This window comes from Shewanella sp. 38A_GOM-205m, from assembly GCF_000518445.1.
GTDB classification, from domain to species: domain Bacteria; phylum Pseudomonadota; class Gammaproteobacteria; order Enterobacterales; family Shewanellaceae; genus Shewanella; species Shewanella algae.
The window spans coordinates 171,357-229,027 of sequence record NZ_JADP01000005.1 but is presented as its reverse complement, the minus strand read 5'-3'; the positions used below and the strand labels follow the sequence as shown (position 1 = coordinate 229,027).

General features: G+C 54.0%; 43 protein-coding genes and 1 pseudogene (2 of these 44 cut by a window edge). 24 read left to right on the top strand and 20 right to left on the bottom strand.

The annotated features are described in order from the left end of the window. Positions 1–351 carry the 5' portion of a tRNA pseudouridine(65) synthase TruC gene (gene truC, locus N512_RS0106940; RefSeq protein ID WP_028779844.1) on the bottom strand. 492 nt of this gene lie to the left of the window's left edge, so the window shows 351 of its 843 coding nt (coding positions 1–351); the start codon lies at positions 349–351; its stop codon lies off the left edge, out of view. After that, complete coding sequence (locus tag N512_RS0106935) at positions 323–646, bottom strand: YqcC family protein (protein WP_028779843.1); 324 nt, start codon at positions 644–646, stop codon at positions 323–325. Before N512_RS0106935 ends, truC begins: the two co-directional genes overlap by 29 nt. A gap of 104 nt (positions 647–750) precedes the next feature. Here N512_RS0106935 and N512_RS0106930 point away from each other — a divergent pair, with 104 nt between their 5' ends. Continuing rightward, positions 751–1,764, top strand: a complete 1,014-nt coding sequence (locus N512_RS0106930; RefSeq protein ID WP_028779842.1) for a DUF3549 family protein — start codon at positions 751–753, stop codon at positions 1,762–1,764. Further along, a complete protein-coding gene (locus tag N512_RS0106925; RefSeq protein ID WP_025010973.1) occupies positions 1,761–2,150 on the top strand; it encodes a DUF3301 domain-containing protein in 390 nt (129 codons plus the stop codon). The genes N512_RS0106930 and N512_RS0106925 overlap by 4 nt, the downstream gene beginning before the upstream one ends. A 1,003-nt stretch (positions 2,151–3,153) precedes the next feature. Here N512_RS0106925 and N512_RS0106920 read toward each other — a convergent pair. The 3 genes from N512_RS0106920 to N512_RS0106905 all read right to left on the bottom strand — a co-directional run bounded on the left by N512_RS0106920 (position 3,154) and on the right by N512_RS0106905 (position 4,894). Then, positions 3,154–3,489 carry a hypothetical protein gene (locus N512_RS0106920; protein WP_028779841.1) on the bottom strand — a complete coding sequence of 112 codons (336 nt, stop codon included), beginning with the start codon at positions 3,487–3,489 and terminating at the stop codon, positions 3,154–3,156. A gap of 436 nt (positions 3,490–3,925) precedes the next feature. Beyond that, complete coding sequence (locus N512_RS0106910; protein WP_028779840.1) at positions 3,926–4,231, bottom strand: DUF962 domain-containing protein; 306 nt, start codon at positions 4,229–4,231, stop codon at positions 3,926–3,928. Positions 4,232–4,243: 12 nt separating this feature from the next. Continuing rightward, on the bottom strand, positions 4,244–4,894 hold the full coding sequence (locus tag N512_RS0106905; protein ID WP_028779839.1) for a GNAT family N-acetyltransferase: 651 nt from the start codon (positions 4,892–4,894) through the stop codon (positions 4,244–4,246). A 504-nt stretch (positions 4,895–5,398) separates the two neighbouring features. Between N512_RS0106905 and N512_RS0106900 the strand changes: the two genes are divergently transcribed. Then, positions 5,399–5,629: a DUF2789 domain-containing protein gene (locus N512_RS0106900; protein WP_025010969.1), complete on the top strand. Its 231-nt coding sequence runs from the start codon at positions 5,399–5,401 to the stop codon at positions 5,627–5,629. A 22-nt stretch (positions 5,630–5,651) separates the two neighbouring features. Here N512_RS0106900 and N512_RS0106895 read toward each other — a convergent pair whose 3' ends face one another. After that, the gene (locus tag N512_RS0106895; RefSeq protein WP_037466957.1) at positions 5,652–6,017 is read right to left on the bottom strand and encodes a DUF3192 domain-containing protein; all 366 of its coding nucleotides are present in this window, start codon (positions 6,015–6,017) and stop codon (positions 5,652–5,654) included. Positions 6,018–6,183: 166 nt separating this feature from the next. Here N512_RS0106895 and N512_RS0106890 point away from each other — a divergent pair, with 166 nt between their 5' ends. Both N512_RS0106890 and N512_RS0106885 read left to right on the top strand, forming a co-directional pair. Then, positions 6,184–6,522: a hypothetical protein gene (locus N512_RS0106890; RefSeq protein ID WP_028779838.1), complete on the top strand. Its 339-nt coding sequence runs from the start codon at positions 6,184–6,186 to the stop codon at positions 6,520–6,522. Further along, entirely contained in the window at positions 6,522–7,295 is a 774-nt protein-coding gene (locus N512_RS0106885) for a Zn-ribbon-containing protein (RefSeq protein ID WP_028779837.1), read from the top strand. Before N512_RS0106890 ends, N512_RS0106885 begins: the two co-directional genes overlap by 1 nt. Before the next feature lie 41 nt (positions 7,296–7,336). Here the strand turns inward: N512_RS0106885 and syd are convergent, their stop codons facing one another. Continuing rightward, the gene (syd, locus tag N512_RS0106880; protein WP_028779836.1) at positions 7,337–7,978 is read right to left on the bottom strand and encodes a SecY-interacting protein; all 642 of its coding nucleotides are present in this window, start codon (positions 7,976–7,978) and stop codon (positions 7,337–7,339) included. A 59-nt stretch (positions 7,979–8,037) separates the two neighbouring features. Between syd and queF the strand changes: the two genes are divergently transcribed. Further along, complete coding sequence (queF, locus tag N512_RS0106875; RefSeq protein ID WP_028779835.1) at positions 8,038–8,895, top strand: NADPH-dependent 7-cyano-7-deazaguanine reductase QueF; 858 nt, start codon at positions 8,038–8,040, stop codon at positions 8,893–8,895. A 61-nt stretch (positions 8,896–8,956) separates the two neighbouring features. Here queF and N512_RS0106870 read toward each other — a convergent pair whose 3' ends face one another. Then, positions 8,957–9,697 carry a 4'-phosphopantetheinyl transferase family protein gene (locus N512_RS0106870; protein ID WP_156029103.1) on the bottom strand — a complete coding sequence of 247 codons (741 nt, stop codon included), beginning with the start codon at positions 9,695–9,697 and terminating at the stop codon, positions 8,957–8,959. Positions 9,698–9,772: 75 nt separating this feature from the next. Continuing rightward, a complete protein-coding gene (locus tag N512_RS0106865) occupies positions 9,773–10,057 on the bottom strand; it encodes a hypothetical protein (RefSeq protein WP_144221234.1) in 285 nt (94 codons plus the stop codon). 392 nt (positions 10,058–10,449) lie between these two features. Between N512_RS0106865 and N512_RS0106860 the strand changes: the two genes are divergently transcribed. The 6 genes and pseudogenes from N512_RS0106860 (at position 10,450) to N512_RS0106835 (ending at position 29,372) form a co-directional block, all read left to right on the top strand. Next, complete coding sequence (locus N512_RS0106860) at positions 10,450–11,235, top strand: helix-turn-helix domain-containing protein (RefSeq protein WP_051472692.1); 786 nt, start codon at positions 10,450–10,452, stop codon at positions 11,233–11,235. After that, complete coding sequence (locus N512_RS22430) at positions 11,232–18,791, top strand: type I polyketide synthase (RefSeq protein WP_051472691.1); 7,560 nt, start codon at positions 11,232–11,234, stop codon at positions 18,789–18,791. Before N512_RS0106860 ends, N512_RS22430 begins: the two co-directional genes overlap by 4 nt. Continuing rightward, positions 18,788–21,088: a PfaB family protein gene (locus N512_RS23725; protein WP_028779831.1), complete on the top strand. Its 2,301-nt coding sequence runs from the start codon at positions 18,788–18,790 to the stop codon at positions 21,086–21,088. The genes N512_RS22430 and N512_RS23725 overlap by 4 nt, the downstream gene beginning before the upstream one ends. A gap of 15 nt (positions 21,089–21,103) precedes the next feature. Further along, positions 21,104–26,938, top strand: coding sequence for a hotdog fold thioesterase (locus N512_RS0106845; protein WP_028779830.1), 5,835 nt, complete (start codon positions 21,104–21,106; stop codon positions 26,936–26,938). Between the two features lie 226 nt (positions 26,939–27,164). Next, positions 27,165–28,595, top strand: a pseudogene (locus tag N512_RS0106840) (PfaD family polyunsaturated fatty acid/polyketide biosynthesis protein); the annotation flags it as partial. A 285-nt stretch (positions 28,596–28,880) separates the two neighbouring features. Continuing rightward, positions 28,881–29,372: a GNAT family N-acetyltransferase gene (locus tag N512_RS0106835; protein ID WP_231473531.1), complete on the top strand. Its 492-nt coding sequence runs from the start codon at positions 28,881–28,883 to the stop codon at positions 29,370–29,372. 139 nt (positions 29,373–29,511) lie between these two features. Here N512_RS0106835 and N512_RS22420 read toward each other — a convergent pair whose 3' ends face one another. Then, entirely contained in the window at positions 29,512–29,958 is a 447-nt protein-coding gene (locus N512_RS22420; RefSeq protein WP_037474398.1) for a GNAT family N-acetyltransferase, read from the bottom strand. Between the two features lie 317 nt (positions 29,959–30,275). Between N512_RS22420 and N512_RS0106820 the strand changes: the two genes are divergently transcribed. Beyond that, complete coding sequence (locus N512_RS0106820) at positions 30,276–30,683, top strand: nuclear transport factor 2 family protein (protein ID WP_028779827.1); 408 nt, start codon at positions 30,276–30,278, stop codon at positions 30,681–30,683. Here N512_RS0106820 and N512_RS24010 read toward each other — a convergent pair. Then, positions 30,677–31,399, bottom strand: coding sequence for an AraC family transcriptional regulator (locus tag N512_RS24010; protein WP_028779826.1), 723 nt, complete (start codon positions 31,397–31,399; stop codon positions 30,677–30,679). The two genes, N512_RS0106820 and N512_RS24010, sit on opposite strands and share 7 nt — an antisense overlap. Before the next feature lie 230 nt (positions 31,400–31,629). Here N512_RS24010 and N512_RS0106810 point away from each other — a divergent pair, with 230 nt between their 5' ends. Then, positions 31,630–34,749, top strand: a complete 3,120-nt coding sequence (locus N512_RS0106810) for an NAD(P)-binding protein (protein WP_028779825.1) — start codon at positions 31,630–31,632, stop codon at positions 34,747–34,749. Positions 34,750–34,842: 93 nt separating this feature from the next. Here N512_RS0106810 and N512_RS22415 read toward each other — a convergent pair whose 3' ends face one another. Both N512_RS22415 and N512_RS0106800 read right to left on the bottom strand, forming a co-directional pair. After that, positions 34,843–36,510, bottom strand: coding sequence for a GGDEF domain-containing protein (locus N512_RS22415; RefSeq protein WP_037474430.1), 1,668 nt, complete (start codon positions 36,508–36,510; stop codon positions 34,843–34,845). Between the two features lie 228 nt (positions 36,511–36,738). Continuing rightward, positions 36,739–37,254, bottom strand: a complete 516-nt coding sequence (locus N512_RS0106800) for a GNAT family N-acetyltransferase (protein WP_028779824.1) — start codon at positions 37,252–37,254, stop codon at positions 36,739–36,741. 513 nt (positions 37,255–37,767) lie between these two features. Here N512_RS0106800 and N512_RS0106795 point away from each other — a divergent pair. Further along, positions 37,768–38,751 carry a DUF4382 domain-containing protein gene (locus tag N512_RS0106795; RefSeq protein WP_037474397.1) on the top strand — a complete coding sequence of 328 codons (984 nt, stop codon included), beginning with the start codon at positions 37,768–37,770 and terminating at the stop codon, positions 38,749–38,751. A gap of 124 nt (positions 38,752–38,875) precedes the next feature. Here the strand turns inward: N512_RS0106795 and N512_RS0106790 are convergent, their stop codons facing one another. After that, positions 38,876–40,246 (bottom strand): magnesium transporter, encoded by a 1,371-nt coding sequence (locus N512_RS0106790; protein ID WP_028779822.1) that lies wholly within the window; start codon positions 40,244–40,246, stop codon positions 38,876–38,878. 120 nt (positions 40,247–40,366) lie between these two features. On the opposite strand from N512_RS0106790, the gene N512_RS0106785 reads away from it, so the two are divergent. Next, complete coding sequence (locus tag N512_RS0106785; protein ID WP_028779821.1) at positions 40,367–40,858, top strand: glutathione peroxidase; 492 nt, start codon at positions 40,367–40,369, stop codon at positions 40,856–40,858. A 322-nt stretch (positions 40,859–41,180) separates the two neighbouring features. Here N512_RS0106785 and N512_RS0106775 read toward each other — a convergent pair whose 3' ends face one another. Further along, entirely contained in the window at positions 41,181–41,375 is a 195-nt protein-coding gene (locus N512_RS0106775) for a hypothetical protein (protein WP_028779820.1), read from the bottom strand. An 892-nt stretch (positions 41,376–42,267) separates the two neighbouring features. Next, positions 42,268–42,786 carry a ubiquinone anaerobic biosynthesis accessory factor UbiT gene (ubiT, locus tag N512_RS0106765; protein WP_028779819.1) on the bottom strand — a complete coding sequence of 173 codons (519 nt, stop codon included), beginning with the start codon at positions 42,784–42,786 and terminating at the stop codon, positions 42,268–42,270. 140 nt (positions 42,787–42,926) lie between these two features. Here ubiT and ubiU point away from each other — a divergent pair, with 140 nt between their 5' ends. Beyond that, entirely contained in the window at positions 42,927–43,928 is a 1,002-nt protein-coding gene (gene ubiU, locus N512_RS0106760) for a ubiquinone anaerobic biosynthesis protein UbiU (RefSeq protein WP_028779818.1), read from the top strand. A 10-nt stretch (positions 43,929–43,938) separates the two neighbouring features. After that, positions 43,939–44,799: a U32 family peptidase gene (locus N512_RS0106755; protein WP_028779817.1), complete on the top strand. Its 861-nt coding sequence runs from the start codon at positions 43,939–43,941 to the stop codon at positions 44,797–44,799. A gap of 44 nt (positions 44,800–44,843) precedes the next feature. Here the strand turns inward: N512_RS0106755 and N512_RS22410 are convergent, their stop codons facing one another. Continuing rightward, positions 44,844–45,551 (bottom strand): DUF998 domain-containing protein, encoded by a 708-nt coding sequence (locus N512_RS22410; RefSeq protein WP_045283546.1) that lies wholly within the window; start codon positions 45,549–45,551, stop codon positions 44,844–44,846. A 516-nt stretch (positions 45,552–46,067) separates the two neighbouring features. Here N512_RS22410 and N512_RS0106740 point away from each other — a divergent pair. From N512_RS0106740 to N512_RS0106715, 6 genes are all read left to right on the top strand, one after another. Next, on the top strand, positions 46,068–47,612 hold the full coding sequence (locus N512_RS0106740; protein ID WP_028779816.1) for a methyl-accepting chemotaxis protein: 1,545 nt from the start codon (positions 46,068–46,070) through the stop codon (positions 47,610–47,612). A gap of 373 nt (positions 47,613–47,985) precedes the next feature. Then, positions 47,986–49,263, top strand: coding sequence for a YjiH family protein (locus tag N512_RS0106735; RefSeq protein ID WP_081737103.1), 1,278 nt, complete (start codon positions 47,986–47,988; stop codon positions 49,261–49,263). Positions 49,264–49,402: 139 nt separating this feature from the next. After that, on the top strand, positions 49,403–53,053 hold the full coding sequence (locus N512_RS0106730; RefSeq protein WP_037474393.1) for a two-component regulator propeller domain-containing protein: 3,651 nt from the start codon (positions 49,403–49,405) through the stop codon (positions 53,051–53,053). 89 nt (positions 53,054–53,142) lie between these two features. Next, a complete protein-coding gene (locus N512_RS22405) occupies positions 53,143–54,009 on the top strand; it encodes a UDP-2,3-diacylglucosamine diphosphatase (RefSeq protein WP_025011918.1) in 867 nt (288 codons plus the stop codon). A gap of 15 nt (positions 54,010–54,024) precedes the next feature. Beyond that, positions 54,025–55,773 carry a GNAT family N-acyltransferase gene (locus N512_RS22400; protein ID WP_081737099.1) on the top strand — a complete coding sequence of 583 codons (1,749 nt, stop codon included), beginning with the start codon at positions 54,025–54,027 and terminating at the stop codon, positions 55,771–55,773. A gap of 51 nt (positions 55,774–55,824) precedes the next feature. After that, positions 55,825–56,232 (top strand): CBS domain-containing protein, encoded by a 408-nt coding sequence (locus N512_RS0106715; RefSeq protein WP_025011917.1) that lies wholly within the window; start codon positions 55,825–55,827, stop codon positions 56,230–56,232. A gap of 37 nt (positions 56,233–56,269) precedes the next feature. Here N512_RS0106715 and N512_RS0106710 read toward each other — a convergent pair whose 3' ends face one another. The 3 genes in view from N512_RS0106710 to N512_RS0106700 are tightly spaced (at most 8 nt apart) and all read right to left on the bottom strand, a layout consistent with a single transcriptional unit that may run on beyond the window. Beyond that, positions 56,270–56,569 (bottom strand): TapY2 family type IVa secretion system protein, encoded by a 300-nt coding sequence (locus N512_RS0106710; protein ID WP_028779813.1) that lies wholly within the window; start codon positions 56,567–56,569, stop codon positions 56,270–56,272. Further along, positions 56,566–56,961 carry a type IV pilin protein gene (locus N512_RS0106705; RefSeq protein ID WP_028779812.1) on the bottom strand — a complete coding sequence of 132 codons (396 nt, stop codon included), beginning with the start codon at positions 56,959–56,961 and terminating at the stop codon, positions 56,566–56,568. Before N512_RS0106705 ends, N512_RS0106710 begins: the two co-directional genes overlap by 4 nt. Before the next feature lie 8 nt (positions 56,962–56,969). Next, positions 56,970–57,671, bottom strand: partial view of a pilus assembly protein gene (locus N512_RS0106700; protein WP_028779811.1) — the final stretch only. The gene runs 2,880 nt beyond the window's last position; only the last 702 of its 3,582 coding nucleotides appear in the window; its start codon lies beyond the right edge, outside the window — the gene reads right to left on this strand; it ends in the stop codon at positions 56,970–56,972.

The following is a 57,671-nucleotide window of genomic DNA, read 5'->3' as shown; positions in this document are numbered from 1 at the left end:
CAGATACTCCTTGCGTGTCTCGCGCCCGGCAAACTGCTGACATAAAATAGCGGCAATTTCACTGCTCTTGGCGAACAACAAGACACCCGAGGTCGGCCTATCCAACCTGTGCACAGGAAACACATGGCAACCTACCAGATCCCGGGTCAGCTGCATGGCGAAAAAACGCTCTTTTCGCGCCAGATAGGTTCTATGCACCAGTAATCCCGCCGGTTTATGGATGGCAACCAAGTGTTCATCTTCATAGAGGATACGGATCTCGGGGCACTCTTCATCCACAGGTGTCAAAGCTTGCTCCGAAATCTCGGCTTGAAGCTGGGTCTCATCTTGCTTGTTTGGTAAGGAGTTCATCCAAGGTTCTCAACAAAGTGATCAAATTACGGTATGTGGGCGCTTCGCCCCAGACATGCTCGGCCATAGGTGCAGTTGCTATGGCTGATGGCAGCGGCATTTCGGCGTCTATCAGCGTGCGCATTTTTGGCAACAAAATAAACTGCAACCAGGCTTCAAATGCCATGCTGTCGCAGGCAAAGGGCGCCTGACTGGCCATGGCTGCCGCGCCAGGTTCGGTTGCGCTCCACATTCCCTGCGCTTTCAACTCGGCCTCTATGGCCAACAGGAGTTTTTCAGTCGCCAGAAAAGGCATCTGTCACCTCGCAGATCCAAAACAATAAATTGGCACCAATCATACCATCGGGCCAAGCTTATCCCTATAATGCACCGCATTTGTTGTACAAGAGTCAAACGAGCATGGACAGTATCACTACCCTCAGCGAACTTCTCAGCGCCGCCAACACCCAATATCAGGTCTATGATCTCGGCCGCCGGGTGCAACACATAGATCCCATGGCGTTTCATCAGATAGAGGCCCTTCAAAGCCCCTATCCCTTCCCCATACAAGGGCATGCCCAGTTTGCCCTGGTGTTCTGGGATGGCAGTAATCAGCAATATATCTGGTTCCTGAAATTACCTTTGGATGAGCGCGGACTCCTGGTCCCTGCTGCACGCAGCCAGTTTATTCAGATGTTGCTTGAAGCCATGGGGGAAAACCTGACCCGTGAACTGACCGAAGCCCAACAGCAACAGATGGCCAATCATCCCTTCAGTTTCAAGCCGCCGCAGGAAAAACTAGCCCTGTTCAACGCCTTGGTGCGCAAACAACTGGGACAAGCCGCTTCTGTGCAGTATGAATATGCCTGCCAATACCTGAGCGGCAAGGTGGCTGCCGAAAACTGGCAACATTTGGGACTGCAAGGGCTGGCGGATATCTGTGCCCGGGTCAATGAACTGGATCACTCAGCCCTGTTGCAACAAGGGTTGAGCAAAGGCGCCACCGAGGTGCAAATTGCCCTTTGCCAGCAACTGGAACATATACTATTGCCAGAGCCGCTTGCCGAAACGCTCTTCCAGGCATTCAAAGACGCTGCCCCCGAGCATAAGGTTTACTTCCTTCGCGCCTTGGCATCTCACCCTGAACTCTGCCAACAGGCGATAACAGAGCTGGATAGTCAGCAGGCGCTGAATATTGACGCCTTGATCGCCATCGCCGCCCGTTGCTGGTATAGCCTGAAACAGGATGAGTGCCGCAAAATTTATCTCGAGGCTCTGGCTTTGCAGGAGCAAAGCTTCTTTAATCAAATCTTTGCTGATATTGTGGCCATACCCGGGATACGTACCCAGGTATTGAGCGAACTTCGCAATCCTCACCGCAGTGACCGCCTATCAGGCGCCATCGGCGGTCTGTTCAGGGCGACCACAGAATGATGACAGATTTTCTCCTGATCGCAGCGCTGGTAATGATTGCTGCGTTTTTCTGGCAGTTGCGACAAATGGCCGAACTCAGTCGGATATTTGCCGAGCGGGAATGCCAACGGCAAAAGGTGCAGATGCTGGCCATCGCCATGGAGTCAGCCCGACCCAGCATAGGCGGCAAGAACGGCCTGTGCTGGAATGCACGCTTTATGTTTGAGTTCAGTACCGATGGCATCAACCAGTATCGCGGCCATATCCTGATGCACGGTAAACAGATCCAGAAAATTGAATGGCCAATATTTCCCGAACCCGAGTGGCATGAAGCGCCAACTGCCAGAGGCAGCGTCGGTGGCGGTTGTGGCTCCCGCGGAGGTTGCAGTTCGGGTAAGTGCCGCTGATATTTTGCTGCATCTGACAGAAAACTGAGCCGCCCCTGTCGTTGAAGAATCAGTAAAGTTTGCCAGGTTACACAGATAAAGAATCAGAAAAATGGCAGCAGACTCTTGCGCCATCAAAGTTTGAGAACCATTTAAGTCCCCAAATAAAAAATCCCTAAAATAAGAAAGGGCGCGACAATTAAGCCGCGCCCATCTGTTTCTCTGTTAAGCCTTCCAGCTATTAAGTTGCTTCCCTGCACCATCCATGCGTATGCCGTGCGTCCTGCGCTCCCTGTACCATCCTGGTGAGTCCCTGTACTTGCGTACCTGTTCCCTTAGTCCCGATTATCCCTTGATCGGGCCTTGCTCTATCCTTAAGCGTGTCCAGTATCGTCCTTGCGCATCCGTTCAATACATCCTGTTTCGTCTTCCTGACGCTGACCACATTCCTTGGGTCAGTACCTTTCCCTGTTTGCCATCATCCTGATAGGCATCTTCCTTGAGTCATCCCTGGACCGTGTTCCTCACGGTTTAGGTCTTCCTGACCTTGTTCCCTGAATCATCCTTGTCCTTGGATGACTTAAATACTAATCCAATCCCGGCCACAGGGTTGTACAGAAACCGTTCAATAACTCGTGCAACTTTTTTATAGCAATTGAAATATATCGCATAACCAATTAATTTTAAAAGGCTTAATTGTTTTTTAACGACAAAACCCTCTATTTAACTCTTGTTTGTCTCACAGTCTTGTGAGACATCTCGCACACGATGCCCGGCTTTAATGGAAAACGGTGTGTAGTCAAAGACACATCGCCTATAAATCAGTACCGGAATGACCCTAGCTTTAATGACGCCCTATAAGAAAAAACAGCAAAAGAAAAGGCGCGTCCTAAGACGCGCCCTATTTACTGCTGTCAGCCATCCCGCTGAGTTGTGCTCCCTGCACCTTCCATGCGTATGAATTTCTTCCTGTGGACACCTTGTCTCAGTTACGACAGCTTCCAAGCTATCTTTTCATCCCTGCTTACAACCATCCTGGTGTCTGCTCAATTCCCTTGAGCCTCCTTGTGGCCTCCTGGCACTCATCTTCCATGTTTGCCCATCCACTAGCAGCTGTCGTCCATGAGTTGGGTATTCCCTTAACCCAAAGGCTGGCATCCCTGAGCCTGTCCTCTACTTCGTCCTGAACGCTTTCCTTAGCAGACCTTCCTGTCTCAAATTGCCTTTCCTGGCGCGGCAATTTCCTTATTACCGGAAAAATCTCCTGTGTATCCATCATGGATACTGCTTTCCCTGCGAGCCATTTCCTTGGCTTGAACTTCCCTGGAATGGTTTCAAGACCTCCTGTCTTGATTGTCATCCATGACTGAAATCCATTTAGCAGGCTTCCTTGCAGCTCGTCCTTGCATAGGCCTTTCCAAAACGTGTCATCCTGACACTTGCCCTTCCTTGGCTGCCGCCTTAAACTCCTTGGCGTTGCTTTCCTTGCAGCTCCCTCTTCCTTGAGGCCCTCTCTTCCTTGAGGCTCGTAATTTCAGCTCCTTTCCTTGGAAGCTCTGTCAAAGCATCCTGCCCTGACCACAACTTAAGTGTACCCAAGGACCCCTCTTTGAGATGGTCAATTTTAGAACATGCTGGGAATGACAAATATTCAGCTGTCGCTAATAAAAGACTAAGCACTTGTTTATTAAAAATATTTAATTATTCGCTAGTAAGAACAGCCAATAAGGCTTATGTTTGTCGCACAACTTTGTGAGACATGTCTCACATTGGTACTGGTAAATAACCAAAAACACTCAGAAACGACGTTTGCCACTGACAAATTGGGCCAACATGACCCAGTCAGCCATCAAGCTATAGACTGGGTATTGAAAGGTCGCCGGCTTATTGTGTTCAAAACCAAAGTGACCCATCCAGGCAAAGCCATAACCCACCACAGGCAGAGCCAAGAGCCATACAAATTGTCCACTAAGCAGGCTGAATAACAGAATAAGCAATACCAGGGTCGAACCTAGATAATGCAAACCTCGGCATACGGGATCGGAATGCTGAGACAGGTAGAAAGGATAAAACTCAGCAAAACTCTTGTACTTTTGCTCCATGCTTAACTCCTGTTATTGGTAGACGTCATCATCGGTATGACTGTGGTAAAAGAGCAACTCTCCGGTTAACTGCCCTACATTGAGCTCAACCACGGGTACAAAGCCTTGCTCTCGGAACAGATGAGAATGGCCATCCTCAGTCACAAAGACTCCAACCCCTTCCAGCTCCGGCTGCTCATCACACCAACCCAATACCGCCTGGACGAGCAACTTGCCATAACCCTTGCGCTGCTCGGTTAAAGCTACTGCAATGAACTGTATAATGCCGTATTCAGTAGCCGGCAGGTGCTCCAGAATTGAATTCTCCTTCTGCATCAACTTCTGCGTCGATTGCCAGCCCGTCCCCAGCAGCATTTTCAAACGCCAATGCCAATAGCGCCCCTCCCCCTGGGGAAGTGATGAGGTCACCACGCAGGCAACCCCAATCAAGCGCTCAGCGTCGAACAACCCAATAAGAGGCTGCTCCTGTTGCCAAAGCTCATTGAGCTCTTCACGGATCGCAGCTCTGAGCTTTTGTTCATATTCGGCGGCATTGGCGGCCGGCAAGGTCTGCTGAAAAAACGCATCATCGTGATAGGCGTTATAGAGAATTGATGCGGCCAGGCGCAAATCTTCCGCTGTCAGGTAGACGGCACGCAGAGAATCGGGAGTCTGGGTTTCCATTTGTTGTTGTCCTTGTCAGCCAAAAGGGCAATTTCCAATTTAACAATATTGGATCAAAGTGCAATATCTTGATCTTGCTTGCCAGGCATTGTCACTTCATCTTTAGGCAGATTGGTATAAGCTAAGGAAGGCGCGAACAAGTCCCATGTGGGCTCTGCGTCGGCTTACGGGCTTGGATGCAAGGCGTAGTTCGCAGCAAATGGCCCTAGTCCTTTGCAAGAAGCACAACACAGCAGGCAGGCCTGTAAGCCACGCCCTTAGGGGCTTTCACAGCAACCGGCTCTCTGCGTTATCTGACTTCGACAGACCCCGGCATGCCTTCAGTCATATGCCTTGAACGCCAATTGCTGTGCAAGCCACTCTCTACAAAAGAGAAGGCCACGAGGACTTATTCGCACCTTCCCTAAGGGGAAGGAATAAGGCTTACTATCTGTTTTATTAAGGCTTGTTCACCCATCACTCATCACCTTGGCAATATATGTCGGGATTTCAGGAGGTCAGAATATGGATACCACCCACACAGACTTGGCCCATTTATTTGAGCAATTGGGACTCCCCAGCAGCAGCAAGGCGATAGAAGGTTTTATCGGCACACATTCTATCCCCGAGGGAGTCAAACTGGTGGATGCACCATTCTGGAATGAAGCGCAGCGCACTTTTTTAACAGAGGCTCTGGCCGAGGACGCCCAATGGTCAGACACCATAGACCATTTGGACGCCCAGCTCAGGAGTTGATTGAAATTGGGATGAGTGTGAATTACAGCTGCGCGTAGGCCTTATCGCCCCAGCCAATCAGTTGTTGATCGCGAAACACCAAGGGGGTGCACTCATCCTTGGTGGTCTTGCCATCACTGTGTCTGTGGCGGGTACGGTAAAATAGTACCTGTACTTGCTGATCATTGGAGAGAAAGGCTTCATTAAAGTCGGCCTGCCCCATGAGCTGCTGCACCTGTTGCTGATCCATCCCCAGAGTCAACTTGGCCAGTTGTTGCTGATTTTGCTGTTGCTGCAGCTGCCAGGACTCCTTTTCATCCCAGTTGGCTTCGTGATCGCCGACATTGACCACACAGGCACTAAGCCCTAAGCTTGCAATCCCCATCAGTGGCAGTAATAACTTGTTCATTGTCACTCCTTGTTATATTTATCAAATGTTGACTTTTGTTAAGCAAATGCAGCAAACGCTATGCAACATGCAGGCCAACAAATAAACTGATAAATATCAAAATGATAAAAGCAAACAACTGCTGCACTATGTAGCTATTCGCGAAAATGTGAGGTTTTTTACCAAGATGTCCACTCCACTGGAACAGGTCATGGCCGCCGCGGCGGCAGTAGCCCAAAGCGGCCATACTCCCTCTCTGGCACTGATTAAGGCAAGACTCGGCAACAAGTTACCAATGCCACTGCTGGTTGAAGGTCTGCAGCGTTTCAAATCCATGCCAGAGAGTGAACGGGAAAAACTGCTTGAAGACGCACCTCAACTGCAAGAAACCGTGCCACAACAAGCTGTCACCACAGTAGAAGTTCTCCAGCAGGAAATCAGCCGGCTACGCCAGGAACAGCAGCAACTGAAACAAGAATTCGCGGCCTTGCAACAAAGACTCGCCAAGCTTGAGGGCCAGCAATAATGTTTGTCTGCGAACTCAGGTTTGAATGCTTTGCCAACACCACTATCAGCGCCGCAGAAAAAGCCATCAATACCCTGCTTGAAGCCTGGCGGGCCAACGGTCAGGTATTGGGGCGCGAATTTGCGGTGGCCTTTAGGGACGGGGAGTTCAGAGTCAGGCTGCTGCTACCGGAAGAAACCAGTCTGGCCAACAGGCACAACAGTCCCTGGGCCAAACAGGCGTTGCAGCAGTTAACCGAGGCCAAACTGCTGGCCCCCAAGGAAAAGCTCATAGGTCAGGATATCAATTCCGAGGTCAGCACCCTGGAGCCTCCAAGTTGGCAGCTACTTTATACCAGCTATGTGCATATGTGCTCACCACTGCGCAGCGGCGATAACTTGCTACCCATTCCCCTTTACCGTATTCCCGCGACCTTCAACGGCGATCACAAGCGGGTGATCCGTTGGCAAACCGAGTGGCAAGCCTGTGATGAACTGCAGATGGCCGCAGCAACCAAGGCTGAATTTGCCGCCCTCGAGGAGCTTTCCAGCCCGGACAGCGATCTGTTCCGCCGCGGCTGGGATCTGCGCGGCCGTATCGAATATCTGACCCAAATTCCTACCTATTACTACCTTTACCGGGTCGGGGGAGAGAGTAAGCAAGCCGAATTGGCCCGTCCTTGCCCCCGCTGCGGCAACCCGGACTGGCGCCAACCCAGCCCATTGCTGGATCTGTTTCATTTCCGCTGTGACAACTGCCGAATAGTCTCCAACCTCTCCTGGGATCATCAATAGCAGTGATCATCAATCAATAATGATTGTGGTAACCCCGACTGTCAGCGGCGGGAAAACAGGTGTTGCCACATAAGCTTCATCCGCGCCCAGAGACCGGGATGGTCGACATTCGCCATGGCCGGCTCCACAGGCTCAACCGCCGGCGCCACTCTGGGGCGCAGCAAAGCGAGAAACTCTTCCAGACTGTCTGCCAGCTTCTTTGAGGGGAGCTCACCCGGGGTCTCACGCCAGACAGCACCGGTTTCGTTATCCACGCAGATCATCTCATCACCTTGCCCCAATAGGCCGATAAACCAGGTCGGTGGCTGCTTGAGCTTGCGTTTCATCATCAGGTGCCCAATCAGATTCTGCTGCAGGAACTCAAAATCGTCCTGACTCCAGGGCTGCAGTAGTTCCCCTTCGCCGAAATCGGCTTCAAACAACAGATGCGCGGCAAAAAACTGTCCATAAAACTCGTCGATATCGGCATGCAGCGGCAACTCCAGCGCATGACTGACATTGGCAAAACTGCCTGGCTGTTCACGGCGAATAGTCTGCCACAGTAGAGGATCTTCGCCATTCTCCTGCAGCAAACAGGGTGAGGCTTCTCCCCTGCCATAATATCTGGGGCCTTCCCCCAGACTCGACTGGTAACTTTGATGATAACGGCTGAGAAATTGCTCCAACGCCTGGGCACAAGACACTTATCGCACTTCCAAATTCAGGTATAATGGTGGCCTATTTTGACACGGAAACCCGCTTGATGACACAGAATCACGACCCTTACCGGAACGCCGAAGCCTTATCTGGCCTGACACTGGGTCAGCAGACAGATTATCAAGAGCATTACGCCCCTGAGCTGTTGCAGGGTGTGCCCCGCAAACTCAACCGTGATGCAATCAACCTGAGTGCGCCTCTGCCGTTTCAGGGGGCCGATATCTGGACCGGCTATGAACTCTCCTGGCTCAATGCCAAGGGCAAGCCCATGGTGGCCATCGCCGAGTTCCAACTGGATCTCAACAGTGAGCATTTAATTGAGTCCAAATCCTTCAAGCTCTATCTGAACAGTTTCAATCAAACCCGCTTTGACAGTACTGAAGCCGTCGAGGAAACCCTGACCCAAGATCTGAGCCGCTGTGCCAATGGCGAGGTAAAAGTCAGAGTGATTGAGCCCAAGCACTTCAACAGCCAGAGAGTTGTTGAGCTGCCGGGGCACTGCATTGACGATCTGGATATTGAAGTCAGCGACTATGAGTTCAACCCCAAATGGCTCGAAGACAGCACAGACGACAAGCAGATAGTCGCCGAGACCTTGAACTCCAACCTGCTTAAGTCCAACTGTTTGATCACCTCACAGCCTGATTGGGGCAGCGTAATGATCCGCTACCAGGGACCCAAGATAGACAGGGAAAAACTGCTGCGTTATCTGATCTCTTTCCGCCAGCATAACGAGTTCCACGAGCAGTGTGTGGAGCGGATATTCACCGATCTGAAGCGTTTCTGCCATTGCAGTAAGTTGACCGTCTACGCCCGCTACACCCGCAGAGGCGGATTGGACATCAACCCTTTCCGCAGTGACTTTGAGCACGTGCCGGAAAGCCAACGCCTGGCAAGACAGTAATCGAACATAAAGCGGCTTTAAAGCCGCTTTTTCATTCTTGCCGGTAACCTATTTCAGAGTGCTACTGACCAAGGTGCCACTGCAGTTGCCAGTTGATGGCTGCAGGCGCCCCCAGCGTCAGGGCCAATCGATAACCCGGCTCCATATGGCCAAGCCAACTCTGCCATTGGGTGTTTTCCTTAGGCTTTAGCAAAAGCCCACGGCGCATCGAAACAATCTCGGCTGGCCGCTCGGCCGAGCATGCCTCCCCTGAGCTCAAGTCAAACGCAAAACCATCGAGCGGCTGCGCCAACCCCTTGCCGGTCGCCTTGATATAAGACTCTTTCAAGGCCCAGAGGTCGAAAAACGCCTCTCGCCGCGTGGCATCATCCAGATTTCGTAATTGCTGCAGCTCAAAAGGCGCAAAATAGTGGCGCATCACAGTATCGATAGCCGTGCGCATCCGTAAACGCTCTATATCGACTCCGAGTTGCAACTCAGGAGAAGGATGTTTCAGCAATGCCAACAGCAGCCAATCACCGCTGTGACTGAGGTTAAAATGCAGCTGAGTCTGTTGAAACTGCTCATCACAAAGGCGCGGCTTACCCTGGGGACCATAATCGAAACACCACTCCCGGGCTGCAAGGGGCGCTTGAGTACTCAGGGTCTTTCTCAGCAAGGCGCGGCTTGTTATTGCCCGTTGCTTAACCTCTTTATGGCTTATTCGGGCAAACTTTTCCCGCTCGGCCGGCGTCAGAAACAGCGCCAGGTCTTTTATTTTTAAAGGCTCACTCTGGCGTAAGGGATACAAAAAGAGTTGCACGGCGTTGATGGGAGACTCCAAAAAACCAAGGGGGAGTAGGCTATTTTGCCTTGGCCTCCCCCTCGGTCTCAAGCGCTAATCGTTCATGTTTTGCTGATTCATTTTATCGACATAGGCTCTCGCCTCTTCCCGCTCTCTTTCCCGTTGCTGGGCGGTTGTACAGCGGCGGTTGGGAATATTGCTGCCGGTGACCCTAACCCGGTCGCAGCGGTATCCCTGTTCATCGAGTCTTTGTTGGCGGGCCGCGTCCTCAGGCGACAACTCGGCGGTAGTGGTACTGGTACCACTGCAACCGGCGCCGAGTACAGTAAACAAGGCAGCACTCGCCATTCCCAGTAGATTATTTTTTGTTAAATACACCTGACACTCTCCATTTCTGTTGCTGATTCCTGTTCATCCAGTTGCCCTAAAGGCAGATACCCAGGTTGCAACATAAGCTGCAATATAAGCTGCAACAGACCACTGGGGATTAGGGATAAATAGGTATCAGATATCCATTTTTACAGCACAAAAAACCAAAACAACCAATTTATATCAATTTAAAAACAAGTTAACAACAAACGAAGTTAGCGAACAAAAGTCTTTAAAACAAAAGCAGGATTTTAAGTCCCAGATGATTGTATCGAGCGGCAGGCACTGGTAATCTGCTTCACCTGTTACTGAAATAACAGCCTGACGCTCAGTATTGTGGAAGTTTGCAACCATGGCAGACAGGCGAGAAAGGAAGCCCAAGGGCCCAGTCCCAGCTGATTATGAAGCAAACTCAAACCGGAAAACGGCGTCATCGCAATGCCACCACCACCCCGGAAATGCGCCGCTTTATCCAGGAGTCGGAGCTCAATGTCAGCCAACTGGCACGGTTACTGAATATCAGTGAAGCAACCGTTCGCAAGTGGCGTAAACGCGAGTCGACCCAGGATCAATCCCACACCCCGCATCATCTGAATACCACTCTGAGCGATATTCAGGAGTATGTGGTTGTCGGGCTGCGCTGGCAGCTCAAGATGCCGCTGGACAGGCTGTTGCAAGTCACCCAGGAGTTTATCAATCCCCATGTTTCGCGCTCCGGGCTGGCCCGCTGTCTGAAACGCCACGGCGCATCCCGGCTCGACAATATCGATGCCGCGCACTCGCTACCGCCGAAACACTTCAATAAGCTGCCGGTCTACAGCGGCAGCAAAATGCAAACCTACACCCTCAACAGCCAAACGCTCGCCGATGCGTTGATGCTGCCCAGTACCGATGAACACACTGTGGTTCAGGTCGAAGCCATGAGTATTCCCATTGGCCAACAGACCCATTCGGTACTCATAGGGATGGATCCCGTCAGCGGTTGGGTCTATGTCGACATCTATCAGGATGACGACACCCACGCCGCCGACCGCTACATAGCCTACGTCCTCAAGCGTGCCCCGTTTGCACTGCGCCGCTTGCTGGTACGCAACTATCATATTTTCCAGTCCAGGTTTCCCGCTGCCGCAAAGGCAGGGCGCAAACCCAGGCCGCAACTTGCAGCCACCAATGGAGATGCTCAATGAGCCAAGAACAAGCCTCTCAGATAGACAAACGCCTCAACAAAAGGCTGAAAGACACGCCGATTGCCATAGTCGGCATGGCGAGCCTGTTTGCCGGCAGCCGTTATCTGAACCAGTTTTGGGATCTGATCTGCGACAAGATAGACGCCATCACCCAAGTGCCCGCCGACCGCTGGCAAGTGGCAGACTATTTTGACCCCGACAAGAAAGCCGCCGACAAGAGTTACTGCAAGCGCGGCGGCTTTATCCCCGAAGTAGATTTCACCCCCATGGAGTTTGGTCTGCCGCCCAATATCCTCGAACTGACCGACACCTCGCAGTTGCTGTCGCTGGTGGTAGCCAAAGAGGTGTTGGAGGATGCAGGTATCCATGAAGGCTCGGACTATGATCGCGACCGCATCGGCATCACCTTGGGGATTGGCGGTGGCCAGAAGATCAGCCAAAGCCTCAATGCCAGGCTGCAATACCCTGTGCTGAAAAAGGTGTTCCGCGAGAGTGGCGTCAGTGAGCAGGACAGCGAAATGCTGATCCGCAAGTTCCAGGACCAATATATACACTGGGAGGAAAACTCCTTCCCGGGGTCGCTCGGCAATGTTATCGCCGGTCGGATTGCCAACCGTTTCGATCTCGGCGGCATGAACTGTGTGGTCGACGCCGCCTGTGCCGGCTCGCTGGCGGCAATGCGGATGGCGCTCACCGAGCTGACCGAAGGCCGCAGCGATATGATGCTCACCGGAGGCGTCTGCACCGACAACTCCGCCTATATGTACATGAGCTTCTCCAAGACCCCGGCCTTTACCAGCGACGAGCAGATAAAGCCGTTCGACGCCGACTCCCGCGGCATGATGATAGGCGAAGGCATAGGCATGGTGGCGCTGAAACGCCTGGATGATGCCGAGCGCGACGGTGACCGCATCTATGCGGTGATCAAAGGGGTTGGCGCCTCCAGCGACGGCAAGTTCAAGAGCATTTACGCGCCGCGCCCCGAAGGCCAGGCCAAGGCACTGCGGCGTGCCTATGATGATGCCGGGTTTCCGCCCCATACACTGGGCCTGATGGAAGCCCACGGCACAGGTACGGCCGCCGGTGATGTGGCCGAATTCAGCGGCCTCAACGCCGTAATGAGCCAGGATAATCCTGAGCTGCAGCATATTGCGCTGGGTTCAATCAAGTCCCAGGTGGGCCATACCAAGTCGACCGCCGGCACCGCCGGGGTGATCAAGGCGGCATTGGCGCTGCATCACAAGGTGTTGCCGCCCACCATCAATGTGAAGCAGCCCAACCCCAAGATGGCAGTGGAGCAATCGCCCTTCTATCTCAACACTCAAACCCGACCCTGGATGCCAAGAACCGACGGTACACCGAGGCGCGCCGCCGTCAGCTCCTTTGGCTTTGGCGGCACCAACTTCCACCTGGTATTGGAAGAGCACAGCCCCGAATTACCCAAGCAACCCTCTCGCCTGAGACGCACGCCTTTGCCGCTGCTGTTCTGCGCACCAGACAAACCGGCGCTGGTTCAAGAGATAAGCGCTCTGCTCAAGACGCTGAACTCAGATGCCCATGGCGACCTTGAAACCCTGTGTGCGCCCTATCGCCTCGGCAGCCAGACACTGGTACAAGGCCCCAGGCTGGGACTCCTTGCCTGCGACACCATAGAGCTGCAGCAAAAGCTGCAACAGGCCTTGAACAAACTGCAAAGCACGGCTGAAGAACAGCCGCAAACCCGTTGGCAACATCAGGGAATCGAGTACCGCAGCGCGCCTTTGACTGAGGCCAAGACCGCCGCCCTGTTTGCCGGTCAAGGCAGTCAGTATCTACAGATGGGCTCTGGGCTAACCCAACTCTACCCCGAGCTTCGCGCCGAATTTGCCGCCGCCGACCGTGAGTTTTCCCGCCAGGGCATAGCCGACAAGTACGGCATGGGCCCCTTGTCGGCGCGGGTGTTCCCGATAGCCAAATTCACGCCCCAGGCCAGCAAAGAGGATGAACTGGCACTGGCCAATACCCGCTTTGCCCAAAGCGCCATCGGCGCCCTCGGCATGGGACAGTTCACTCTGCTTTGCCAGGCCGGATTCCAGGCGGATATGCTGGCCGGTCACAGCTTTGGTGAGCTGTCGGCACTGCGCGCCGCTGGTGCCTTGAGCCGTGAGAGCTATTACGCGCTGGCCTTCGCCAGAAGCGATGCCATGGCCAGCGTCCCCGAGGATAAAGACCCGGGCGCCATGAGCGCCGTTATCCTGCCCTCGGCCGCTGAGCGCAATACTCTCGAGCAGCTGCTGCAGACTGAACCCGAGGTGCAGATAGCCAATTTCAACAGCCCGGTTCAGCTTGTGATTGCAGGCGCGAGTGAAGCGGTAGCCCGGCTCAACCTCAAGCTGAACGAGGCAGGTTTGCGCGCCATAGCGCTGCCGGTATCCGGGGCCTTCCACACTCCGCTGGTGGCCCATGCGCAGCAACCCTTTGCCGAGGCGATTGCCCGCCAGGGCTTGAGCGATGCGAAAACGCCTCTGTATGTCAATGCCACAGGTGACAAGCTGGCACAGGATGCCGAAAGCCTCAGAGCCAACCTGGAGCAACATATGCTCAAGCAAGTGCGCTTCAGTGAGCAGATAGAGAGCATGTACCGGGACGGCGCCAGAATATTTGTCGAGTTTGGCCCTAAAAACACCCTGGCCAGGTTGGCACAAACCACCTTGGGCGATCGCGCCGCCGAATGCCTGTTCCTGTCGCTGGACAGCCCAAGCTGTATCGATTCACTGGCCGCCGACACTGAGCTGAAGCAAGCCCTTATCAGCCTGGCATTGGCGGGCCTGCCTCTGACAGATCCCGATGCCTATCGCGCCGTACAAACCCAGGCCAAACACAAGGCCTCACCGATGACTATCAAGCTCGGTGCCAGTAACTATATCAGCCCGGCCACCGCCCGGAAGATGGCGGCCTCACTCAAAGAGGGCCGGGTCAGTCAACAGACAAAAATAGTCGAGAAAGTCGTGGAAAAAATCGTCGAGAACCCAGTAGCGGCCGCAAGCCAGAACCCGAGTCAACCGAGCCCAGCTACAGCACCACAAGCTGCAAACGGCCTCCCAGCAAACAGCGGCAGCGGATTACAGCAGTTTTTCAGCGCCCAGCAACAGTTGGCCGAGCTGCATCAGCAGTTTCTGAATATCCCACTGCAATATGGCAACAGTGTGCAGCAACTGCTCACAGAGCAAGTAAAACTGGCGACGGCTGGCAAAGCGATTCCTGACAGCCTCAATCAGACCCTAGCCATGTTCCACCAGCACCAGGCCGAGACTTTAAAGATCCACAACGACTTTATTCAGTCGCAAAATCTCGGCGCCCAGCAGTTGTTGCAACAACTTCAGGGCGGCGCTGTGTTGCCACATTCTGTGTTGACCAATGCTGTGTTGACCAAGATAGAGCAGGCCCAAGCAGTACCAGTGTCAGAGCCTATGCCCGCCCAGGCTGCAGCGCCTGTAACTCATGCCGCAGCGCCAGTCAAAGCAGCAAGCTCGCCACAGCAACCCAGCCAAGTGCTACAGAGTCGGCCTCAAGCTCCAGCCCCTGTCCCAGCAGTAGCCGTAACCACAGCCAAGCCAAGCACAGGTGTCGAAGAGCTGATGTTGCAAGTGGTGGCCGATAAGACAGGCTACCCCACAGAAATGCTGGAGCTGGGGATGGATATGGAGGCCGATCTCGGTATCGACTCCATCAAGCGGGTGGAAATTCTCGGCACAGTGCAAGATCAATTGCCCAACTTGCCACAATTGGATGCCGCCACTCTAAGTGAATGTCGCACCTTGGGGCAGATTGTCGATTATCTGCAGCAAAGCGCCGGAGTGGATTCCAGTGTGCAGCCTGAGCCAGTTTCAAATCAGAATGATGTCACGGCACTGATGCTGCAGGTAGTAGCCGACAAGACCGGCTACCCGGCCGAAATGCTGGAGCTGGGGATGGATATGGAGGCCGATCTCGGTATCGATTCCATCAAACGGGTGGAAATTCTCGGCACAGTGCAAGACAAACTGCCTGAGCTGCCGCCGCTGGACGCCGCAACTCTAAGTGAATGCCGCACCCTGGGGCAGATTGTCGACTATCTGCAGCAAAGCGCCAGTGTGAACTCCAGTGTTCAGCCACTCCTGGCTCAATCAAACACTGCTCATGCAAATCAGAATGATGTCACGGCACTGATGCTGCAGGTAGTGGCGGACAAGACCGGCTATCCGGCCGAAATGCTCGAGCTGGGGATGGATATGGAGGCCGATCTCGGTATCGATTCCATCAAGCGGGTGGAAATTCTCGGCACAGTGCAGGACCAACTGCCTGAGCTGCCGCCACTGGATGCCGCCACCCTAAGCGAATGCCGCACCCTGGGGCAGATAGTCGATTATCTGCAGCAAAGCGCCAGTGTGAACGCCAGTGTTCAGCCACTCCTGACTCAATCAAACACTGCTCATGCAAATCAAAATGATGTCACGGCACTGATGCTGCAGGTGGTGGCCGACAAGACCGGCTACCCGGCCGAAATGCTCGAGCTGGGGATGGATATGGAGGCCGACCTCGGTATCGATTCCATCAAGCGGGTGGAAATTCTCGGCACAGTGCAAGACAAACTGCCTGAGCTGCCGCCTCTGGACGCCGCCACTCTAAGTGAATGCCGCACCCTGGGGCAAATTGTCGATTATCTGCAGCAAAGCGCCGGAGTGAACGCCAGTGTTCAGCCAAGCCCGGTTCAATCAAACACTGCTCATGCAAATCAGAATGATGTCACGGCACTGATGCTGCAGGTGGTGGCCGAGAAGACCGGCTATCCAGCCGAAATGCTTGAGCCTGGGATGGATATGGAGGCCGATCTCGGTATCGATTCCATCAAGCGGGTAGAAATTCTCGGCACAGTGCAGGACAAACTGCCTGAGCTGCCGCTGCTGGACGCCGCAAGCTTAAGCGAATGCCGCACCTTGGGGCAGATCATAGATTGTTTTGCCGGCTCAAGCGCTGAGCATGCAGCCGAGCCGCTAACCCAAACCGATGAGATGCCAAACACTCAGCCGAGTGTGGCCTTGCCGCCCCATTCGGGAGTCAGCCTAAAAAAGCTGCCGGCGGCAGATAGATTCTCAGGCGCAAGCGCCGAGGCTCTGTTTGCCGCGAACAGCTGTGCGCTGCTGCTCGATGACGGCCACAATGCCGGTGTCCTGGCCAAGAAACTGACAGACAGTGGCATCAGTGTCACTCTGGTGCGCCCGGCGGCAACCGATTCGCAATCGGCGCTGGATAGCAAGCTGCCAATCCTGACTCTGGCCAGCAATGATGATGCCGGTGTCAAGGCGCTCATCGCCGGGCTCAAACAGCAAGTGGCCATCTATATCCATCTGCAGCCACAACTGCCGCGGGAACAACTCGAGGAGTTGATGCCGCTCAACATCACGGCCAAGACTCAGGTACAACTGAGCTTCCTGTTCGCCAAGCATTTGAGCCCAACCTGGCAAGCGCCGACAAAAGGCCGCCGCGCCTTTATCACTGTGGCGCGCATGGATGGTCAGCTGGGTTTCAGCGGTCAGCCCTGTGAATTGAATCAAAGCGCCCTGTTTGGCTTAACCAAGACCCTGGCGCAGGAGTGGCCTCAGGTGCATTGCCGCGCGTTGGATCTTGCTCCTGAGCTTGATGCCTCGGCGCTGGCCTCGCAAGTCATGGATGCGCTCTACAGCCCGAGCCAGGATCCGTTGGAGTGGGGCAAAAGCGCCGCCGGCAGAGTGACCCTGGTAGCGACTTCGGCCGATGACCAGATTGCTGCCGATACAGGCATGGCGCCATGCAGGCTCGATAGTTCAGATAAAATACTGGTGACCGGGGGCGCAAAAGGCGTCACCCTGGACTGTGCCCTGGCGCTGGCCCGCGAAAGTGGTAGTCACTTTATTCTCGCCGGTCGCAGCAAGGCCTTGGCATTGGAAGCATTTCCCGATTGGGCCCAAGGGCTTGAGAGCGGTCAGCTAAAAGCAGCCGCAATCACCGCGCTAATGGCCAAGGGGCAAAAGCCCTCGCCCAAGGAAGTGGAAGCCCTGATAAAACCTCTTGTCAACGCGCTTGAGATTCACGCAGCGCTCAAGCGCTTTGAGGCTATAGGTGCCAGCGCCGAATACCTGAGTCTGGATGTCAGTAACCCGGATGCGGTCGCGTCCACACTGGCGCCCATTCAGGCATTGGCGCCTATCAGCGGGCTGATTCACGGCGCCGGGGTGTTGGCCGATAAACACATCGCCGACAAGACCCTCGCCGAACTCGAATTGGTTACAGGCACCAAGGTTGGCGGCCTCTCCGCCTTGCTCAGAGCCTTGGCGCCAAACAAAAAGGCCGCCGAGCACTTAAAACTGTTGGCGCTGTTTTCCTCCGCCGCCGGTTTCTACGGCAACACAGGCCAGAGCGACTACGCCATGGCCAATGAAATTCTCAATAAAACCGCTCATCGGCTGCATCATGAGTTGCCGACCACCCGAGTGATCAGTTTCAACTGGGGCCCCTGGGATGGCGGCATGGTCAACGCGGCGCTGAAGCAGATGTTTGAGTCCCGCGGCGTCTATGTGATCCCAAGAGAAGCCGGTGCCAAGCTGTTTGCCGAGGCGATCCTGGCCCGCTCGGAGCCGCAGCTATTGATTGGCTCCAGCATGCAAGGCCCGGGTGGCAAACAAGGCCTGAACCACATAGATGTGCCAGAGGCCCAAGCCGGCCCTCAAACCCTGAGTCGCAGCATCAAGCGCCAGGAGCTGGCGCTGCTGGAAGATCACTGCATAGGTGGCAATCCGGTATGGCCGACTGTCTGCGCGCTCCAGTGGATGCTGCAAAGTGCCCAGAGCCTCTTTGGCGGCGATTGGCGCGCCGTGGACTATAAGCTGCTCAAAGGCGTGGTATTTGACAGTGATGAAAAGCGATTGCAGCTCAGCCTGACTCTGGGAACCGACGGCGAGCTGCAGGCGAGCATCAGCTGTGATGAGCGGCCTCAGTATCAGGCGACCCTACTGCCGTTAATACAGCAACCGTTAATGCAGCAGCACGCCAGTCAGCCACTGGCGCATGTTTCTATGACTGAGATAGGCGAAGGTGAGCTCCAAGTGCGTCAAGGCAGTGAGTTTTATCACAGCGGCGCCCTGTTCCATGGCCCGCAGCTGCAGGCCATTACTGAGGTGCTGCAGTTTGACGACCAAGGGCTTAGCTGCCGATACCGGCTACCGGATGCCGCATCGAGCGAAGATCGCGCCCTGCTCCAGCAAGACGCACTGCTGCAGGCCATGTTGATCTGGGCCCGGCTCAAATACGATGCCGCCAGCCTGCCCTCCTCACTGGCGGCGCTCTGGCAAAACGCCCTGCTACCTGAAAGTGACACCGGCCTTATTCGCCTGCAGGTGACCAAGCACTCCAGCCGTCAGCTCAGCGCCGATCTGGCCCTGTTCAACGCCGAGGGCCAACTGCAAACCGGGCTGGAAAATGCCAAGGTCACCATTAGCAAGGGGCTCAATGCCGCCTTTGAACCGGCCAAGGCCGCCACAGGGAATAGAGAAAGGCCTTGAGCAAAGCGATAGGCCCTATGCCTCACATTGAAGTAAAGCCAGCTGAGTCCGCGGCCGAAAAGCCGCTGCGGCTGGCACTGTGCCTGGTCGAAGAGGAGCAAAGCCTGGCGCCCAAGCTTCGGGCAGCCTTGCGCACCATCGCGTTTGATAGCAATCAGGTTCCCGACTGGCCTTGGCTGGTGGCCGAGGTCAAGGCCGGGGCAAGCCTGAGCCTGGCGCTGCCATCAAAGCAGCGGCTATTGCTGCTAAGTGCAGTCGATGCGGCGCAAGCAAGACTGCATCCCCAAGCCTTGCTGCAGGCCTTAAGCCATGGCGCTCACAAGCCGCAGCAGCTTCTTAAGCAGGCCTGGCAGCAGGCAAAACGCCCGGAGGTGGAGGAAAGGGACACTCTGTTTCTGGAGCAACCGTTGCAGCTTGAGCAGTTATGCCTGCAACTGGAGGCATTTGCCAAGCGGCGCCAGGTACAGAAAATGGCGGGGTTGCCTTTTCAAGGCAAGTCTCTGGCGCTGGTCTTCAGCTCCCCTGCTATGGCGCTGATCCTCAGCCAAGGCACAGCCTTGAGCGGCTCTTATGATAAAACAGCCCTGAGCGGTTCTTATGATAAAACAGCCTTGAGCGGTTCTTGTGATGAAGCAGCCTTGAGCGACTCTTGTGATGAAAAAGCCCTGAGCGACTCTTGCCTGAACAGCTCTGGTGTGAGCGGCTTGGCTTTTGGAAAAGAATCAACCTCTGGCCTTTGCCCCCAAGGAGCGCCCTGGCTTTTACCGCTGACCTTGATTGCCAGCCCAAAGACTCTGCTCAGTGAGGCGCAAACTGCGCTGCAGCAGGCCCAAAGTCGCCTGAACCAATCGATGAGCGCAGATGCTCTGGCGCGCTGGCTGACGGATAAGCTTGAAGCCCTGGAGCAGAGCTTTTCAGGCACAGCGCCCGAGGGCGGCGAATACTATTCGCTGGCGCTTATTGGCCGAGATGCCGCCGAGCTTATTGCCGAGAGCGAATTGCTCCTGGGTCAGCTTCGGAAAATAACGTCTTTGGCCGAACTGCCAAAGCTTGAGCTTATTACGCCAAATGGCAGCGTTTTTTGCGCCAAGCCGCTGGGCCCTGCTCGCCTCTGCTTTGTCTACCCGGGTGTCGGCACGGCTTACCATGGCATGCTCGGCGCCTTAAAGCAGGCCTTTCCCAAGAGTTATGCCGATTTTGAGGCCGCAGCAACAGCCGAAAATGTCGCCCTATCCACTCTGCTGCCAGCAGCCTTGAGCGATGCTTCTAATGAAACAGCCTTGAGCGATATTTCTTATACATCAGCCTTGAGCGATGCTTCCAAAGAAACAGCCTTGAGCGATAAAGAAGAGGCCACACCCAGTCCGGCGCCAACAATGACACTCGCCGAGCAGGCCGTTGCCGGGGTCGGCGCCAGTGTGCTGCTGACGCAGATACTGCGGCGTGAATTCAAGCTCCGCCCGGCCTTTGCCATCGGCTACTCCATGGGCGAAGCGGCCATGTTTGCCGCCAATGGCGTCTGGGACAAGCCTTTTGCTTTGGTTAAACCTACGCTGGAAAGCCGGATTTTCTCGGAGCAGATCTCGGGCGCGCTCACAGCCGTGCGCCAGGAGTGGCAACTCGATGCCAGAGACGCCATCTGCTGGAACAGTTTTCTACTGCGCATTGATACAGGCAGCATCACGCCATTATTGCAAAACCCGGCTTACTCGTGGGTCTACCTCGCCATACGTCAGGGGCCAAGCTGCGTGCTGGCCGGGGATGAGGCTCAGTGCCGGGCACTGATAAAGGCCCTTGGCAAACGCGGCGTTGCCGCCAACCGGGTCACCGCCATGCACACACCGGCGGCCCTGCGTGTAAAGCCAGAATTGACCGCCTTTTATGACAGGCCACTCTCGGGTGAGCTTGAACAGCCGCAGCCCATCTATATCAGCGCCGGCAGCGAGCAGCCGCTCAAACCTGCCAGGCTTGAGCGCAAGCAGATAGCCGAGACCATAGCGACTTGTTTCAGCCAGCCACTCGATGTGGAGTCGCTGCTGCAAAGAGCCCGAAAACATGGCGCGCAGCTGTTTCTGGAGGTCGGCGCCGACAGCCAAACCAGCAGCATTATCCAGGCGATGGCCGGAAACCAGCTCTCCAGCGATATCAAGGCCTTTGGCTGCGATCGCAAGCATAGCGGCGCCGCCGACAACAAAGCATTACTCAAGGCCCTGGCTCGACTCATCAGCCACAGGGTCCCACTGGCCACAGCGGCACTGTATCCACAGCTTGCCCGGCCCGATAACTTAGTGACGTGAGAAAGTGAGAACAGAGTGACAAGTAAACAAGCCGAGCCCATTGCCATAGTTGGCATGGCCGCCCGCTTCCCGGACTGTGAGGATCTGGACGCCTTCTGGCAACTGCTCAGCGAAGGCCGGGATGCCATCAGCTCCCTGAATGACAGCCAATTGGGCGCCAGTGTCAGCGATTATCAAGGCGCAAAAGGCCAAAGCGACCGTTTCTATTGTGATCAGGGCGGTTATATTCGCCAGCTAAACTTCTCGCCCGAGGGCTATGCCAGATCAGCGGATGAAATGGCAACGGGTGCCCAAACCTGGGATCAGCACCTGTTGTGGGCACTCGATTGCGCCCGCAAGGCCCTGCAAAGCGCCGGGCTAACCCCAGCGCAAAACGCTTCCGACTTGGCGCGCTGCGGCGCCGTGATGGGCACGCTTTCGTTCCCTACCCGAGCTTCCAACAAGGCCTTTTTGCCGCTGTATCATCACAGTGTCGATACGGCGCTGCGGCGCCGTTTCCCCGGCATGCCGCCATTGGCGTCAGCCATAGATGCGGGAACGGCTGCAGATGCAAGTATTCGCCATTGGGATACGGATATCGCTGCCCAGGGCTCTGAACTGCTGTGCGATTGCCTGGGCCTTGGCGGCCCCAGCCTGAGCCTGGATGCCGCCTGCGCCAGCTCAGTCTATGCATTGCGCCTGGCCTGCGACTATCTCAGTAACCACAGCGCCGATGTGATGTTGGCCGGTGCCGTCAGCGGCGCCGATCCCTTCTTTATCCATATGGGCTTTTCCATTTTCCAGGCCTTCCCCGAGTCGGGCCAAAGCGCCCCGCTGGATAACAGTTCCGGCGGCCTGTTTGCCGGTGAAGGCTGCGGCGTATTGGTGCTCAAGCGCCTGAGCGATGCCCAAAGGGATGGCGATACCATTCACGGCATAGTCAGAGGCACAGGGCTTTCCAACGATGGTCGCGGCCAGTTTGTCTTAAGCCCCGCCAGCAAGGGCCAGGTACTGGCGTTTGAACGGGCCGCCGAGGCGGCAAATATCGCGCCATCCCAGGTGGAGGTGATTGAATGCCACGCCACGGGTACACCTCTGGGTGACAAGGTGGAACTCAGTTCCATGGAGCAGTTTTTCGGCCCACGCCTGGAAGGCAGTGCCGCGCCTAAAATCGGTTCGGTCAAGTCCAACCTCAGCCACTTGCTGACTGCTGCCGGTATGGCCGGCATCATCAAGTTGCTGCTGTCGATGAAACACAAGCTGTTACCTGCCTCGGTGAGAATATCGGCGCCACTGAGCTCGCCCAACGGCGTGTTTGGCGAGCACAATATAGTGCGCAGCGCCATCCCCTGGCCGACCAAAGCGAGCAATCCCGGCCCGGTTGCCGGGGTGTCTGTGTTCGGATTCGGAGGCTGTAACGCCCACTTGCTGCTCACAGGACCCGATGCTGCCAAAGAGCTTATTCCGGCCAAGCCTTCGCCGGAAACGGCTGCAAACCAGGGCACTGACTGCCTGGCGATTGAGGGCGCCGCCGCGCATTTCGGCGCCGCCGACTCGCTCGAGACGCTTGCCAAACTGATAGCCAAAGGGCAAACGGCCACCAGAGCCCTGCCACCCAAACGCTGGAAAGGCCTGGAGCGAAACCGCTCTTTGCTCTCCAGAATGGGGCTTGAACAGGCGCCCAATGGCGGCTACATAGACAAGTTTGAACTGGATTTCCTCAAGTTCCGCCTGCCGCCCCATCCGGGAGATAGACTGGTGGCGCAGCAATTACTGCTGCTCAAGGTGGCCGATGATGCGATTCGCGATGCCAATCTGCCCATGGGTGGCCGGGTGGCTGTGTTGGTCGCCATGGAAACCGAGCTTGAACTGCATCAGTTCCGCGGCCGGGTCAATCTGCACAGCCAGATTAGCCAGAGCCTTAAAGATGCCGGCATCACCTTAAGTCAAGATGAGTATCTCGAACTCGAGCGTTTGGCGATGGACAGCGTACTGCCCAGCGCCAGCCTCAATCAATACACCAGCTACATAGGCAATATCATGGCCTCCCGGGTCGCCTCCCAATGGGATTTCAACGGCCCGGCTTTCAGTATTTCGGCCGCCGAGCTGTCGGTTCCCCGGGCGTTGGAAGTCGCCGCCAATCTCTGCCGCACCGAGGCGTTGGACGCCGTAGTAGTGGCCGCGGTGGATCTCGCCGGCAGTGCCGAGCGGGTATTGCACTCGGGCAAGCGTCTGCAACAGCTTGGACTGTTACCGGGTGAAGGCGCCGGTGCCTTGGTGCTGAAGCCGTCAGTTGCGCATCAAAGCGGCCGCTACGGCGCCCTGACAGAGCTGAGTTTCAAGCCGTTTTCATCAGTGGAATTAACAGCTAAAGAGCCTCTCTCTACGGCAGACTCAAGGGAGCAAGCATTTTGCCGGGACGCACAGCCTGAGGTAGATGAACACAGCCCCAGCTTCAAGGCCTTTCGTCGTCTCGCGGCCACCAGCCATAGCGCCGTCTCGCGTATGGGGCACAGCTTTGCCGCCGCCGGGATGGCCAGTTTGCTGCACTCGCTGCTGCGCCTGACCCAGGATAGGGATAAAGATTCCCACACCCTGCTGATAGATGGCGAGCGCCGCTGCGCCGCGGTTACTTTGCAACAGTCGGCGGAGCAAAAGGCGCACCTGCAACAGGCGCTCCGCACGCAGAATAAAAAGAGCAGTCAAGAGTCCAATCAAAAGATAGCCGGCGCAAATGTCCGCCAGCTGTGGCAAACCATCACCCTTGGCGGTGACGCCATAGAGCAGCATATAGCCACCGCCGAGCTTAAACACGAGACCGGCATTCGCCAAAAGCTTGCCCAGGCAAAGAACACTCAAGCCCAGGCAGCGCCTGCAATGCACACCAGCAGCCAACAAGTTAACAGTGAACTGACTAAGGAACTCACTCCGGTGAACAATCAGCACGCCCCATCAGCTCTCAGACAATCCGTGCCCGGCGATAAAATTGCGGCCGCTACCCATAGAGCCGGTACCGAAGCGCACCTGCAAGCACTGGCAGATAATCAACGGCTGGCACGTGAAGCGCATCTGGCCTTTCTCAAGAGCCGTGAAACCGGACTGGCACTGGCCTGCGCCCTCTTGGGCGCCGGGGCCACGGCCGAAAACCGCTTAAACGCTGAAAATATCGGCTCAGAAGACAAGCGCTCGGCAGACCAGAGCTCCGCCTCTGTAGCGTCTTTGCCAGCGCGCACGCCCAAGGACTCGGTCCAAACGGCTGCTGAAGCTGTTGCCAAAACCATTACCCCCAAAGCGACATCCCAAGTGACCAAGGACAAACCCTGCATCTGGAATTATCAGGATCTGGTGCAATACGCCGAGGGCGACATAGCGCCGGTATTCGGCCCCGAGTATGCCGTGATCGACAGCTACCGCCGCCGGGTGCGACTGCCCACCACAGATTACCTGCTGGTCTCCAGGGTGACTAAACTCAATGCCCGTCTCGGCGAATACAAGCCGAGCACCATGACCACAGAATATGATATTCCCGTGGACGCCCCCTATCTGGTCGATGGCCAGATCCCTTGGGCGGTAGCCGTGGAGTCGGGCCAGTGTGACTTGATGCTGATAAGCTATCTCGGCATAGATCTGGAGAACAAGGGCGAGCGGGTCTACCGTTTGCTCGACTGTACCCTCACCTTCCTCGGCGATCTGCCCCGTGGCGGTGATACCCTGAGATACGACATCTCCATCAATCACTTCGCCCGCAACGGCGATACCCTGCTGTTTTTCTTCTCCTACGAGTGTTTTGTCGGCGAACGTCTGATCCTCAAAATGGACAACGGCTGCGCCGGTTTCTTCACCGATGCCGAGCTGGCCGATGGCAAGGGAGTCATCCGCACCGAAGAGGAGATCAAGACCCGCAACCTGGCGATGGCGAACAAGCGCCAATTCCAGCCCTTGATCCACTGTAAACAACAGATATTTGATTACCAGCGAATGAGGCAACTGCTGAGCGGCGATATCGGCGCCTGCTTTGGCCCATCTCATGACTTGGGATACCGCCAAGCCTCGCTGTGTTTTGCCTCGGAAAAGTTCCTGATGATCGAAGAGGTCAGCAGAGTCGAACCAAGCGGCGGCGCCTGGGGCCTGGGTCTGGTTGAAGGGCACAAGCAACTGGAGCCGGATCACTGGTATTTCCCCTGTCATTTCAAGGACGATCAGGTGATGGCCGGCTCCTTGATGGCCGAGGGCTGCGGTCAGTTGCTGCAGTTCTATATGCTCTATCTTGGCCTGCACAAACACACCCGCAATGGCCGTTTCCAACCACTGGAAAGTGCGCCGCAGAAGGTGCGTTGCCGCGGACAGGTACTGCCGCAATCCAATCGTCTCACCTATCGGATGGAAGTCACCGAAATAGGACTGACACCCAGCCCCTGGGCCAAGGCCAATATTGAGATCTTGCTCGACGGCAAGGTGGTGGTGGACTTCCAGAATCTGGGCGTCATGCTCAAAGAAGATGAACACTGTCACAGGTACGCCGATGACAGCAACCAGGAGCACGGCGGAAAGCCGCAACAGGTTGCCGCCTCGGCAAGTGATACTAACGAGACACTGAACGCCGGACGCCAGGCGTCCATCAATGCCCCCTTGATGAGCCATGAAAGCTGCCCGGACTCTCAGCCCATTCACGGCGTGCTCCCGGTCAGGCATGTTCCGGCGCCAGTAACGCCGGACTACCCGAATCGCACGCCCGATACTGCGCCCTTTACCCCCTGGCATATGTTTGAATTTGCCACCGGCGATATTGAGAACTGCTTCGGCCCCGACTTTGCCGCCTACCGCGGGCTTATCCCACCGCGCACCCCCTGCGGCGATCTGCAGCTCACCACCAGGGTGACGCAGGTGATTGGCAAGCGCGGCGACTTCAAGTCTCCGGCCTCCTGTATCGGCGAATATGAAGTGCCGCCCAAGGCTTGGTACTTAAGTGAAAACAGTCACCCGGCGCATATGCCCTACTCGATTTTGATGGAGATAGCGCTGCAGCCCAACGGTTTTATTTCCGGCTATATGGGCACCACCTTGGGCTATGGCGACACTGAGCTTTTCTTCCGTAACCTCGACGGTAAAGGCACACTGCTGCGCCGACTTGACCTGCGTGGCAAGACCATCAGCAACGACTCGCGTCTGCTGAGCACTGTCAAGGCGGGCACCAACATCATCCAGAGTTTCAGCTTTGTGCTCAGCGCCGATGGTGAACCCTTCTATGAAGGCGAGGCAGTATTTGGTTACTTCAAGGCCGAGGCGCTGAAAAACCAGTTGGGACTGGATAACGGCAAGGTGACCGAGCCCTGGGATAAACAGCAAGGGCTTGAGGCCGATGTGAGCTATGATCTTCGCGCCGCCGATTGCGCTCTATATCATGGCTCTCGGGATCAAAAACACCTGCGCCTGCCGGGCGGTCGACTCAACTTTGTCGATTCTATCCGCATCTGCCGCCAAGGCGGCCATTCCGGCTTGGGCTACATCTATGGCGAGCGCAAAATCGATGCCGCTGACTGGTTCTTCCGCTTCCATTTCCATCAGGACCCTGTGATGCCGGGCTCGCTCGGAGTGGAAGCCATGCTGGAACTCCTGAGTGCCTTTGCCCTGGACGCCGGGCTTGGGAGCCAATTCAGTAACCCAAGATTCGCCCATTGCCTGAGTCAGGTACAGTGGAAATACCGCGGTCAGATCAATCCCCTGAACCGGCAGATGTCGCTGGAGCTGCATATCACAGCCATAGACGATACGCCGGACAGAGTCACACTGACAGCCGATGCCTGGCTTGCCAAAGATGGCCTGCGAATTTATGAAATAAAAGATCTGGCTCTGGCCATTGAAGAAGCCTGAGCCCTCAGGCAAAAACAACCGAACAGATAATGAGAGCAACAAGATGACAAGCTTCAATTGGCCCTGGGCCCTGAACCCAAATAGTGATGATGTCTTTGCGGCCACGGATAACTATGCCGGCAACGCAATCAAGGCGCTGGATAAGCCGCTGTTTGTCGCCAGACAAACCAAGGATGAAATCCTGTTTGCCAATCAGGCGCAGCTTGCCGAGGCGAGTGCAAGCGGCAATACACTGCCGGTTTGCGCCATGGTGCCGCCACTCAGCGCAGCAGCGCTCGGCGATCCGGCCTTTGCCGCCTGCCACAAAGTCAAGTACGCCTATTATGCCGGCGCCATGGCCAACGGTATCGCCTCCGAAGAGCTGGTGATTGCCCTCGGCAAGGCCGGCATACTCTGCTCATTCGGCGCCGCCGGTCTGGTACCCGCCCGAGTGGAAGCCGCCATCAGCCGAATTCAGGCGGCGCTGCCAAGCGGCCCCTACGCCTTTAACCTGATCCACAGCCCCAGCGAACCGGCACTCGAACAAGGTGCGGTCGAGCTCTATCTCAAACACCGGGTACGTACGGTCGAAGCCTCGGCCTTCCTGGCGCTGACCCCTCACATAGTGAGATATCGGGTGGCCGGACTGAGCCGGGACAGTGACGGCAACACCCTAATCGCCAACAAGGTGATAGCCAAGGTGAGCCGCACCGAAGTCGCCGCCCACTTTATGGCGCCGCCGCCGGAGAAAATCCTCCAGCAGCTGCTGAGTCAGGGATGGATCACTGAACTGCAGGCCGAACTTGCCAGGCAGGTGCCCATGGCCGACGACATTACCGCCGAGGCAGACTCCGGCGGCCATACCGACAATCGTCCTCTGGTTACCCTGCTGCCCACCATTATCGCCTTGCGGGACCAAATGCAGGCAAAATACGCCTACCAAGAACCTATCCGGGTTGGAGCGGGTGGCGGCATAGGCACGCCGGATGCGGCTTTGGCGGCATTCAATATGGGCGCCGCCTTTATTGTTACCGGCTCTATCAATCAGGCCTGTATCGAAGCAGGTGCCAGCGAGCACAGCCGTAAGCTATTGGCGACCGTGGAAATGGCCGATGTCACCATGGCGCCGGCCGCGGATATGTTTGAGATGGGCGTCAAGCTGCAAGTGGTAAAACGCGGCACCCTATTCCCCATGCGAGCCAATAAGCTTTACGAAATCTACAGCCGCTACGACTCGATAGAGGCCATTCCGGCCGATGAGCGCCAAAAACTGGAAACTCAGGTGTTTCGCGCCAATCTGGATGAAATCTGGCAAGGCACGGTTGCCCACTTTATGGCGCGGGATCCCGAACAAATTCGCCGCGCCGAGGGCAATCCAAAGCGCAAGATGGCGCTCATTTTCCGCTGGTATCTGGGGCTATCGAGCCGCTGGTCCAACACAGGGGAAAGCGGTCGGGAGATGGATTACCAGATCTGGGCCGGGCCGGCACTGGGCGCCTTCAACGCCTGGGCCAAGGATAGCTACCTGGATGATTACCGTCAGCGCCGCGCCGTGGACTTGGCACTGCAACTGCTCGTAGGTGCCGCCTATCAAAACCGGGTCAACCAGTTGCGAAGCCAGGGCATAGCCCTGCCATCCAGCCTGGGCCATTATCGGCCGCTGAAATCGCTGGACTGAGCAGGATTACGGCTCATCAAAAAAGGTCTAAAAGGCTCTTTACCATGCACCGCAAACGGGCACTCTGCCTGCTTGCGGTGCAATTCAAATGACACCACTCAATTTGGGGCCTGTAGCCAGTTTGTCATATCGGCCCACCCGCACTGCGTCCAACTTCAATTCCATGTCTAAAATGACCATCTTTGCAAAGATGGCATAAGCATTGCCGCGTTCGCTGCTTGGTCAATAGCGCCAAGCCACTAATATAGCGAGCCATAGCAACGAACCTTAGCAACGAGTAACACCATGAATATCATGCCCAAAGAAGATTCAATACAGATCAGAGCCGATGATTTAAGCCATCCTGCGGTTTTGCAACTGCTAGCAGAGCACCTGCAAGAGATGCAGGCCACATCGCCGCCCGAGAGCGTGCATGCCCTCGACATCAGCGGCCTGAAACAAACGAATATCCACTTCTTCACCCTTTGGGTAACAGAAATACCCGCCGCCTGTGGTGCCATCAAACTTCTTGGTAACGCCGAGGCCGAGCTTAAATCCATGCGCACAGCTGCAAGTTTCCGCCACCGAGGGTACGCCAGAGCCATGCTCAGACACCTGCTGCATCATGCCGCAGGCCTGGGTGTCCAAAGGCTTTATCTGGAAACTGGCACTATGGCCTATTTCGCCCCGGCCCGAGCCTTGTACGCGAGTGAAGGCTTTAGCTTCTGTGCCCCCTTCGCCGACTATCAACAAGACCCAAATAGCTGCTTTATGAGCTTAAAACTGGCAGCGCTGTAGGTCATGTATGGATGCATTTGCATAGCGGCTATCCAACTCTAGCCCTTAAATCGCTATCCTACTTGGCCCGGGTTTCCGTCGAAGCGGCAATCCATCACCTGCTTTGTGAATAGCTGGGCTGCTTAAAAGTCCACAGTAGTTAGCCGCAAGGCTGATGACTCTGGGGGATAAGCTGCAGATGCAGCTCGCCATCTTCGGTAAGCCCCAAGGATTGCCAGCCGAGATGGCGATAGAAGCCTTCGGCGCGGGTGCCCGGTTCTGTACTGAGTTGCAGCTTGCTGCAGCCACCGGCGTGGAGCCAGTCAACAGCTTGCTGTAACAGGGCCTTACCTATGCCCTTTCCTTCCGCCTCTTGAGCGATAAAAAGCGCCCAAATTCTGGCATCATCACGGTCGGCGCAGATAAAACCAAGCAGTTGGGTGTCAGTCTCGGCAACCCAGCTTCGCCGCCGGCCGCTCAGGTAACCGAGATAACAGGCATGAGTGATCCGCCCGGGATCCTGCAGGCGATTTTCGCTCACATTCAACCTCAGTGACATCATGGCGGGGATATCACTTAACCTGGCGGTGCGTATGTTTATGCTCATGCTCGCGTTTGCGGCTAAAAAGACTCTCTTCATAGTGCTCAAATTAGCGCCAACTTAAGGTGACTGTCCAGTTGCCGAGCTCCAGTTGCCGAGAGTCCGGTTGCCTTGAAACGATTAAGGCACTGGCACTGGCACCGGCATTGTCATCTTCACCAAGCACCATATTCCTTGGACATCGCCAGCACATTATGGCGTGAAAACCACACAAGTTGGCGCCAATACCAAAGCAGCACCCAGCCTGATGAGGCACCATGCCGTTGCTTAACAGAAAAGCTTAACCGGGACATCCCCCGGGATAGACCAACAAGGAGCCGAAAATGAAGCTGGATCCCAAAGAGAAATTGTTAGCCGGCAGAGTGCAACAGATATTGGGCCGAGTACTGACCCGTGCCGATTGGCAACTGGCATTAACGCAGGACTTTCATCCGGAATATCATCAGTGGGTGGATGGTAACGAGCTGGATTATAAAGCCTTTTGTGCTCACATTCACTGGCTAAGAAGCCAGGTGAAAATTAGCGAAATCGGCTTTGAGCAGCTCATTTGTCAGCAGCAAAAGGTGTTTTCCTGTCATAGAGTAGCGGGAGAGAAAGCCGATGGCAGCCGATTCAGCATCAGAGTATTGGCCCTGTTTCAATTCGAGGCCGAACGTATTATCCGCACCGACGAGATGAGTTGTGTGTTAAGCGGCGATGATAGCGCCAAGCGGCTGGCGCAGAGCTACTGAAGATATGACTGGCGCCGGAAGAACCTGTGATAAGCCGCCGAAAACGCACTGAGATTCAGATAGCCAAGCTCCAAAGCCACCTGTGTCATTGGCTGCCCTTGCCACAGTCGGCGCTGGGCTTCGAGCATAAGGCTACGACGGCGCCAGTCCTTAAAGCTCACCCCCAGGCACACACGGAACAAGCGATTCAGCGTCCGCTCGGAAGCGCCGCAGTGCTTGGAAAAATCCTCTAGACGCAGCTTAAGATTGGGCGAACGCTGCATGGTTTCGATAACTGGCAATAGCCTGGGGTCCAGACTCTGGTAAAGCGGCTCGAGCCGGCCTTGAGGCTGAAGCTGACACAGATTATCCTGCAGCACTTCAAGATAGGCGGCCTCCTTGTCTTCAGTGACAGTTTCCAGTCTTTGCAGCAGCGCCGACCACAGTGGACTGACGCTCATGGGCGCAGGTCCTTGATGCAATCCCTGAGACTGCCAATGCTGCGGCAATACCTCGGGCCGCAAATAGAATAAACTGCAGCGTGTATATTTCAGCAATCTATGAGCATGCTCGCACCCGGGCGGCAGGTACAGGAGTTGACCGCTAAGCAGCAAGGACTCGGCTTGGCCGCTCTCCAGCAAAACCGCGCCATGATGCAGATAGATAAGCTGACCGATATCGTGGCTATGGCACCCTGTGGCGTCGCTTTCACTGTAGTGTCTCAATAAATGCCGCATCGCTTTCCCTTATCTCCTTGCCTTGACACAATCTTCCGGCTCATGCCCGGAACGCAAGCATAGCGGCGACGCCCCCTTTCGCTCAAGCGGGCTTGGTTTAAGATTCCCCAACAAAGAGCAAACCACAGGCAACAGGACTGCAATTGTAAGATGCCTGAATATACGCTAGGTTTATTCAGTTAATTCAGCCAGATAAATCTGGCAAACGTCAGTACACAAGGATGGTCGCCATGAACGAACAACGCCCCGACTTTATCTACCCTCCCGGCTCAGTGCTTATGCACTCTCCTCTGGTGTTAACCCAGGCCGATATGTACGGCTTTTTCCTCAAGGGCAAGCTTGCCAATTTGCAACAGAGTGTCGATCAAACCCTGAACCGGGTCGCCAACAACAAGATGTATTTCAAGGTGTTGTCCCCTTATATACTGACAACTTTCACTCAAATAGCCAAGGCTTATTCCAGTGTCGAGGTGGATCGCAACAAGGGTTGGATCCAGGAAACCGATATCATCACCTGGGTGATGGTGGGCAAACAGGCCGGTCCGGATTCCGACGAAATCAGCGAAATTCTGTTTCAGCCGCTGCATATCTGGGTCAATGATGCGATGGCATTGATCAATGGCCGCGAGTTGTTTGGTTATCCCAAATACGCCTGCGAATACCGGATGCCTGGCGTAGATGAGCCGCTGACAGAACTGTCGTTATCGGCCAAGAGTTTTCAAAAATTTTCCCCGGATGCCGAACTGGCAATGGCACCACTGCTCCAGGTTAAGTGCAGGCCGCAGCAGGAGAATGCCCTCTCTCCACTGGAAGCCATAGGCCAAACCTGGGACTTTATTCAGGCCCAAACCGACTTTATTCCCGATCTGGATGCTCTTGGAGCCGAGCAGGTATTCGAACTGCTGTTCAAACCGGCGGTGGAGCAAGTTTTCCTGAAGCAGTTCCCCGACGCTTCCGGCACCAAGGCGGTATATCAGGCACTGCTGCAGGCGCCGGCCAGAGTCAACAAGGTGCATCATCTGTCGCTGCTGGATAACTCCCTGGTGGCCACCGTCTTTGCCAACGACAGCTTCCCGCTGGCCGACACCCTGGGGGTACAACTCGGCGAGCAGCAGGTGTTGCTGCCCTACCATGTGAACTTTGACTTTGAGGTACCGCCGGGCGAAGTATTGGTGGATAACTCTATAGTCAAAAAAGAGAAAATTGCCATTCTCGGTGGAGGCGTTGCCGCCATTACCGCTGCCATGTGCCTGACCGAACAACCTGGCTGGCAAAACCGGTACCAGATAGATATCTATCAACAGGGCTGGCGCATTGGTGGCAAGGGAGCCTCCGGGCGCAATGCCGCCATGGGGGATCGTATCGAAGAGCATGGGCTGCATATTTGGTTTGGTTTCTACCAAAATGCCGCCGCTCTGATGCGCAAAGCCTATGAAGAACTGGGGCGAGCGGATGACGCGCCGCTGGCCAGCTTTGTCGAAGCCTTCAAGCCCCATAACTTCATTGTGCTGCAGGAGCAGATAGAGGGGCGCAGCCTGAGCTGGCCCATAGAGTTCCCGCCTATGCCGGGTATCCCCGGCGACAGTACAGAAACCCTGACGCTGTGGAAATTGGTCAAGGCGGCCTTCTACTGGATCCGTCAATGGTTAAAACAGATGGATGAAGTCGATGAGGCAGTGGCCAAGGATAGCCCCAGAGACTGGTTCTCCCGCGACTGGTTTGAACGCCTGAACGATCGCATCGAAGAGGCGCTGGATGACGCCAAAGATAGCCTGGAAACCCTGGGGGACAAGCTGGAGTGCCGCTTCAACCAGCTGATAGGCCAGGAGTGTGACGATCACCACCACGACACTGTCGAGGACGATGGCCTAATCGAGAGTGCCGTCAGTATACTGCATCGGCGTCTCAACCGCCGCTTTGGCGATCACTTGAGTGGCAATGACGAGCTCAGGCGCCTCTACATAGGTGCCGACCTCGGTCTGACCATACTCAAGGGGATGTTTGTCGATGGGGTATTCAAGGGCGGGTTCGATGTTATCAACGGCTATGACTACCGCGAATGGCTGCGTCGCCATGGCGCCAGCGAGCGCTACACTGTCGATTCAGCACCGGTCAGGGGCTTCTACGATCTGGTGTTTGCCTACGAGCAGGGCGATTTCTCCCGCCCCAATGTGGAAGCCGGCACCATAATCCGTTCCATGCTGAGAATTGCCCTCTGCTACCAAGGGGGCGTGATGTGGAAAATGCAGGCCGGCATGGGCGACACAGTATTCACCCCCTACTATGAAGTGTTGAAACGCCGAGGAGTAAATTTTCACTTCTTCCATCAGGTACAACAGCTGCATTGTCAGGGGCAATCCGTCAGCAGCATAGAGATAATGGAGCAGGCCAGCCTCAAACCCGGACTCAGCGAGTATCAGCCGCTGGTGGATGTCAAAGGACTCGGCTGCTGGCCAAGCGAGCCTCTGCTATCACAACTGGATGAAACTCAAGCCAGATTAATTGCCGAAAACCGGGTCAACCTGGAACACTTCTGGAGTGATTGGCCGCAGCTGTACCAGCAAGAAACCGGCCACGCTCTGCCGGTGAAGCAACTGCGTAAGGGGATTGATTTTGACAAGGTGATCTTCGGTCTATCCATAGGAGCCGTTCCTCATGTGGCTAAAGAAGTGATGACCCAAAGTTCGGCGCTATCCCAAGCTGTGGCCAAGGTGCAAACCGTGGCGACCCAGGCCTATCAGCTGTGGCTCAACACAGATCTCAACGGCCTTGGCTGGCAGCTTTTTCCGGCTTCCGGCGAAGAGCCTGTGCTGTCGGCCTTCAGCGAGCCCTATGACACCTGGGCCAGTATGGATCAATTGATTGACAAAGAAAACTGGCCGATAGGCAGCGTCAAAAATGCCAGTTACTTCTGCTCGGCGCTGCCGGTTGCCGAATATCCACCCAGAGAGCAGAGTGACTTTAACCAGCAAATGAATGCCGTGGCCAAGTCCGGGGCTCTGGGGCAACTCGAGCATCAAATAGGCAATCTCTGGCCGGAAGCCAAAAATGGCTTTGTCTGGGACTGGCTGCACGACCCGGAGGAACGTCAAGGACAACAGCGCTTTGACAGCCAATACTGGCGTGCCAATGTCGACCCGTCCGAGCGGTATGTGTTGTCGGTGAAAGACAGCTCGCGTTTTCGCATCACCACAGACGGTACTGGGCTGGATAACCTCTATGTCACCGGCGATTGGATAAAAACAGGGCTGAATGTGGGCTGCGTCGAAGCTGCAACCATGGCGGGTATGCACACCTCCAAGGCCATCAGTGGCTATCCGCGCCATATCAAGGGTGAGGAAGACTTCTGATAGGCATCCAGGCGAGATTTAGCCTGTTCGACTCAGCTTTGGACTTGCTCTAGACTGAGCTGCTGACTTAGCTCTGGACTTAGCCCCGTGAGCTTAGCGGGGCAGGCCTTCGGCTGCAGCCAGTTGTCTGGCGTGCAGCTCACGGCGACGCAGACTCTTGCACTGATACAAGTCTTTGTCGGCAGCGCGGACCCAATCCTGGATCTTTTCTTTATCTGTACTGGTGGCAGAGCCATGATTGACACAGAGCTCGGCAAAACCTTCACTGGCAATACGCTGCTCCAGCCTCGGCAGTAAGTTCTGCAGTTGCTGCGCCTCGGCTTCCGGCAACAGCAAAGCAAAGTCATCGCCACCGATACGAAAAGGCTTTAACTTGGCCACAGACCAGCTCTTTAGCTCTTCGGCTATCGCCAGCAGCAATCTGTCCCCTTCCCCATGCCCCAGGGTGTCATTGACCCGTTTCAGCCCCTCAATATCCAGCAATACCAACATATATCCCGGCTTGGGCATGCCACTACTCAGGCAAGTATCCGCCAGACTCTCATCATAGGCCAAGCGGTTGGCAAGACCTGTGAGGCTATCACTGCGGGCTCGCTCCCAAGCGATGCCCAACTTGCGGATATACTCCTGGCGCTCTTCCGACAAGAGTTTGAGCTTGCTTGCCAACGCCAAGGACAGCAGCAGAGCATCGGCAGTGCCGCCCAGCAGAGTCGCCAGCTCGGCATACTCAAAGAAGTCCGGGGTGATACCCATGTTACCGGGCAATATGATGATTGCCGGCAATAGCAAACAGCTGAAAGCCATGATGAAATAGCGTGCCGGCGAGAAGCCTTTCATCAGACAGACATTACCGCAAACTATCGCCAGTCCAATCCAGAGCATGATAAGCACGGAAGCAATAATCGCCGTGTAGGACAAAAGCCAGATACTGGTAGGCAGAGCCAGCACACAGGCCCACAGTAAGATGCGGCTGAGACGCCAAAGCTTGGGCGAATAGAGAGAAAGCTGCAAAAAATTGTTATAGAACAATATGTTCAATATTGGCAGGCTGATAAAGAACAGGTGGTGCAACTCGAGTTGCCGAAACTGAAACAGGTGCACAGGCAAGTGGAAGGTCAAGGCCCAGCCGCAGAAGTAGGCCAGCACATAAAGACCGTACCAAAAAAACGCCTTGTCACGGGTGGTAAAGAAGATGAACAGGTTATAGCAGGCGATAAAAATCAAGCCCCCGAGGCATAGCACCACGGCGGTGGCATGCCTGTCGGCACTGAGCCTGTGTTCCCTTTCCGGTGCCAGACGGATCTCGGGTGCCGATGAGTAGTAACGGCTCTCGACCTTGACCACCAACCAATAGTCTATCCCTGGCTTGATGGTGAACCGCCTGCCGTAATCAAACAGATACTGATAGTCGGCATCATAGCCAGAGTGGGCTTGTTGCATGCTGCCATCCTGCCCAAGCAGCAGAAGGTCGATGGATTCTATGATGGAATTGCGTACGTCTATGACCCAAGTCTGTTCACGACTGGCCACCCGCAAAGGGTTCACCATCCAGTAACTGCCACCACTCAAACTCAGGCTGGTTTCCTGTTGCGCTCGGATCCAGGCAGGTACCCCCTCGAATGAGGTCGGAGCCAGCTGTTGTGGCTCAGCCTTAAGAATGTAGCTGTTGTCGAGCACCTGAGCGGCCCAGGCACCAACACTGAATTGGAACAGAACAAACGCAAGCAGTAGCCTGAAAAGGTAACCTGGGTGTTTATCCATATTGAAGGGCGAACGTTTGTCTGTCGGCAAATCGATTTCCGTCCAAGACCATGGCCGTATCCTTATCCCTGAGCACAAAAACGCCCAAGGCACTGAATCTATTTTTATTGTTGGTGATTTAACTCTATTTCGGCTAATGGCATTTTGCAATCTGGCTCACGGCATTCGTGACAAAATTCTGTCAGGAAACGCAAGTTTGCCACGAGCTGATGACAAAAAAGTGTAAATTCAGTCGATTCTGACCCTATCCCCCACCAACTTGAGCATTTCTGTAGCGACATCCACTTGAGCGGCCAACACTAAAAAGTACCACCCCACGGTATTACCTGTGCCCCTGATACTCAGATAATTACCCCAAAACTGCATCCCGGACTTGAGCAAGTTGTCACGACTGGCACGATTCTCTTCTCTAACTGTAGCAAACAATAGCCGAATCCCCATTTCCCGGGCGATTTGGATCCGCTTTCGCGTCAAGGCTGCCGCAATCCCCCGCCGTCTGTACTCAGGATGCACCATTAAATACCCAAGCTCGGCGATATCTCCTCGTCCGGCCTTAATCACAGCGCAACCCACCAGCTCCCCGGCCCCGTTTTGCGCCACTATCACGGCACGGGAGGCCATAAAGGCCTGATGATCCAAGGGGTGAGCATTATCATCGCGGCTGTCCACCAAAGCACAAGCGGCAGCAATCAGATCTGGACTTTGGGCCAGGGAAACCGTGATTTCCTGGGCAGGATTAGGCATAGATACTCCTTTGGTGACTATACTTGGCGGATATGTGAGCTATTGAAGGGGACACCCCCATAAAACTTAACCTCGGCTTAACCAGATTAACGTATGGCTACAGGTAAAAGCCGCAATTAGTTCGGGAAGGTGCGAATAAGTCCTCGTGGCCTTCTCTTTTGTGTAGAGAGTGGCTTACACAGCAATTGGCGTTCAAGGCATCTGACTGAAGGCATGCCGGGGCCTGTCGAAGTCGGATAACGCAGAGAGCCGGTTGCTGTGTAAGCCCCGAAGGGCGTGGCTTATAGGCCAGTCTGCTGTGTTGTGCTTCTTGCAAAGGACTGAGCCATTTACTGCGAACCACGCCTTGCATCCTGGCCAGTAAGCCGGCGCAGAGCACACATAGGACCTGTTCGCACCTTCCTTATGTTAGCCCCATTGAGGGAGTTTGTGGCAGACAACAAACATAATTCTCTGAGTAACCCCCGGTAATCGGGTAGCTGTCACGCTCCGGGAATAACAAGAGGAACCAAGATGAAAAATCGTATCTCGACTATTGCACTGCTTTGCGGCTCAGGCCTATTACTGGCGGCCTGTGGTGGTAGTGACAATGACACCCCGCCGACACCTACGCCTGATACCGCCAAAGTCAGCTTTGCCGTGTCTGATGCCCCGGTCGACAGCGCCGAAAAAGTGGTAGTGGCATTTGACAAAATTGAGCTGGTAAGAGCAGGACAGGATAACATCATCCTCGAGGTCTCCGGACCTAACGGCGAGGACTACCGCCAACTGGATCTGCTGGAATATCAAGGCAGCGACAGCGCCCTCATCCTCAGCGATGCCGAGTTGGAAGTAGGCACTTATTCAGAACTCATCCTGCATGTATTGGATGAATCGGTCGGTTCAGATCTCAGCTATGTGATCGACGAAACCGGTCAAGTGCCACTCAAACAACCCAGTAATAAACTGCGTTTGGGCAGCTTTGAGGTTGGCAGCGCCGGCGTTCAGCGTTTTACCATAGAGTTTGACCTGCGCCGTAGTCTGGTGGAGAACCAAAATGGCCAGCGTTACAACCTCAAGCCTCATGGCGTGACTATAGTCGACAACGCGACTGTCGCTTCATTGTCCGGCCAAGTGGATATCAACCTGTTCAACGCCGGTGAATGTGCTGCCGATAGCGGTAACTTTGTCTACCTCTATCCCGGCCACGATCTGGACCCAACACTGCTGACCGACAACCTGGATCCGGATGTCAATCAGAATGCCGTACCAGAAGGTGCCGTAGTGCCTTACAACTCGGTCGAAGTAGAGTATGAAGTGGGTAACTTCGGCAAATACGCCTTTGGCTTTATTCCCGCCGGGGATTATACAGTAGCCTTCAGTTGCAGCGCGGAAAATGACGATCCAGAGCAATATGATGGTCTTATCATTCCCAACCCTGCCCCTCAGTTGCATCAGGTCACCCTGAGCAACCAAACCGACACTGTGCAAGATTTCAACGCAATTGTCGCCCAGTAGCTTTCAAAGCCTTATGTGAAAGGGAGCCTGTGCTCCCTTTTCTTTTGACTGTCTTCTATTGAGCCCACTTTGCAGAAGTGGTCAATGCTGTGCCATAAAACGCTGTCACATAAATAGCTAACGACTATAGATACAGCAAGGTTGCCAATCCAAGGAAGGTAAAGAAGCCGACAACATCCGTGACCGTGGTCAGGATCACTGAGCCTGAAAGTGCAGCATCCTGATTGAATTTCTGTAATATCATGGGTACTGCCACCCCGGCCAAGGCCGCAACCAGCATATTGACCAAAATTGCCACGGCTATCGTCATACCAATCAGGTTATCGTCAAACCAGAGCCCTGCCACCAAACCTATGAGTATGGCCCAGAGAATGCCGTTGAGTGCCCCTATCCCGAGTTCGTTCTTCATCAAGGAAAACAGGTTGCCTATGGAAATCTGTCCCATCGCCATGCCGCGGATCATCAGGGTCAATGATTGCGAGCCGGCAATACCACCCATAGAAGCCACTATCGGCATCAATACCGCCAGCGCCACTACTTTTGCCAATACATCCTCGAACAAACCTATGGTGGCAGAGGCCAAAAATGCCGTCAGCAGATTGATCCCGAGCCAAATGGCACGGCGACGCGCGCCCTTGACGATAGGCGCAAACAGGTCATCGGATTCATCCATACCGGCCGAAGCCATCAAACGCGCTTCATAGTGTTCTCGCACCAAGGCGGTTGCCGTTCGCAGCGTCAAGCGGCCGATTAAGGTGCCTTCTTCATCAACCACCGGCAGTTCAATGTCTGAGCTATGCTCTATCGCTTCGGCCGCCTCTATCAAGGATGAATCGGCCGACAATACCCGGCTGTCCGGTTCAATAAGCGAAATAAGCTGGGTTTGTGGATCCTGGCGAAAAATTTCATAGCGACTGACTGTCCCCTGGTAATGATTATCCTCATCCACCAGATAGAGATTTTCGCAGCAATCCAAGTCAATGCGGCGGAAAAAACGTTGCGCCTGTTCCACCCGGCTTTTGTTACTGAGCACCAAGGCCTGATGTTCTGTGTAACGGCCTATTTCATTTTCCGAGTATTGATCATAAAGCTCGTAGCGCTTGCGTTGCCGCTCACCCATTTGCGCCAAAGCGCGGTCGATAAAGCTGTCGGGCAGATAATCGCTCCACTCGATCATCTCTTCAGCTGACAGCTGCGCCAGCAACAGATCCACCTCTTCCACAGACATCTGCCTAAGAAGGCTCATCCTGGGTTCGGCGCGCATCAAGCTGAGCACAGCCGAGCGCTCGGCAAAGGCTATCTGATTCCAGCGCTCATAGCGTTCATCCAGCGGCAAGGACTCCAGCAATAAGGCTATAGTGCCAGGTTCGGCCTCTTCAAGGATCTCACCAAAGACCTCGGCCTGAGCTTCGCCCTCCAATAGCGTTAACTGCTGTACCACCTGCCCCACTTCTGCTTGAGGTTGAAGCTCCGGCTCGGCTGCTGTTTGTGTCACTCAACTCTCCTCTCTTTCTTCTTGTTGGTATGCGCTTGGGTCAACATTTAAATTGCACGCAAATAAATTGCTGACAATAAAACTTGTGATATATAGTAAAGTCTCAACCAAGGAGCCACTATGTCTAACTCAATATACGCTATCCCACTGGAGAATATCCAAGGACAACAAACGGATCTCAGCGAATTTCAAGGCCGGGTCATGTTACTGGTCAATACCGCCAGTGCCTGTGGCTTTACTCCTCAGTATGCCGGATTGGAAAGCCTGTATCAGGAATTCAAAGACCAAGGCCTGGTTGTACTCGGCTTTCCCTGTAACCAGTTTGGTGCTCAGGAAAAGGGCAATGAGCAGGAGATCCAGTCCTTCTGCGAATTGAATTTTGGTGTCAGCTTCCCACTGTTTGCCAAGCTGGAAGTCAATGGCCCCAATGCTCATCCCTTGTTTAAACTGCTCAAGCAACAGGCCCCTGGCGTGTTGGGTTCGGAAGGGATTAAATGGAATTTCACCAAGTTTCTGGTCGATCGCCATGGCAAAGTCATCAAGCGCTATGCTCCCACAACCAAACCCGAGGCTCTGCGTGAACAGATTCTCCAGCTGTTACAGGATAAATAATCAATTGAAAAATAAACCAATTAAAAAAACATGATCATTTTTCGCCATTCAGGGGGAACCAAAACATCACTAAAGACTCCAACATAGTGAGCAGTGAATTTACTTTTTCATGTTCATCATTCTCCCTAAGGGGCTTCTAGCGCAGCCCCATTGATCTTCGATAGATCATAAGGCAGTCCTTAATGGCTGCCTTTTTTTATGCCTGCCGGCTCCCCAAGAAAAATCTCTTTATGGCTGAACTTTTTCTCTCCGAATGGCTCTGAATAAGTGAAGCGATTTTAACGGTTTCATCATCATCTCCCTTTGGACTGAGATACTGGAGCTAGCGCACAAGATCTTTGTCCCCTGCATTTTTTAGGCAGTCCTTTGGACTGCCATTTTTATTCTCTATTTTCATGCTGTTTGGGGACTTGCCTTTAATCATGCTTGGCATGTCGCAGATAAAAAATTTATCCACCAGGGAAACTTTTTCGTCAAAGCCGACTCTGAATAACAGAACCTTTTTCAAGTGTTTCATCATCACCTCCCTTGGATGGGAGCCCGACGCTAGCGCAGCGGGTTTTCATTCTTTGCATGACTTAGTTTTGTACGACCTAGTTTTGTACGAATTTGTATGGCAGCCCCTTGGGTTGCCATTTTTTATCCCCGGTTTTTCATTGCAAACCAAGGTCAGCAAAAAAATTTATCCACCAGGGAAACTTTTTCGTCAAAACCGACTCTGAATAACTGAACCTTTTTCAAGTGTTTCATCATCACCTCCCTTGGATGGGGGTTGTTGTTTGACTTAGTTTTGTACGAATCAGTTTTGTACGACCTTGTATGGCAGCCCCTTGGGTTGCCATTTTTTTATCCCCGGTTTGTCATTGCAAACCAAGGTCAGCAAAAAAATTTCTCTTCCAGGGAAACTTTTTCGTCAAAACCGACTCTGAATAACTGAACCTTTTTCAAGTGTTTCATCATCACCTCCCTTGGATGGGGCCCCGACGCTAGCGCAGCGGGTTTTCATTCTTTGCACGACTTAGTTTTGTACGAATCAGTTTTGTACGACCTTGTATGGCAGCCCCTTGGGTTGCCATTTTTTTATCCTACAGCTCGACTCATTCGGATAGATAAATAGTTAATGCCAATATTGCCATTCAAGAAAATGAAAAGACTGAGTCAAACTCACTGTAAGAGCATAATGTGACAGACTTTTTGGGGTTCTACAGATAGGAGTGAAGCAAATAAAACTGAATTATTTTGCTTGGTGCGGGAACTCGCGGAAAAATCGGCAGTCAGAATTAGTGAACCGAGTGTTTCATCATTATCCTCCCTTCAAGATGGTTTCTAGCGCACCATCCAGAGTTTAGATTGAACTCTGACAGCGACCCAAATGGGTCGCTTTTTTTATGCCAGGATTTTACTGTTTGTCAGGCCCATTGAGGTGCGGTTTGTGAACTTTGCAGGAGCGTGGTCAGCATATTGGCCAGCTTATCCAACATCAGCTTCAACCCCTTTGGCATACTTTGAACATCTATGCCAAGCAGCAAGTTTTTGACCTCGAGGCCCAATTCGGTATCGCCCTCAATACTGAGCCGGCGCTGGAAAAACAGGGTGTCAGGATCCTCTTTGGCGGCGGCGACCAGCAAGAGTTCGGCGCTATTGGCGCTGAAGGTGACTTCCGGAGCCGTAAAAGGCCGCACCTTGAAACCTTGTTCGAAACTGACTTCAAATGCCAACTCCATATCCTCAACCCGAACGCCAACCCATTGCCCTTCAAGAAAGTCCAACTCACCATCCTGAACCTGTTCGCTGAGCAATACCGCCAATAGCTGCTGCAGTACGTTCGCCTTGATGGCGAAGGGAACCAAGGTCAGCGGTTTTCCAACCAACTTGGGAGCCAGAGTGAGAATATCGCGCGCCGCCTTGGCGGCTAAAGCCGTGCGCATCTTGAGTTACTCCTGATTAAAATGCCAAAACTCCGGCAGTCTAACCAAGTTTTATGATCATAAACCTGTTTTATATCAATTCTGTGAGATCCAAAGGTCGATAAACTGCGGCTTTGTTTGTAATTAGGGAGAAAGTTAACATGGAACTCCTGTGTCCGGCCGGGAACTTGGCATCACTCAAGGCTGCTCTCAACGCCGGCGCCGATGCCCTCTATCTGGGGCTGAAAGACGACACCAATGCCCGCTCATTTGCCGGACTGAACTTCACACCGACCAAACTGCAACAGGCAGCCAAAGAGGTAAAGTCTCAAGGGCGCAAGCTGTATCTGACTATTAATACCTTTCCGCAACCGGGTGAAGAGAAACGTTGGTACCAGGCCGTCGATCTGGCCGCCAACACGGATATAGATGGACTGATCATGGCCGATCTGTCGCTACTGGATTATGCCCATAGCCACTACCCTCACCTGCCGCTGCATCTTTCGGTACAGGCCAGTGCCACCAATCTCGGCGCCTTGGCACTTTATAAGCGTGAATTCAACATTGAGCGCGCCGTACTCCCCAGAGTGCTATCCATCAAGCAGGTCAAAGATCTTGCCAAGGCCAGTCCGGTTGATCTGGAAGTGTTTGCCTTCGGCAGTCTATGTATCATGGCCGAAGGGCGTTGTCAGTTGTCTTCCTATGTGACCGGGGAATCGCCCAATTCAGGTGGCTCCTGCTCACCGGCAAAACATGTGCGCTGGCAGGAAAATCAGGGCAGTCGCCAGACCCGCCTCAACGAAGTCTTGATTGACAGCTCGGGGTTGAACGAGCAGATGGGCTACCCGGTTGTGTGCAAGGGACGTTATCTGACCGAAGAAGACAGCCAGCCGGGCTTTTTGCTGGAGTCCCCCACCAGCCTCAATACCCTGGACTTGCTGCCGGAACTGGCCCAGGCCGGCATAGTGTCACTTAAAATTGAAGGTCGCCAACGCAGCCCCGCCTATGTGGAACAGGTTACCCGGGTTTGGCGCCAGGCTCTGGACACCTATCAGAATGCGCCGGAGCGGTTCCAATCCAAACCCGAATGGCATGCCGCGCTGGCCAAAGTATCCGAGGGACAAACCACCACGCTGGGTGCCTACGAGCGCAGCTGGCAATAGGAAGTTTTCTATGAATATTTCTCTTGGCCCGCTGCTCTATTGCTGGCCCAAAGCACAAGTGCAGGCCTTCTACCGTGAAGTTGCAGACAGCACTATTCCACTGGTTTATCTGGGTGAAGCCGTTTGCAGCCGCCGCAGGCAGATGAAGTTTGCCGATTATCTGGCCCTGGCCCTTGAGCTCAAAGCCGCCGGCAAACAGGTTGTATTGTCGACTCTGGCCTTGATAGAGGCACAATCCGAGCTTAAAGAGCTTAAAAAGCAACTCGATAATGGCGAGTTCATAGTTGAGGCCAATGATATGGCAGCCGTTGGTATGGCGCGGGAGCAGGGACTGCCTTTTGTCTGTGGTGCCAGTATCAATAACTACAACAGAGCCAGCCTGGAAAAGCTGCATCAATGGGGCATGCAGCGCTTTGTGATGCCCATTGAGCTGTCAAAAATGTGGCTGCAAAAAGTCACCGCCCCGACGCCAAACTTTGAAATTGAAGTACTGGGTCATGGTTATTTGCCATTGGCGCACTCGGCCCGTTGCTTCACCGCCCGTCATCAAGGGTTGGCAAAGGATGACTGTCAGACGGTATGCATCAAGCATCCAAAAGGCCTTGTCGCCCAGACCCAGGAGCAACAACCACTATTGCGACTCAACGGCATACAGACTCAGTCGGCAGCCCGCTGCGATCTCAGACGGGAAATACCAGAAATGAAACGTATGGGTGTTGACTGGTTCAGGGTGTCACCGGATGGCCATGACTCCATCGCTTTGGCGGAGTCTTTACTGCAAAATGCAGGGAGTGAAGTCGATGCTGAAACAGGCAAAGAAGCCTGTAATGGATACTGGCACGGCGCACCTGGCATGGTCTATAGACGTTAGCGTCAAGGTCTTAAGCAAGCCCGTGCTGTGGGCTTTTCCGGCCTTTAATAAGGACTTTCAACAGGCTCCTGTTCATCGGGGGCCTTTTTTGTGCACAGCAACAAACACAGGACCCAGAGCATAAAGCTGCCAAGCCCCAGCCATTCGAGGACTGCCGGCCACCAAAAGTCAGGCCGAGGTAATTGCAGCACCAACTCATGGTAAAAGGGGTTATCCCCCTCGGTAATACCAAGTTCAAGATGCGGTAGAAACAGAAACGCGCCCAGACTGACGCCGCTGATAAGCGCCGGGATCAGAGTCCACAGAGTGGCGGCACCAAAGGGGCGCTGCAGCAGATAAACCAGGTAACAGCCGACACTGATACAGCCAAAGATAAAAAACCACTTCAGCATCAGGATATGAAGGTGATAGACATTGACGGGAAACAGGCCAACACCGGCCAGGGCCATACAAGTCAGGGTCAGGCTGAGATACAGGAGATGGCCGCTCAATAAGCGAGACAACTGCAGGGTGAATAACCAACAGAGCACCAGGCTCAAACTGCCGAAGAACAAACCACCATTGAGCAGTACCGCCAACTTAGAATGGCCGTAACTGCCGAGTTCACTCAGGCTGTGATTGAGCAGGCTGAACTCCCGCCCATCGCCGCTCTGATAGCCCCAGATAACCAAACCCAGGCCAAGCAGCAGTCCAAAGAGTCCCAGCAAACCAAAGCTCAACGCCATTCTTGCCAGTCTCTGTCTTCTTAACATGCCAGTGTATGCCCCGGATTCATTTTCTGCTGTCTAACTTACATGCTCCAGATTTTTTTTAAAGCCCGGGCAAGGTCTTTTTGCGTTACCGATCGCTTATTTACCCGAGTTTAAACAACAAAATTCGCTTCCGGTCGAATTATTGCACTTTGATGCCTCGGCCATTCTTTGCTGTTCTGGCATACCCTCCCGCAGGAGATGACAGTAACCTTGGTTAGCAAGATCATGCCGGGTCTGGAAACTGCAGTTCCGCCCAAGAGCAAAAATACAGCGCTAGCAGATTTCACTGTGTCCAGCCGTTGGATTGCTTGTTTGCAGAGTTTTATCCCGACTAAAACACTGGCCGTCGAAGTTTTCAATTAGTATACATATCAATAACCTGCAAACGCTTTACCTCTAAAAAAGTTGCAAAAAGCGCTCACTCAAATAACCACAAAAATGTTATGCTTATCACACTTAAAACGATAATAAGGCCTGAATCAATATCGGGCCACTAACTCTGAGCCGGAATTAAAGATGTCCAGAAGGAATTCCACCACCACAGACAGGGAAGTTTGTCTGCAATCCACCGACGAACTCATTTCCACCACAGATCTTCGCGGCGTTATCACTTACGTCAACCCGGCCTTTGCTGAGATATCGGGTTTTTCTGAAGCAGAGCTGTTGGGCCACAGCCACAACATGGTTCGCCATCCCGACATGCCCAAGGCGGCCTTTGCCGAAATGTGGCAATGCCTCAAGGCTGGCAGTTCCTGGCGGGGATTGGTCAAAAACCGTTGTAAGGACGGTGGTTTTTACTGGGTCGATGCTTTCGTGTCTCCCATCTTTGAGCATGGAAAAATCATTGGTTATCAATCTGTCAGGGTTAAACCCAGTCAAGGCACCATTAAACGGGCCATCAAGGTATACAGTCGCCTGAATCAGGGCAAAAGGGTCAAAGATCCGCTGACGCTGACGCAAAAACGCTTGCTTTCGGCACTGATGGCCGGCTCTGGCTTACTGCTTAGCGGCTATATCTGGGGCTGGGGCGTAGTGTTGGCCGGAGCCATGTTGATGGCGCTCAATCTGGCTATCTTCTATGACGAAGCCTTTCGTATTCCGGCACGATTGATGGCACTCAAGCAAGAGTACGATTCTGTCAGTCGCTTCATCTATGCCGGACACGATACGTCATCCGTGCTCGAATTTCAGTTGCAGCGTAAGGCCGCCATGCTTCAGGGCGTTTTGGGCCGGACTCAGGATCAAGCGCTTAAAACCAATGATATTGCCGCTCAGTTGGTGGTGGCCACAGAGCAGGCCAGAGTCGGCATGGATCTGGAACAACAACAGATGCAGCAGATAGCCAGTGCCATCGAAGAGCTGCATGCCACTATCAGTGAGGTGGCCGACAACACCCAGGCAACCTCAGGCCGTATAGATGAGGCTTATGGCCTCTGTCGTCAAAGCCGGGATGTGATGCATCAGAACAGTGAACATATTCTCCACCTGGCCGATGATGTTGCCAGGGCGGCTTCCAATGCCAAACGCCTGAACGATGAAGCACAGCAAGTTGCCAACGCCATGTCGGAAATCGACGCCATTGCCGACCAAACCAACCTGCTGGCTCTCAATGCAGCCATAGAAGCAGCCAGAGCCGGCGAACAGGGACGCGGCTTTGCCGTGGTCGCCGATGAGGTCAGAGCCTTATCCGGCCGCACCCAGCAGTCCACCAAGAGTATATCTGCCAGCATAGAGGCCATGTTCAGCATGCTGACCCAGTGGGCCAATGAGATGGAAGCCAGTAGACAACAGGCACAGGAGTGCGCCACCGAAGCATTGTCGGCTGTGGAGTCCATCAACACAGTTAACCAGGGGATGGCTGAAATACACGATCTCGCCAGACAAAACGCCGTGGCGGCAACCCAGCAAGGGCAAGTAGTGCAAGAGATAGCAGGCGGCATACAGACGATTCACGGCGCCACCAATGACAATGTCAGTGCCCTGTGTCAGGTTGAGCAAGCCGTATTGCAGTTAAAGGCCAGTGCCGACAGGTCGCTGAACCTGAGACAGACTTTCGGCTGATACCAAAGCCCAGGTTCAGTCTGAATAACAAATATTTAACCATTTCTTTTTGAAGGATTTTTCATAAGGAGCTGCTTAAATAATAATTAAGCAAGGACAGGAAATAACTATGCTGTTGTGATCAAAGAGACAGAACTGACAGCGAATGAATTTACATAGCCGCGCTAAGGGGGTAATCTTGCCCCCTTAAATTCGGGGGCCGGTTGAATGAAAATGCATTCAGAGCCAATATTGCCCCTGGCGAGTAGCTTTGTTACTCATCCAATTAGTGTAGATTCAGGGTGTAATAACCGTGGCAGACGAAAAACAACCCCGCAACATAACAACCATACTCACCTTTCTGGTGCCATCTCTGCTCGGCGTCTTACTCTTTATGACGCCTATCAGCTATAACAACGAACTGACCATTCCTGTGGCAGTGTTGGCCGGTGAACTCAAGAATTTGCTCAATGATTATTTGACCAGCATAATTTGCACCATAGTGGTATTTACCGCCACGGCCAGTGTATTGGTGAAACTCCTGCGCCCCGGTTTTATCCGCCGCAGCAAGTTTCTCAATTCCCTGTTGAATATCAGCCCTGCCTGGCTCTTGGTCAGGGTTTTGGGCGCCATATTTATCTGTTTGACCTTCTTCCAGATCGGCCCTGAGATGCTCATAGCCGATTCCACCGGCGCCTTGGTGATGAATGGCCTGTTGCCACTGCTGTTCTGTGTATTCTTTTTTGCCGGTATGTTCCTGCCTTTGTTGCTCAACTTTGGCCTGCTGGAACTCTTCGGAACCTTACTGACCAAGTTGATGCGGCCGGTGTTCAACCTACCGGGACGCAGCGCCATCGACTGTATGGCCTCCTGGCTCGGGGATGGTAGCGTTGGTATTTTGCTGACCAGTAAACAGTATGAGAACCGCTTCTATACCCAGCGTGAAGCGGCGGTTATCGGCACCACCTTCTCGGCAGTCTCCATCACTTTTACCCTTGTGGTACTCACCCAAGTGAAGCTGCAGGCAATGTTTGTACCCTTCTACCTGACAGTCTGTCTGGCCGGCATTGTTGCCGCCATAATAGTGCCCAAGTTGCCGCCGCTGTCGCGCAAGAAGGATGTTTATGTTGATGGCAGCCCCAGACAGAAAGATGATGAGTCGCTGCCAGAAGGTCATAACTCTCTGTCCTGGGGGCTGGATCTGGCGCTCACCAAGGCGTCCCACACAGGTGGCGTATTCAAGGTGCTCTCCGAAGGGGTGAAAAATGTCATCGATATGATCTTCGGTGTGCTCCCTGTCGTAATGGCATTGGGGACCATAGCTCTGGTCATCGCCGAATACACCCCGGTATTTAACTATCTTGGTAAGCCTTTTATTCCATTGTTGGAACTGATGCAGATCCCCGAAGCTACCCAAGCCTCCAAGACTATAGTCGTCGGGTTTGCCGATATGTTTATCCCCTCGATTCTGGCCACCAGCATAGAATCCGACATGACACGCTTTGTGATTGCGGCGCTGTCTGTCACTCAATTGATCTACATGAGTGAAGTAGGTGCTTTGCTTATCGGCAGCAAGATACCGGTGAAAATTTGGGAGTTGTTTGCCATCTTCCTGCTGCGAACCCTGGTGACTCTGCCTGTGATTGCCGGGATGGCACATCTGCTGTTCTAAGGGCAATTTAGCAGAACTTCTCCACAACGGCCGCTACATGCGGCCGTTTTTTATTTCTAAGCACTAGAATGTGCTCACAAAATTCGCATTTCAGCCACCAGCATCTACACTGAAAAAAGTTCGTTTTTGAGGCTTTTCGGTGAAAATTTTTGCGTTGCTGCTCCTTTTTACGGCACTTTGGTGTCTCGATAGCCTGACGCCGTCATTGGGCTATCGCCCCGTCCTTGAGCAATTTCAGGCCGAAGACGGCTTGTCGATGAACACTGTCAATGACCTCGCCACAGACGATCGTGGTCACCTGTGGATAGCCACACAAGCCGGACTCAACCGTTTCGATGGCGAACATTTCAGAATCTACAGTAAGCAGGACGCTCCCTACGGCCCGAGCGGCAATCACATTGAAAGGCTACTGTTTTCAAGCCAGAAGGAGTTGTGGCTGCTGACCTTGAGCGATGGCCTGAATCTTTATCATCCGGACAATGGCCGCTTTGAAATATTGGGTGCCGAAGCCGATCTGCCGCTGACCGGGATCCGCGAGCTGGCAGAAGACAAGCAAGGCATGCTCTGGCTACTGATGGATGATGCCAAGGTTTGGCGCTACGACCCCAAACGCCGCCAACGCCTGGATAGCCAGCAGCTTCAGACAAATACCGTTTCACAACTGAGGTTTTATGCAACGCCTTCCGGCGACTTGTATCTTGCAGGAGACTCGCTCTGGCAGCTGGAGGACAGCAAGTCCTGGCAACAGATGACAATATTGCCGCAGTCTGCTCAGGTAGAGTCTCTGATACAGGCCAAAGACGGCAGTTTATGGCTCGCAAGCAAAGGAACGCTCTGGCACTGGTCTTTGGGAACCGAGGCTGTGCCTTACTCCATCAACCAACTTGGCGATGCCGGCATTCAGCATATGGTTTTGGATCCACAGCAACGGCTCTGGTTGGCGGTGGATAAACGCGGTCTGCTGCGATTTACACCTCAAACCCGGGAGCTTCTTTGGCAACCAAACAGCGATGGCAAGACCATCCAGACACTGCATCTGGATGACAGCAACCAACTTTGGATAGCGACCAAGGGAGCCGGTCTCGGTAAGCTGGATCTCAATCAGGAAGCCATGGGAAAACTGCTCCCCAACAGTTTCGAGAACCACAACCTGGGTAATGGCGATGTCAGAGCAATTTTTCGCGATCATCTGGGGCAACTCTGGGTCGGCACCGCCAGCGGCCTTTATCAGGCACTGGAGTTTGACTCGGGCAAAATTCAAGGCTTCAAATCCTCGCCGCTGGCAAGCCAACTGCTGGATAAGGCCTTTATCGGCTTTATCAAAGAAGACAGTCAGGGCCGGCTGTGGATTGGCACCCGGGGCGAAGGCTTACTGATCTTCAATGCCGATCGCGACAGCTATCTGCACTATCGCCATCAGGCCAATGAACCGGGCTCACTGCCGGCCAACACCCTCTACAGTTTAACCTTTGATCAAAGTGGCATTGCCTGGATAGCAACCAAAGAAGCCGGAGTCAGCCGTTATCTTGGTATCGAAAAAGGCTTTGCCGCGCCGGATGCCACGCCGCTGCCCAAAACAGAAACCACTTCGGTACTGGAGGATGACGGCGGCAATATCTGGATCACCAGTTACGGTGAAGGCCTATTCAGGCTCAAGCCGGATGGCAGTGTATCTCATTGGTCCACGGATACTGAAGTCCCTCTACCCAGCAAGCACCTGTTTTCCATCTACCAACATCCGGATGGACAGTTATGGATAGCATCCAGCGACGGCGTATTCTCATTCACCCCGGATAGCGGGCAGTATCAAATGTTTGACCGCCAACACGGCCTGATAGGCGATGTCGCCTACCTGATGCAACATGATGCCGACAACAAACTCTGGATTGGCAGCGCCAGCGGCCTGTCATGGCTGGATCCCGCAACAGGCACAAGCCGGAATTTTGCTTATGAAGATGGCTTGCAAGCCAACGAGTTCAACTTTGGCGCCGGGTTTCTCGATCGGGACGGTAGCTTGTTTCTCGGCGGTGTAAAAGGTCTCAACCATATTCAGCCCCCCGCTTTACCCGCGAGGAAACCTCCGGCGCAGCCGATCATAGATGAACTGCAGGCCCTGGGGCAAACACAAGAGCACGCACCAAAACCCTGGAGCCGACAGAAACTGGTTCTAGGGGTTGATGCCTTGCCGCTGAGTCTCAAATTCCACAGCCCGAACCTGCATCACGCCAGACATCTTGAGTATCAATACAAACTCGAAGGCATGCAGCAGGAGTGGCTCAATACCCGGGGGGCCAGAACCGCCTTCTTCCCGGCGCTCAAACCCGGTGACTATCGCTTTATGGTCAGAGCCGTGGATATTGACGGCAATACCAGCCCGGCGCAGAGCTTGCAGCTGAGCATAACCCCCAGGCCCTGGCAAAGCCCCTGGGCTTATACTATTTACAGCTTATTGTTGCTGAGCCTGATATTTGGCTTTGCCTATAACAGGTGGCAGAAGTTTATTGAGCAACGAAAACTGCTGCAACAGGTGGCGAGCAGCGAGCAAAAGCTGCAACTGGCACTTATCGGCAGTGGCGATGAGTTTTGGGATTGGGATTTGCAGGCACAGGAGGCCAATCGCAATAACGCATTTCTCTGGTATCCCGAGCCCGAAACCCACCTGAAAGATACGCTGGAGCGCTGTGTCCATCCCGAAGACTTGCCGCTCATCTGGCCCGAGATTGATGCCTGCCTCCATAAAGGCCGGCAAGAATTTGAACTCAGCTATCGCGGCAAGACCCAGGACGACAGCTGGCTTTGGGTACTCAACCGTGGCCGGGTCATGGCCAGGGATCAAGAGGGGCGCCCTTTAAGGATTACAGGAACCATCAAGGATATTCAGAAACTGAAAGAAACCGAATCGGCACTGCGTCGTTTCAATCAGGAGTTGGAGCAGAGGGTTAAACAGCGCACTGAAGCGCTGCAACAGAGCAATGATGAACTGAACCACACCCTGGAAGAGTTACGACTGGCGCAGTCTGAACTGCTGGATAAGGAGAAAATGGCCACACTTGGTGGTCTGGTTGCCAGCATCACCCATGAAGTCAACACTCCCATAGGTATCTGTGTCACCGCGGCTTCGCATCTGGCGGAGAATGTTAAAGCCTTCAACAAGCGCTTTTACGCCGAGGATGTCGATCAGCAGGATTTCGAACAGTACCAGAGTGAAGTGGCCGACTGCAGCCGACTGATGCTGACCAACCTGGAACGCGCCGCCAAGCTGATCCGCAGCTTCAAACAGCTCTCCGTCGATCAGTCCCATGAAGAACTGCGGGAATTTAACCTGGGGCACTATCTGGATGAGATTTTCCTGTCGCTCAACCCCATGCTACACCGCTCGCCTCACAAGTACAGCTATCAATGCCCGGCCGACATCACCCTCAACTCCACTCCGGGCGTCTTTTACCAAATTATCAGTAACCTGTTTACCAATTCGCTGGTACACGCCTTTCCAGAAGGAAGCGAGGGACGGATGTCGCTCAATGTCAGCCGCACAGATAACGGCATAGAGCTTGTCTACCGTGATGATGGTTGCGGCATGAATACCGAAGTACAGCAGAATATTTTTGTTCCCTTTTTTACTACCAAACGCGGTAAAGGCGGCAGTGGCCTGGGGATGAACATAGTTTATAACCTGGTGACTCAAGTACTTGGCGGCGAGATCCGCCTGATCAGCGCACCGGGTCATGGCAGCGAGTTCCGCATCATACTGCCAAATGATATAGAGGTAAGTTCAGGGGCGTCACAATAAGGTCATCAAGACGTCACTTCAAGGTCAAATAACTGACTTAGAGTCTTTCACAGTCAAACCCGTTTCACTGGTTTTATCCAGGAGCCGCGATGAAAGACAGCAAGTCATTGGTCAACAAACCATCGACATTTCACCCATCCTCCCGCCGCGCAGCCGAGTCTGTCATCAAGCTCAACGCCCTCTGGCTCTCGGATATTCACCTGGGCAGCATTGACTGCAAGGCCGAATATCTGCTGCATTTCCTAAACAGCGTTCAGCCCAAGGTGCTGTATCTGGTGGGGGACATAGTCGATATCTGGGCCCTCAAACGCCGGGTATTCTGGCCCGAGAGTCACAACCAACTGCTGCAAAAACTGCTGCAAATGGCACAGAGCGGCATCAAGCTGGTGTATCTGCCCGGCAACCATGACGAGCTGTTTAAGGATTACCACCAGCTGCAACTCGCCGATGTCATTATCAGCAAAGAGTACAGACATCAAACCCTGAGCGGCAAAACCCTGCTGATGCTGCATGGCGATCAGTTTGACTCCGAAGTCTGTATCGGCCGCATCACCGCCCGCCTCGGCGATCACCTCTACGATGTATTGATGTTTCTCAACCGCCAGTTGCACAAGGTTCGCCGCCGTCTCGGTTACCCCTATTGGTCTTTGGCCGGCTTTATCAAGCAAAGAGTCGGCAAGGCTCAACAAGCCATCAACAGTTTTCGCGAAGCCGTGGTGCGTTATGGCCGCAAGCAGAAGGTGGACGGCATCATCTGTGGCCATATTCACCAGCCGGAGCTCACGGAAATGAGCGGCTTTATCTATGCCAATGATGGTGACTGGGTAGAGAACTGCACCCTATTGACTGAAACCCTCGAGGGCGAGCTGCAACTCGAGCGCTGGAATGAACAACTGGGCCGGACCGAAGTACTGAAACGCTTCGCCTGGCAGGGACAAGAACAACAAGCTGCTTAAATCAGGTACCCCATTATGATGTTTACCGTCGATAAAGTCGTGGAATCCAATCTGCCCAATATCAACAGCAAGCCTTGGCTCGCCAAGCCAACCAAGGCCTTACTGCGTTATCTGCTTAATGAGCGGGAGTGCAATGATATCGCCGGCCAATTCAGTTTTCTCAAGGGCGTTGATTTTGTTGAACAAGTGCTGGAAAGCTTTGCCGTCAGCTATACGGTGCCGGACAGTGAGGTGGAAAACATTCCCCATCAGGGCCGGGTCGTTATCTTCGCCAATCACCCAATAGGTTCGCTGGATGCTCTGGTGCTGATAAAACTTATCAGCGAAGTCAGGCCTGACATTAAAGTGGTTGCCAACGAGCTGCTGATGACACTGACGCCACTGCACAATATCCTGCTGCCGGTTCGCAATATGACTGGCGGAACCCCCAGACAACACCTAGAGAAGATCCATCAGCATCTGCGCAGTGAAGGCGCTGTGCTCATCTTTCCATCGGGTGAGGTTTCCAGGCTCAGACCAAGCGGCATTCGCGATACCCAGTGGCAAACCGGCTTCCTGAAGATGGCTATCAGCTGCAATGCGCCGCTGCTGCCCATGTATGTCGATGCCAAGAACTCGGCGACCTTTTACGGTGCTTCCATCTTGTATAAACCTTTGGCTACCCTGCTGTTGGTCAAGGAGATGTTTAAACAAGCCAGTAATACTCTGCCGGTGCGTATCGGCGAGCTTATCCCGGCCGAAGCGGTCAGCGGCAGTGACTTCCCACTCAAAACCCGGGTCAGTCTGCTGAAGAACCACCTCTATCGCATAGGCAAGAACCGCAGCCCACTGTTCAACACCCAGAGCGCCATCGCCCATCCGGAAAAACGTCGTGAGTTGCAACAGGCTTTACTGCAGTGCGAACAACTTGGTCAAACTCAGGATGACAAGCAGATCTTCCTCTATCGCCATCAGGGCAGCAGCCCAGTGATGCGGGAAATAGGTCGGCTTCGGGAGCTGGCTTTTCGCGCCGTGGGTGAAGGCACAGGAAAACGCAGAGACATAGACAAATACGACTCCAGTTATCTGCACCTGGTACTCTGGGATCCCAAGGAGCTGGAGATAGTCGGCGCCTACCGTTTTGCCGAAGTCGCCCGCTTGCACAGTGCAGGTGAAAACCTCTACAGTGAGTCACTGTTTCACTATCAAACAGAATTTGCTCCCTATTTCGCCAAGGGCCTGGAACTCGGCCGCAGCTTTGTGCAACCTAAATATTGGGGGAAGCGCAGTCTCGATTATCTCTGGTACGGCATAGGTGCCTTTCTGGCTCGTCATCCCGGCTACCGCTACCTTTTCGGTCCAGTGACCATAAGCAATCAGTTGCCGGCACAGGCCAAGGAGATGTTGGTGCACTTCTACCTGCAGCAGTTTCCCTGTAAGACGCAGCTGGCACAGTCTTTCACGCCTTTTGGTCTGCCTCCTGAGCGCCAGGCTGAGCTGGATAAGCTCTATGTTGATTCAGATTACCAAGGCGCATTCAAACTGCTCAAGCAGACCCTTGCCAGTATGGGCGCCGCTGTGCCAACTCTCTACAAGCAATACGGCGAACTTTGCCAGCCTGATGGGGTGCGCTTTCTCGCCTTTGGAGTAGATGCCGACTTTGCCGACTGTATCGATGGTTTGGTGCTGGTGGACTTGGACAAACTCAAGTTCAAGAAACGCAGCCGCTATATCGATTGTCATCTGCAAGAACTCAATCAGCAAGATGAAAACGCTCCGAGTTAGCATTATTGACAGGGCTCTGATATAACAAAGAAAAGGTTATGGAGGATCCCTATGCAGCTCTGCATCGCCGATATCATGATCACCCGGGTCGTTACAGTGGAAATGGACGACCGCCTGAGTGTGGCCAAAGAGATATTTCATCATGCAGGCTTTCATCATCTGCTGGTGGTGGATGATGAAGGCAAGCTGGAAGGCGTCCTGTCAGAACGGGATCTGCTGCGGGCCTTAAGCCCCAATCTTGGCAGCGAAACGGCCACCAGCAGAGATCTGGAGACCCTCAATAAGCGGGTGCATCAAGTGATGAGCCGTAATCCTGTGACCGTTGCGCCGCATCTAGGCTTGGCGCAGGCATCCAGACTACTGCTGGAGAAAGATATAGGTTCACTGCCGGTACTGGAAAACGGTGAGATTGTCGGCATAGTGACCTGGAAGGATCTATTGCGAGCCTATTGCTGTTAACCACAATAGGCTCAGACTTCATAGGTCTGGGTGAAAGCTATCTCAGAGTTACCTCATCCAACTTACGGGCCTTTTCAGAGCTGAACTCCTCATTGAGCAACACACACTCACTGGCCTGCTTGATATAGTAACGTTTCCCCTGAGTATCCTTGAGCGGCTTGCTACTCAAACGCGCCATCAATAGCGGCTGCTTTTCCAGATCCCAGCGATAGAAGGCAATTTGCTCTCCCTTGCTGGTGATCAAGTGACACTTCACCTCTTGCCGCTCGGCGGCTTGGGCAGTCAAAACGATACCGGGCAAGATGAACAACAAGCCATGTTTGATTGATTTCATCATTTCCAACACTCCGCAGAGGCGCCGCCTTTAACCCCGGCGTCAGTCAAGGTCAGCGTCTTGCACTTGCTGTCACGACTGGCCTGTACCCCTTGCGCCGTTGCTGTCAGGGTAAAACTGCCGGTGCCGGTTGACGCTATGCTGTAGTGACCATTTTCAGTAATAAAGGGGCTGGCATTGAGCCCCAGTTTGGTCATATCCGTGGCGTAAGTGCGATTGTCCAAATAGTACTGCTCCTGCAGATTGGCCAGTCGCATCAAGGCTGCATGAGCCTCAGCCCTGGTACTCTTGGCAATGTACTGCACATAAGAGGGATAAGCGATCGCCGCCAGTATGCCGATAATGACCACAGTGATCATGACTTCAATCAGGGTAAAACCCGCTGCTTTTTTCATCTCTTATCCTACTCATTCACATGATAATAAATCTTGTTGGTACTCAGTCCTGTATCCAGTGCCACTGTACCGGAACAGTTTTCACCGGTTTCATCACACTCACCGCGACCAATAATCAAGGCAGCATCTGGATTGTCCGGATTATCCGGGTCATCTGGATCTTTGGGTGGGGTAATGATCTTGGGTGGCTGAGGAATACAATCCTCACACACTTCCAAAAACTCATAATTGTAACGCCCGCCTTTATGCAGGTCGAAACTGTACAAGCGTCCGGTCGAAGAGATGAGACAGCTATTTTCAGTTTCGGGTGTCGACTGTGCCGGCACAAAGGAGGTGAAGTAGACACGCCCTTTGATGATGGCCGAAGGTGACAGACTCTTCTCACCAATGACAGAGAAGTTATAGTACCAGCCCAGCTTGGTACCAAAGTCGATATTCTCACTGTCGCTGCTTGGCGCCGCTGATGTCACATTGTAAAGGTTGGCCAAAGTGATCGGGCTGGGCACTGTCGCACCTGAGCCGCCAAAAGTCTTGGTCACCACGTTGCGATCCTGCAGCACAAAGAACATATCTTCGGCATCGGTAGCCAGTGGTGATGCCCTGTTACCACTGCCGAGCGTGACGGCATCATAAGGTACGTTTTGATATGCCGTAGTAGTACTGGTGTTACCGTCGGCATCTGTCGTCGTCACCCGGGTGACATTGGTAAA

Coding starts and splice junctions, on each gene's coding strand:
- N512_RS0106935 (WP_028779843.1), bottom strand. CDS start 646: ATGCCTTTTCTGGCGACTGAAAAACTCCTGTTGGCCATAGAGGCCGAG.
- N512_RS0106930 (WP_028779842.1), top strand. CDS start 751: ATGGACAGTATCACTACCCTCAGCGAACTTCTCAGCGCCGCCAACACC.
- N512_RS0106925 (WP_025010973.1), top strand. CDS start 1,761: ATGATGACAGATTTTCTCCTGATCGCAGCGCTGGTAATGATTGCTGCG.
- N512_RS0106920 (WP_028779841.1), bottom strand. CDS start 3,489: ATGACAATCAAGACAGGAGGTCTTGAAACCATTCCAGGGAAGTTCAAG.
- N512_RS0106910 (WP_028779840.1), bottom strand. CDS start 4,231: ATGGAGCAAAAGTACAAGAGTTTTGCTGAGTTTTATCCTTTCTACCTG.
- N512_RS0106905 (WP_028779839.1), bottom strand. CDS start 4,894: ATGGAAACCCAGACTCCCGATTCTCTGCGTGCCGTCTACCTGACAGCG.
- N512_RS0106900 (WP_025010969.1), top strand. CDS start 5,399: ATGGATACCACCCACACAGACTTGGCCCATTTATTTGAGCAATTGGGA.
- N512_RS0106895 (WP_037466957.1), bottom strand. CDS start 6,017: ATGAACAAGTTATTACTGCCACTGATGGGGATTGCAAGCTTAGGGCTT.
- N512_RS0106890 (WP_028779838.1), top strand. CDS start 6,184: ATGTCCACTCCACTGGAACAGGTCATGGCCGCCGCGGCGGCAGTAGCC.
- N512_RS0106885 (WP_028779837.1), top strand. CDS start 6,522: ATGTTTGTCTGCGAACTCAGGTTTGAATGCTTTGCCAACACCACTATC.
- queF (WP_028779835.1), top strand. CDS start 8,038: ATGACACAGAATCACGACCCTTACCGGAACGCCGAAGCCTTATCTGGC.
- N512_RS0106860 (WP_051472692.1), top strand. CDS start 10,450: ATGAAGCAAACTCAAACCGGAAAACGGCGTCATCGCAATGCCACCACC.
- N512_RS22430 (WP_051472691.1), top strand. CDS start 11,232: ATGAGCCAAGAACAAGCCTCTCAGATAGACAAACGCCTCAACAAAAGG.
- N512_RS0106835 (WP_231473531.1), top strand. CDS start 28,881: ATGAATATCATGCCCAAAGAAGATTCAATACAGATCAGAGCCGATGAT.
- N512_RS22420 (WP_037474398.1), bottom strand. CDS start 29,958: ATGAGCATAAACATACGCACCGCCAGGTTAAGTGATATCCCCGCCATG.
- N512_RS0106820 (WP_028779827.1), top strand. CDS start 30,276: ATGAAGCTGGATCCCAAAGAGAAATTGTTAGCCGGCAGAGTGCAACAG.
- N512_RS24010 (WP_028779826.1), bottom strand. CDS start 31,399: ATGCGGCATTTATTGAGACACTACAGTGAAAGCGACGCCACAGGGTGC.
- N512_RS0106810 (WP_028779825.1), top strand. CDS start 31,630: ATGAACGAACAACGCCCCGACTTTATCTACCCTCCCGGCTCAGTGCTT.
- N512_RS22415 (WP_037474430.1), bottom strand. CDS start 36,510: ATGGATAAACACCCAGGTTACCTTTTCAGGCTACTGCTTGCGTTTGTT.
- N512_RS0106800 (WP_028779824.1), bottom strand. CDS start 37,254: ATGCCTAATCCTGCCCAGGAAATCACGGTTTCCCTGGCCCAAAGTCCA.
- N512_RS0106795 (WP_037474397.1), top strand. CDS start 37,768: ATGAAAAATCGTATCTCGACTATTGCACTGCTTTGCGGCTCAGGCCTA.
- N512_RS0106785 (WP_028779821.1), top strand. CDS start 40,367: ATGTCTAACTCAATATACGCTATCCCACTGGAGAATATCCAAGGACAA.
- N512_RS0106775 (WP_028779820.1), bottom strand. CDS start 41,375: ATGAAACACTTGAAAAAGGTTCTGTTATTCAGAGTCGGCTTTGACGAA.
- ubiT (WP_028779819.1), bottom strand. CDS start 42,786: ATGCGCACGGCTTTAGCCGCCAAGGCGGCGCGCGATATTCTCACTCTG.
- ubiU (WP_028779818.1), top strand. CDS start 42,927: ATGGAACTCCTGTGTCCGGCCGGGAACTTGGCATCACTCAAGGCTGCT.
- N512_RS0106755 (WP_028779817.1), top strand. CDS start 43,939: ATGAATATTTCTCTTGGCCCGCTGCTCTATTGCTGGCCCAAAGCACAA.
- N512_RS22410 (WP_045283546.1), bottom strand. CDS start 45,551: ATGTTAAGAAGACAGAGACTGGCAAGAATGGCGTTGAGCTTTGGTTTG.
- N512_RS0106740 (WP_028779816.1), top strand. CDS start 46,068: ATGTCCAGAAGGAATTCCACCACCACAGACAGGGAAGTTTGTCTGCAA.
- N512_RS0106735 (WP_081737103.1), top strand. CDS start 47,986: ATGACGCCTATCAGCTATAACAACGAACTGACCATTCCTGTGGCAGTG.
- N512_RS22405 (WP_025011918.1), top strand. CDS start 53,143: ATGAAAGACAGCAAGTCATTGGTCAACAAACCATCGACATTTCACCCA.
- N512_RS22400 (WP_081737099.1), top strand. CDS start 54,025: ATGATGTTTACCGTCGATAAAGTCGTGGAATCCAATCTGCCCAATATC.
- N512_RS0106715 (WP_025011917.1), top strand. CDS start 55,825: ATGCAGCTCTGCATCGCCGATATCATGATCACCCGGGTCGTTACAGTG.
- N512_RS0106710 (WP_028779813.1), bottom strand. CDS start 56,569: ATGATGAAATCAATCAAACATGGCTTGTTGTTCATCTTGCCCGGTATC.
- N512_RS0106705 (WP_028779812.1), bottom strand. CDS start 56,961: ATGAAAAAAGCAGCGGGTTTTACCCTGATTGAAGTCATGATCACTGTG.